The 56431-nt window shown below is 70.7% G+C and carries 51 protein-coding genes (2 of these 51 only partly in view); 25 read left to right on the top strand and 26 right to left on the bottom strand.

Annotated features, from left to right (window positions below):
• The 6 genes in view from G328_RS0103505 to mvk are tightly spaced (at most 5 nt apart) and all read right to left on the bottom strand, a layout consistent with a single transcriptional unit that may run on beyond the window.
• On the bottom strand, positions 1-307 hold the beginning of the coding sequence (locus G328_RS0103505) for a hydroxymethylglutaryl-CoA synthase (protein ID WP_019617961.1). 848 nt of this gene lie to the left of the window's left edge; the window shows 307 of its 1155 coding nt (coding positions 1-307); it begins with the start codon at positions 305-307; its stop codon lies off the left edge, out of view.
• 5 nt (positions 308-312) lie between these two features.
• Positions 313-1362: a hydroxymethylglutaryl-CoA reductase gene (locus tag G328_RS0103500; protein ID WP_019617960.1), complete on the bottom strand. Its 1050-nt coding sequence runs from the start codon at positions 1360-1362 to the stop codon at positions 313-315.
• Positions 1359-2540, bottom strand: a complete 1182-nt coding sequence (fni, locus tag G328_RS0103495; protein ID WP_019617959.1) for a type 2 isopentenyl-diphosphate Delta-isomerase — start codon at positions 2538-2540, stop codon at positions 1359-1361. Before fni ends, G328_RS0103500 begins: the two co-directional genes overlap by 4 nt.
• Positions 2461-3564 (bottom strand): phosphomevalonate kinase, encoded by a 1104-nt coding sequence (locus G328_RS0103490; protein ID WP_019617958.1) that lies wholly within the window; start codon positions 3562-3564, stop codon positions 2461-2463. Before G328_RS0103490 ends, fni begins: the two co-directional genes overlap by 80 nt.
• The gene (gene mvaD / locus G328_RS0103485; RefSeq protein ID WP_019617957.1) at positions 3561-4544 is read right to left on the bottom strand and encodes a diphosphomevalonate decarboxylase; all 984 of its coding nucleotides are present in this window, start codon (positions 4542-4544) and stop codon (positions 3561-3563) included. The genes G328_RS0103490 and mvaD overlap by 4 nt, the downstream gene beginning before the upstream one ends.
• Positions 4544-5539: a mevalonate kinase gene (gene mvk / locus G328_RS0103480; RefSeq protein WP_019617956.1), complete on the bottom strand. Its 996-nt coding sequence runs from the start codon at positions 5537-5539 to the stop codon at positions 4544-4546. Before mvk ends, mvaD begins: the two co-directional genes overlap by 1 nt.
• 250 nt (positions 5540-5789) lie before the next feature.
• On the opposite strand from mvk, the gene G328_RS0103475 reads away from it, so the two are divergent.
• The 3 genes from G328_RS0103475 to G328_RS15705 all read left to right on the top strand — a co-directional run bounded on the left by G328_RS0103475 (position 5790) and on the right by G328_RS15705 (position 7327).
• Positions 5790-6116, top strand: coding sequence for an antibiotic biosynthesis monooxygenase family protein (locus G328_RS0103475; RefSeq protein WP_026339627.1), 327 nt, complete (start codon positions 5790-5792; stop codon positions 6114-6116).
• Positions 6117-6378: 262 nt separating this feature from the next.
• A complete protein-coding gene (locus G328_RS16445; protein WP_154651511.1) occupies positions 6379-6741 on the top strand; it encodes a type IV toxin-antitoxin system AbiEi family antitoxin domain-containing protein in 363 nt (120 codons plus the stop codon).
• A 40-nt stretch (positions 6742-6781) separates the two neighbouring features.
• Complete coding sequence (locus G328_RS15705; protein WP_154651510.1) at positions 6782-7327, top strand: endonuclease domain-containing protein; 546 nt, start codon at positions 6782-6784, stop codon at positions 7325-7327.
• Between the two features lie 123 nt (positions 7328-7450).
• On the opposite strand, the gene G328_RS0103465 is transcribed toward G328_RS15705, so the two are convergent.
• Positions 7451-8116: an alpha/beta fold hydrolase gene (locus G328_RS0103465; RefSeq protein WP_187325724.1), complete on the bottom strand. Its 666-nt coding sequence runs from the start codon at positions 8114-8116 to the stop codon at positions 7451-7453.
• A 42-nt stretch (positions 8117-8158) separates the two neighbouring features.
• On the opposite strand from G328_RS0103465, the gene G328_RS14035 reads away from it, so the two are divergent.
• Positions 8159-9103 carry a DMT family transporter gene (locus tag G328_RS14035; RefSeq protein WP_019617952.1) on the top strand — a complete coding sequence of 315 codons (945 nt, stop codon included), beginning with the start codon at positions 8159-8161 and terminating at the stop codon, positions 9101-9103.
• A 19-nt stretch (positions 9104-9122) separates the two neighbouring features.
• On the opposite strand, the gene G328_RS15700 is transcribed toward G328_RS14035, so the two are convergent.
• Positions 9123-9722, bottom strand: coding sequence for a TetR/AcrR family transcriptional regulator (locus G328_RS15700; protein WP_019617951.1), 600 nt, complete (start codon positions 9720-9722; stop codon positions 9123-9125).
• Between the two features lie 118 nt (positions 9723-9840).
• Between G328_RS15700 and G328_RS14025 the strand changes: the two genes are divergently transcribed.
• On the top strand, positions 9841-11277 hold the full coding sequence (locus G328_RS14025; RefSeq protein WP_019617950.1) for an MDR family MFS transporter: 1437 nt from the start codon (positions 9841-9843) through the stop codon (positions 11275-11277).
• 24 nt (positions 11278-11301) lie between these two features.
• On the opposite strand, the gene G328_RS16120 is transcribed toward G328_RS14025, so the two are convergent.
• From G328_RS16120 to G328_RS0103410, 7 genes are all read right to left on the bottom strand, one after another.
• Positions 11302-13350, bottom strand: a complete 2049-nt coding sequence (locus tag G328_RS16120; protein WP_019617949.1) for a D-alanyl-D-alanine carboxypeptidase — start codon at positions 13348-13350, stop codon at positions 11302-11304.
• Positions 13347-14198, bottom strand: coding sequence for a serine hydrolase (locus tag G328_RS0103435; RefSeq protein WP_019617948.1), 852 nt, complete (start codon positions 14196-14198; stop codon positions 13347-13349). The genes G328_RS16120 and G328_RS0103435 overlap by 4 nt, the downstream gene beginning before the upstream one ends.
• A 2-nt stretch (positions 14199-14200) precedes the next feature.
• Positions 14201-15844 carry an ATP-binding cassette domain-containing protein gene (locus tag G328_RS0103430; RefSeq protein ID WP_019617947.1) on the bottom strand — a complete coding sequence of 548 codons (1644 nt, stop codon included), beginning with the start codon at positions 15842-15844 and terminating at the stop codon, positions 14201-14203.
• On the bottom strand, positions 15844-16752 hold the full coding sequence (locus tag G328_RS0103425) for an ABC transporter permease (protein WP_026339626.1): 909 nt from the start codon (positions 16750-16752) through the stop codon (positions 15844-15846). The genes G328_RS0103430 and G328_RS0103425 overlap by 1 nt, the downstream gene beginning before the upstream one ends.
• The gene (locus tag G328_RS0103420) at positions 16749-17792 is read right to left on the bottom strand and encodes an ABC transporter permease (RefSeq protein ID WP_019617945.1); all 1044 of its coding nucleotides are present in this window, start codon (positions 17790-17792) and stop codon (positions 16749-16751) included. The genes G328_RS0103425 and G328_RS0103420 overlap by 4 nt, the downstream gene beginning before the upstream one ends.
• 53 nt (positions 17793-17845) lie before the next feature.
• Positions 17846-19660 (bottom strand): ABC transporter substrate-binding protein, encoded by a 1815-nt coding sequence (locus G328_RS0103415; RefSeq protein WP_019617944.1) that lies wholly within the window; start codon positions 19658-19660, stop codon positions 17846-17848.
• A 288-nt stretch (positions 19661-19948) separates the two neighbouring features.
• Complete coding sequence (locus tag G328_RS0103410; RefSeq protein ID WP_019617943.1) at positions 19949-21088, bottom strand: M20 family metallopeptidase; 1140 nt, start codon at positions 21086-21088, stop codon at positions 19949-19951.
• A gap of 91 nt (positions 21089-21179) precedes the next feature.
• Here G328_RS0103410 and G328_RS15695 point away from each other — a divergent pair, with 91 nt between their 5' ends.
• The 6 genes from G328_RS15695 to G328_RS0103380 are packed head-to-tail and all read left to right on the top strand — an operon-like array spanning position 21180 to position 26876.
• Complete coding sequence (locus G328_RS15695) at positions 21180-21998, top strand: GNAT family N-acetyltransferase (RefSeq protein ID WP_019617942.1); 819 nt, start codon at positions 21180-21182, stop codon at positions 21996-21998.
• Positions 21995-22666 carry a MurR/RpiR family transcriptional regulator gene (locus tag G328_RS0103400; RefSeq protein WP_019617941.1) on the top strand — a complete coding sequence of 224 codons (672 nt, stop codon included), beginning with the start codon at positions 21995-21997 and terminating at the stop codon, positions 22664-22666. The genes G328_RS15695 and G328_RS0103400 overlap by 4 nt, the downstream gene beginning before the upstream one ends.
• The gene (gene menC, locus G328_RS0103395) at positions 22656-23798 is read left to right on the top strand and encodes an o-succinylbenzoate synthase (RefSeq protein WP_040904701.1); all 1143 of its coding nucleotides are present in this window, start codon (positions 22656-22658) and stop codon (positions 23796-23798) included. Before G328_RS0103400 ends, menC begins: the two co-directional genes overlap by 11 nt.
• Entirely contained in the window at positions 23795-24892 is a 1098-nt protein-coding gene (locus G328_RS0103390; RefSeq protein ID WP_019617939.1) for a dipeptidase, read from the top strand. Before menC ends, G328_RS0103390 begins: the two co-directional genes overlap by 4 nt.
• Complete coding sequence (locus G328_RS0103385) at positions 24892-25611, top strand: type 1 glutamine amidotransferase (protein ID WP_019617938.1); 720 nt, start codon at positions 24892-24894, stop codon at positions 25609-25611. Before G328_RS0103390 ends, G328_RS0103385 begins: the two co-directional genes overlap by 1 nt.
• Positions 25608-26876: an NAD(P)/FAD-dependent oxidoreductase gene (locus tag G328_RS0103380; RefSeq protein WP_019617937.1), complete on the top strand. Its 1269-nt coding sequence runs from the start codon at positions 25608-25610 to the stop codon at positions 26874-26876. The genes G328_RS0103385 and G328_RS0103380 overlap by 4 nt, the downstream gene beginning before the upstream one ends.
• A 15-nt stretch (positions 26877-26891) precedes the next feature.
• Here the strand turns inward: G328_RS0103380 and G328_RS0103375 are convergent, their stop codons facing one another.
• Positions 26892-27569, bottom strand: coding sequence for a GntR family transcriptional regulator (locus G328_RS0103375; protein ID WP_019617936.1), 678 nt, complete (start codon positions 27567-27569; stop codon positions 26892-26894).
• 32 nt (positions 27570-27601) lie between these two features.
• The gene (locus G328_RS0103370; protein WP_019617935.1) at positions 27602-28123 is read right to left on the bottom strand and encodes a VOC family protein; all 522 of its coding nucleotides are present in this window, start codon (positions 28121-28123) and stop codon (positions 27602-27604) included.
• Positions 28124-28286: 163 nt separating this feature from the next.
• Between G328_RS0103370 and G328_RS0103365 the strand changes: the two genes are divergently transcribed.
• The 3 genes from G328_RS0103365 to G328_RS0103355 all read left to right on the top strand — a co-directional run bounded on the left by G328_RS0103365 (position 28287) and on the right by G328_RS0103355 (position 33148).
• Positions 28287-30485 carry an alpha-ketoacid dehydrogenase subunit alpha/beta gene (locus G328_RS0103365; protein WP_019617934.1) on the top strand — a complete coding sequence of 733 codons (2199 nt, stop codon included), beginning with the start codon at positions 28287-28289 and terminating at the stop codon, positions 30483-30485.
• Complete coding sequence (locus tag G328_RS0103360; protein WP_019617933.1) at positions 30485-31738, top strand: dihydrolipoamide acetyltransferase family protein; 1254 nt, start codon at positions 30485-30487, stop codon at positions 31736-31738. The genes G328_RS0103365 and G328_RS0103360 overlap by 1 nt, the downstream gene beginning before the upstream one ends.
• A 105-nt stretch (positions 31739-31843) precedes the next feature.
• Positions 31844-33148, top strand: a complete 1305-nt coding sequence (locus G328_RS0103355; protein WP_019617932.1) for an MFS transporter — start codon at positions 31844-31846, stop codon at positions 33146-33148.
• 13 nt (positions 33149-33161) lie between these two features.
• Here the strand turns inward: G328_RS0103355 and G328_RS0103350 are convergent, their stop codons facing one another.
• Together G328_RS0103350 and G328_RS0103345 are read right to left on the bottom strand one after the other, a co-directional pair.
• On the bottom strand, positions 33162-33827 hold the full coding sequence (locus G328_RS0103350; protein ID WP_019617931.1) for a YoaK family protein: 666 nt from the start codon (positions 33825-33827) through the stop codon (positions 33162-33164).
• Between the two features lie 45 nt (positions 33828-33872).
• Positions 33873-35033 carry a glycerate kinase gene (locus G328_RS0103345; protein ID WP_026339623.1) on the bottom strand — a complete coding sequence of 387 codons (1161 nt, stop codon included), beginning with the start codon at positions 35031-35033 and terminating at the stop codon, positions 33873-33875.
• Positions 35034-35102: 69 nt separating this feature from the next.
• Between G328_RS0103345 and G328_RS0103340 the strand changes: the two genes are divergently transcribed.
• The 4 genes from G328_RS0103340 (at position 35103) to G328_RS0103325 (ending at position 39544) form a co-directional block, all read left to right on the top strand.
• The gene (locus G328_RS0103340; protein ID WP_019617929.1) at positions 35103-36134 is read left to right on the top strand and encodes a LacI family DNA-binding transcriptional regulator; all 1032 of its coding nucleotides are present in this window, start codon (positions 35103-35105) and stop codon (positions 36132-36134) included.
• 136 nt (positions 36135-36270) lie between these two features.
• Entirely contained in the window at positions 36271-37464 is a 1194-nt protein-coding gene (locus G328_RS0103335) for a Gfo/Idh/MocA family protein (RefSeq protein ID WP_019617928.1), read from the top strand.
• On the top strand, positions 37461-38678 hold the full coding sequence (locus G328_RS0103330) for a dihydrodipicolinate synthase family protein (RefSeq protein ID WP_019617927.1): 1218 nt from the start codon (positions 37461-37463) through the stop codon (positions 38676-38678). The genes G328_RS0103335 and G328_RS0103330 overlap by 4 nt, the downstream gene beginning before the upstream one ends.
• Positions 38675-39544 (top strand): sugar phosphate isomerase/epimerase family protein, encoded by an 870-nt coding sequence (locus G328_RS0103325; RefSeq protein ID WP_019617926.1) that lies wholly within the window; start codon positions 38675-38677, stop codon positions 39542-39544. Before G328_RS0103330 ends, G328_RS0103325 begins: the two co-directional genes overlap by 4 nt.
• A 60-nt stretch (positions 39545-39604) precedes the next feature.
• Here the strand turns inward: G328_RS0103325 and G328_RS0103320 are convergent, their stop codons facing one another.
• From G328_RS0103320 to G328_RS0103310, 3 genes are read right to left on the bottom strand one after another with little or no spacing between them, the layout of a single operon-like run.
• The gene (locus G328_RS0103320) at positions 39605-40420 is read right to left on the bottom strand and encodes an ABC transporter ATP-binding protein (RefSeq protein ID WP_051082829.1); all 816 of its coding nucleotides are present in this window, start codon (positions 40418-40420) and stop codon (positions 39605-39607) included.
• A gap of 5 nt (positions 40421-40425) precedes the next feature.
• A complete protein-coding gene (locus G328_RS0103315; protein ID WP_019617924.1) occupies positions 40426-41466 on the bottom strand; it encodes an ABC transporter substrate-binding protein in 1041 nt (346 codons plus the stop codon).
• A gap of 52 nt (positions 41467-41518) precedes the next feature.
• Positions 41519-42373, bottom strand: a complete 855-nt coding sequence (locus G328_RS0103310; RefSeq protein WP_026339621.1) for an ABC transporter permease — start codon at positions 42371-42373, stop codon at positions 41519-41521.
• Positions 42374-42539: 166 nt separating this feature from the next.
• Here G328_RS0103310 and G328_RS0103305 point away from each other — a divergent pair, with 166 nt between their 5' ends.
• From G328_RS0103305 to G328_RS13995, 6 genes are all read left to right on the top strand, one after another.
• Positions 42540-43421 (top strand): MurR/RpiR family transcriptional regulator, encoded by an 882-nt coding sequence (locus tag G328_RS0103305; protein ID WP_040904778.1) that lies wholly within the window; start codon positions 42540-42542, stop codon positions 43419-43421.
• Positions 43422-43571: 150 nt separating this feature from the next.
• Entirely contained in the window at positions 43572-45074 is a 1503-nt protein-coding gene (locus G328_RS15690) for a tyrosine-protein phosphatase (protein WP_019617921.1), read from the top strand.
• A gap of 28 nt (positions 45075-45102) precedes the next feature.
• Positions 45103-46125, top strand: coding sequence for an ABC transporter substrate-binding protein (locus tag G328_RS0103290; RefSeq protein WP_019617920.1), 1023 nt, complete (start codon positions 45103-45105; stop codon positions 46123-46125).
• 83 nt (positions 46126-46208) lie between these two features.
• Positions 46209-47819, top strand: a complete 1611-nt coding sequence (locus G328_RS0103285) for an ABC transporter permease (RefSeq protein WP_235619841.1) — start codon at positions 46209-46211, stop codon at positions 47817-47819.
• A 2-nt stretch (positions 47820-47821) separates the two neighbouring features.
• A complete protein-coding gene (locus G328_RS0103280) occupies positions 47822-48910 on the top strand; it encodes an ABC transporter ATP-binding protein (RefSeq protein ID WP_019617918.1) in 1089 nt (362 codons plus the stop codon).
• A complete protein-coding gene (locus G328_RS13995; RefSeq protein WP_083919527.1) occupies positions 48844-49464 on the top strand; it encodes a histidine phosphatase family protein in 621 nt (206 codons plus the stop codon). The genes G328_RS0103280 and G328_RS13995 overlap by 67 nt, the downstream gene beginning before the upstream one ends.
• Positions 49465-49568: 104 nt before the next feature.
• Here G328_RS13995 and G328_RS0103270 read toward each other — a convergent pair whose 3' ends face one another.
• Both G328_RS0103270 and G328_RS0103265 read right to left on the bottom strand, forming a co-directional pair.
• Positions 49569-49850, bottom strand: a complete 282-nt coding sequence (locus tag G328_RS0103270) for a hypothetical protein (protein ID WP_019617916.1) — start codon at positions 49848-49850, stop codon at positions 49569-49571.
• 410 nt (positions 49851-50260) lie between these two features.
• The gene (locus G328_RS0103265; protein ID WP_019617915.1) at positions 50261-51997 is read right to left on the bottom strand and encodes an HNH endonuclease; all 1737 of its coding nucleotides are present in this window, start codon (positions 51995-51997) and stop codon (positions 50261-50263) included.
• Positions 51998-52358: 361 nt separating this feature from the next.
• Here G328_RS0103265 and G328_RS0103260 point away from each other — a divergent pair, with 361 nt between their 5' ends.
• Positions 52359-55529: a cytochrome P450 gene (locus G328_RS0103260; RefSeq protein WP_040904698.1), complete on the top strand. Its 3171-nt coding sequence runs from the start codon at positions 52359-52361 to the stop codon at positions 55527-55529.
• Between the two features lie 139 nt (positions 55530-55668).
• On the opposite strand, the gene G328_RS0103255 is transcribed toward G328_RS0103260, so the two are convergent.
• Together G328_RS0103255 and G328_RS0103250 are read right to left on the bottom strand one after the other, a co-directional pair.
• A complete protein-coding gene (locus G328_RS0103255; RefSeq protein ID WP_154651509.1) occupies positions 55669-56148 on the bottom strand; it encodes a hypothetical protein in 480 nt (159 codons plus the stop codon).
• Between the two features lie 118 nt (positions 56149-56266).
• Positions 56267-56431 carry the end of a hypothetical protein gene (locus tag G328_RS0103250; protein WP_019617912.1) on the bottom strand. It continues 216 nt past the right edge of the window, so 165 of the gene's 381 nt are visible here — the last part of the coding sequence; its start codon lies off the right edge, out of view; it ends in the stop codon at positions 56267-56269.

Genomic DNA, 56431 nt, shown 5'->3' with positions numbered 1-56431 from the left:
TGTTCGACGGCAGGCCGAGCAGCCCGTGCACGAACATCCCGCCCGACTTCGACTGGTCGACGCCCGTCTCGGTCGCGAACAGCAGCTGGCGGATGCCCTCGGTTCCGGTGCGCTCAAGCAGTCGGGCCGCGGCGGTCGCGGCCATCGTGACGGCATCTTCGTCGGGGGCGGGCACTCCCATGCGGGTCTGCCCGAGCCCGAGCTCGAACTTCGCGGGGTCGACGCCGCGGGCGTTTGCGAGCGCCTCGAGGTCGAGGGCGTAGTGGGTCGTCGCGAGCTCGATGTCATCGATGCCGAAGCTGGCCATACGGGTTACTTCCCTTCCTTGCGCTCAAGCGCGATGTGCGAGCGCATGAGCTCGCCCGGATTCGTCTGTGCGGCGAGCAGCGACAGTTCGCCGCACAGCACCGCCGCCGCGATCATCGCCGCCAGGCGACGCGAGTTCGCGCCAGGCTCGCGCTCCTCCCGGCAGCCGAGCCGCGTCAGCGCCTCTTCGACGGCCGGGAGATCCTTGCCATTGCCAACCGTACCGACGATCAGGTGCGGAAGCGTGCACGAGAAGTACAAACCTTCTTCGCGAGCTTCGGCGTAGGTGATGCCCTGCGAGCCCTCGACGATGTTTGCCGCATCCTGCCCCGTCGCGAGATAGAAGCCGAGCAGCATGTTCGCGTAGTGCGCGTTCGCCGAGCGCAAGGCGCCGGCGATCGTCGAGCCGACGAGGTTTTTGCGCACGACGAGGTCGACCATGCGGTCGGTCGAGGTGCGGAGCTTGTCGCGCACGATGTCGTGCGGAATCAGGATCTCGGCGACGACGTTACGGCCACGGCCGAGCACGCCGTTGACGGCGGTCGCCTTCTTGTCGCTGCAGTAGTTCGCCGAGACCGAGCCGTAGTCGAGCCCGAGCTCCCACGACAGGATGAGGTTCATGAGCGTGTCGGCCGCCTGCGTCACCATGTTGTGGCCCGAGGCGTCGCCCGTCGTGAACGCGAAGCGCAGGTAGAGCAGGTTGCCGACGATCTCCTCGTGCACCTCGATGAGGCGGGCGAAGCGGCTCTGCGCTGCGACGGCGTCGCGCAGCTCGTCGGCCCGCGCCGAGATCTGCTGCCAGGCCTCGAACGCGTGGCCCGCATCCCTTGCGACGAACAGCGACGAGCGGGTCATGCGCTCGTCGACGACGGTCGCGCGGATGCCGCCCTCGACGAAGCGGGATACGCGGGCGCCGCGCCCGACCGACGGCCACAGGGGCGTCTCGTAGGTCGCGAGCGGCACCTGCACCTCTTCGTTGAGCGCGTTGCCGCTGATGCGAATCGGCCCGACCCAGCTCGTGGGGATGGGCGTGAAGAGCTGTTCGCGCTGGGTCATCGGGACTCCTCGTCGGATCGTTGGGCGGGCTGGCTTCGGTTGGTCAGTGCGGTCAGGTCGATGCCGCGCAGCTCGGCGAACTCGCGGGCGCGGCCGCGCACGAGCAGGTCGGTGTGCGCGAGTGCGGCGGGCGTTTCGGCGCCGAGCAGCGCGTGGAGCATGCGGAGCTCGGTGCACCAGCGCTCGAGCGCCGCGGCGGTGCGCTCGGCATCGCCCTCGAGCGCGAGCGTCAGGAAGGTGCCGGCGACGCCAACCGCGCGGGCGCCGAGCGCGAGCGCCTTCACGACGTCGTAAGGGGTGCGCACGCCGCCCGAGGCGAGCAGCTGCGGGCCGTCGGCCGGGGCGTCGAGCAGGCAGGCGACCGCGGAGCTGCCGTGCGCCGCGAGGTACGCGAAGCCGTCTTCGCCGCGGGCGCTCTCGATGCGGGCGAAGTTCGTGCCGCCCGTGCCGCTCACGTCGGCGATGCGCACGCCGATGTCGGCGAGTCGCCGCAGGGTGCGGCGGCTCAGGCCGAACCCGACCTCTTTCACGATGACGGGCACGCCCGCGGCCGCGACGGTCGCCTCGACGCCGCGCAGCCACCCGCTGAACTCGCGGCTGCCCTCGGGCATCACGGTCTCCTGCACCGCGTTCACGTGCAGCTGCAGCGCGTCGGCGCCGAGCAGCTCAACGGCGCGGCGGCCGTGGTCGGCGGGGCGGCCAGCGCCAATGTTCGCCATGACGAAGCCATCGGGGTTCTCGTCGCGAATGACGGTGAAGCTCGCGGCGGCGTCGGGGTCGTCGATCGCGATGCCGACCGAGCCCGAGGCCATCGGCAGGCCGGCGACCCGCGCGGCCCGGGCGAGGGTGCGGTTCACGCCGAGCGCCGTGTCGCTGCCGCCCGTCATGCCGTTGATGTAGAGGGGAACGGGCCAGGTCCAGTCGCCGACGTGCGCCGCGAGGTCGATGCGCTCCACGTCGATGCCGTCGAGCGCGTGATGCACGAACTCGACATCGTCGAACTCGTTGCGCGCCGCGGGCTCGCGACGCTGCTCGGCGGCGAGCCGAATGTGGTCGTCCTTGCGCGTCGATCCCAGGCTGCGCGTGGCGCGGTCGTCGCTAGCGATCGTTCTCGGCCCCCTTCGGTGCCCCCTTCGCGGCGTGCACCGCGAGATCCAGTCGGCGGATGCCCGCCGCATCCCAGTCTCGCAGGATCGCGTCGCGGTCGGCGCTCGTCGGCGCGAGCACGATGCCGCAGTCGCCGCCGCCCGCGCCGGACGGCTTCGCGGCGGCGCCGTTGCGCTCGGCGACCTCGCAGAGGGTGCGGAGCTTGTCGGTCTCGATGCGGATGCCCGTGTTCTCTCCGAGGCCCTGCAGCAGGCCGCGGGCCTCGCGCAGAATGTCGAGCGCGGCCGCGCTGTCGCCCGTGAGGAGGGCGCCGACGAGCGAGTCGACGAGGTTGCTGCTCTCGACGATGAAGTCGCCGTGGCGCGGGTCGCTCGAGGGGCTCTTGCGCTCGACGCCGCTCACGAGGCGCTCGGTGGAGGCGGGCGAGCCGGTCCAACCCACGAGGAGCTCGAGGCCGGCCGGGCTCGGCAGCTCGGTGACGCTGAACGGGTCCCAGCCGCTCGAGGCCAGCGCATCCGTCACGCTGCCGCCCGCGAGGTCGACGAGCAGCTGTGCGCGGTCGGGGCCGGTGTAGCGAATCCAGCCGCCGAACGTGCTCGCGGCGAGGTCGCCGCCCGAGCTGCGCGGCGACACCGTGGCGGTCGCGAGCAGCGCGAGCTTGAACCGCTCGACGAGGCTGAGGCCGAGGCCGTAGTACTCGTCGATCGCGCCGATCGTCGCGACGACGACCGCCGCCGACGAGCCGAGGCCGAACTTGCGGCCGCTCGGGTCGTCGAGCTGGCTGTCGATGTGGAGGTCGTAGTAGTGCGGCTCGAGACCGCGCTCGGTCGCGAGGCGCTCAATGATGTCGATCGCGGCCATGACGTAGTCGACCGGCTGGTGCTCGATGACGATGCCGGAGCTGTCGTCGTCGCGGGTCCACACGACGGGCATGCGGCCGTACTCGCTCGAGAACACGCGGCCCGCGCCGTCGCTCTCGGTGAGGCGCACCGTGAGGCAGCGGTCGACCGCGATGAGTACGGCGGGAACGCCGGGCTCAACGACGGCGTACTCGCCGGCGATGTAGAGCTTGCCGGGGGCGTGAACTTCGATCAACGTGCAACCTGCCCGTCTTCGTCGGAGTCGAGCAGGTGGGCGCCGGGGCCGGGCCCCACAATGCGCACGGGGCCGTACTCGGCAAGGGCTTCGGCGACGCGCTCGGCGTCGCCCGGGCGCGTGATCGCGACGACGTTCGGGCCGGCGTCGGCCGTGCCGTACGCCTCGATGCCGCCGTCGCGCAGCGCGCGAATCTTCTCGAACACCGCGATCGAGCTTGGCGCGAGGTAGCGAATCGGCGGGTCGCACGCCTGAATCGCCGCGTGCATCCGCATCGCGCTCAGCTCGGTGATCTCGCCCATGCGGGTGAAGTCGCCGGCCGCGCACGCGTCGAGCATCTCAGTGAGCGACGCCTCGGTCGAGGTGACCCAGGCGTCGAGGTACGGCGATGTCGCGATCGTGCGGCGCATCGCCTCGCGGCTCGAAATCTCTTTGTTGCCGGCGTCGAGCACGACGACGACCATGCGGATCTCGGGCGCCTCGACCCGCTCGGCAAACGACGACTCATCGTCGGTGCCGGCGTGCCAGACCGCCATCGAGTCGATGACCGAACGCGTCGCCGAGCCCGAGCCGCGCCGCGCGAGGCGGCTCACGCTCGCCGGGTCGGTCGAGAGGCCGTATACCTGCGCCGCCGCGAGGGCGAGCGCCGCGAAGCCCGAGGCCGACGAGGCGAGGCCGGCCGCGGTCGGCACCTCGTTGTGCGAGCGCACGATGGCGCGCTCGCGGCGGCCCGACCGCTCGCGCACGAGGTCGAGAAACGCCACCACGCGGCGGCGCGGCTCGCCGTCGACCTCGGCGCCGTTCAGCTCGAAGACATCGTCGGTCGCGTCGGGCGCGAGCGTCACGGTGGTCGTGGTCGGATACGCGTCGAGCGTCATCGACAGGCTGCCGGTGAGCGGCAGCATGAGTTCGGCGTCGCGCTTGCCCCAGTACTTGACGAGCGCCATGTTCGGGTACGCGCGGGCGGTGGCCGTGGTCATTACGAAGCCTTCAGGGTCATGCTCCAGACGCGGGCCGCCCCCGCGGTCGTCAGGGCATCGGCGAGCTCGCCGGAGGCGGCTGGGGTGGCGGCCAGGGCAATGATGCAGCCGCCGAGTCCGCCGCCCGTCAGTTTAGCGCCGAGCGCGCCCGCGGCCCGCGCGGCCTCGACGAGCGAGTCGAGTTCGGGTGAGCTCACGTCGATGCGCCCGAGGTGCGTGTGGGCCTCGTTGAGGCTCGCGCCGAGCAGGTCGGCGTCGCCCGCGGCGAGCGCGTCGCGCGCCTGCAGCGTGAGCTCGCCGAGGCGCCCGATCGCGTCTTCGACCATCTCGGGCTCGGTCGCGAGCAGCGCGCGCACGCCGGCGAGGGCCGGGGCGGTCGCGCTCGCGTTGCCGGTGTCGGCGATGACGAAGCCGAACTCGGCGCCGACGGTGAGGTCGGTGGTCTCGCCCTGCTGGAAAAGGAGGGGAACGTCGGAAACCACCGTGCGCGCATCCAGCCCGCTCGGCGTGCCGTGGGCGATGCGCTCAGAGGTCTGGATGAGCTCGTAGCGCTCGTCGTCGGTGAGGTCGACGCCCGACGCCTCGCTCGCCGCCTCGACGATCGCGGCGGCGACGGCGGCCGACGAGCCGAGGCCGCGGGCCACGGGAATCGTCGAGCGGATAGTGACGCCCACCTCGTCTTCGGCGAAGCCCACGACCCGGCTCACGGCGCGCACGGCCGCGCGCACCGGCTCGACCTCGTCGGGTGCGACGGTCGACAGGCCGACGTAGAGGTCGCTGTCGATGTGGGCGGCGTCGTAGCGGCGCAGCTCGACCTGCGCGGTGACGCTCGTGACGGGCAGCGCGATCGCCGGCTGGCCGTAGACGACGGCGTGCTCGCCGATGAGAATCACTTTGCCGTGCACCTCGCCGTGCCCCAGCGACCGCACCTCAGAGGCCCGCGCGAGGCGGAGTGCGGCGGTATCGGGCGTGTTCGGGTGAAGCGGATGATTCATACGTTGGCTACGCGTTCGACGTCTTTCGTGGGAGGAGTGCTGCATCGATTCTTGCGCATCGTGGGCCGACCTCGCTGAACCGATGGCCGTTCGACGTGTGCGCTCAGGCGAAGCGCGCGACCGGGAAATGCCCGTCCGCGCGCTTGATCCGACCCACTTTACTGCGTGGGTGGTGTCGGGGAAAGCGCGGGCGGGTGCGGCCGGGCGAATGCCAAGCGGATGCTGAGGGTCACCTTCTATGCTCTGGCGCATGGCCGTAGTCAAGATCAACGCAATCGATGTCCCCGCCGAAGCCGGCGCCGAGCTGGAGCGTCGCTTCGCCCAGCGCGCCGGCACGATCGAGCAGTCGCCGGGGTTCCTCGGCTTCCAACTGCTGCGCCCGACCGCGGGGGAGACCCGCTACTTCGTCGTGACCCAGTGGGCCGACGAGGAGTCGTTCGCCGCGTGGCGCGACGGCGACGCGAAGGCCGCGCACTCCGGCAGCCACGGCAAGCCGGTCGCCTCGGGCGCGTCGCTGCTCGAGTTCGAGGTCGTGCTCGACGTCGAGCCGTCGACGAGCCCCGAGCCAACCGCGTAGCCGGCGGGCGCATCCGCCCGGCCCCGCCTATCCGCTTCTGAAAGTGGGCTAGTTGCACGAACTAGCCCACTTTTTGCGGTCTCGGCACAGCCGGCTGCGTCCGACCCCCGAATCGTGGGCTAGTTCGTCGAACTAGCCCACGTATCCATACCGCTTGACACCAGAATTGCGCCACCTACCGGCGAGGGTGTGGATACGCGGTTCCCCACAGCGCGCACGCTCGGCTCGGCTAGTGGTCGGGTGTCGTCAGCACGATGCCGCCATGGATCCACTAAACCAACGATTCAAAGCCGGCCACGGCGTGCTGACGGCCGCCGAACTCAAACGAATCGGGATGCTCGACGACGCCCGGGCGCGAATCGACTCGGGCGAGGTGCGGCGACTACGACGTGGCGTGTACGCCCCCTCGGCAGCTGTGCTCCGGCAGCTCTTCCCCGAGGTCGCCGGGGCCGCGGCGAGGTTTACTGAGCGCCGCGGTCTCGAAGCAGAACTTCCGCCGGGCGGAGTGGCGAGGGCGCTCGGCGGCCGACTCACCTGCCTGACGGCACTGCGGATGCGCGGACATTGGACGCCGAGCGGCGAGGATCTGCACATCCGCCTCCCTCGCGCGCGCGTACGACCGTGAGTTCATCGCCACGCACGCGCCGGCCGTGAAGTTCCACCGGTTGCACGCGTTCGACTCAGTGCGCGCGGCCGAATCGCTCACGCCGACGCTGCTGTGCGCGCAGGAATGCTGCGACCCCGACGAACTCGTGGCGGTGTGTGAGTCGCTCGTGCGCGACGGGATCGGGGCCGACAAGCTGGCCGCCGCGGTTGCCGCGGGCGGGCCAGCGCTACGCCGAGCGGCCAAGTTGATGGAGGAGGGAGCCGAGTCTGGCATCGAGATGCTCGTGCGACTACGCCTGCGGCGGTGTGGGATCCAACTCCGGACGCAGGTGCGGATCGATCAGTGGCGCGCCGACATGCTGATCGGCGACTGGCTGGTTGTTGAGGTGGACGGCTACAGCTTCCACCGAGACCGCAAGGAGTTTGTGCGCGATCGGCGGCGCGATCGAGCGCTCGCCGACCTCGGCTATCACGTTCGCAGGTTCAGCTACGACGACGTGATGGTCCGCTGGCCGCAGTGCGAGGCCGAGATTCTGCGGCTGCTGCAGGCGCGGGTGCACATGCGGCCGTCGCGCCCGGCCCGGCAGGTGCGGGCGGCCCAGTGACCCGGCGGCCGCGGGCAGTTGCTGGGCTACTTAACCGAACTAGCCCGGATACGCGGGGTCGGGCGCAGCGGGCTGCTTCGAACCCCCGGAAAGTGGGCTACTTCGTCGAACTAGCCCCAAAACCTACAGCTGCTCGACCCAGCCGGTGACGGCGGCGGCGAACCGGGTGGGGTCGGACTCGTTCCAGAGGTGGCCCTCGCCGGGCACGACCTGCAGCGTCGCATCCTTCATCGACTCAACGACCTCGCCGGCGCCCCGCAGGTTCGCGCGGTCGTTGCCGCCGACGAGCACGAGCGCGGGGCATTGGATGCGGTAGAGGTCGGGCCGCAGGTCGAGGTTCGACATGCCGTCGAGCACGTCGAGCACGTGCTGCTTCGTGATGCCAGAGCCGCCCTCGTCGCGGGTCGGCCCGGCGACCGCCCGCTCGGGCAGGGCGCCGACGATCGTGCGCTGCAGCCGCAGCATCGTCTTCGGCGTGCGTGCGAACGGCGCCGACAGCACGAGCCCCTTCACGAGGCCGGGCTCGAGGGCGGCGGCACGAATCGCGATGAGCGCGCCCACCGAGATGCCGACGATGACGCCGGCGTCGTCGCTGCGGTCGGCAAGGTCGTCGAGCACCCACCGCGCCGCGATGTCGAGCGAGAACTTCTCGCGCCCCGGCGCCGACACGCCCGGAATCGTCTGCGCGACGGCGTCGATCGACGCCGGCAACTGTTCAATAACCGCATCCCATGACCTGGGCGACTGGGGGCCGGCGTGCAGGAACTCGACGCAAGTGGGAGCAGTCATGGGATCCATTGTGCCGCGACCGGTCGGGAGTAGGCTGCGCGGGTGACCGAAGCTCCAACTCCTCGCCGTGCCCTGTACCTCCTCCTCGCGGTGCTCGTCGGAATCGGCAGCGCCACGCAGTCGCGGGTGAACGGCTCGCTCGGCACCGCGCTCGGGTCGGGCTTTCACGCCGCGACGATCTCGTTCGCGGTGGGCCTCGTGTTGCTCGTCGCGATCGCGCTCGCGTTCGGCCGGGTGCGCCGCGGCCTGCGCAGCGTGCTCGAGGCGCTCGCCGAGGGGCGCCTGCCCTGGTGGGGCCTCATCGGCGGCGCGCTCGGTTCGACGTTCGTGCTCTCGCAGGGCCTCGCGGTGCCGACGCTCGGCGTCGCGGTGTTCATGACGTCGATGGTGCTCGGCCAGCTCGTTGGATCCCTCCTCGTCGACGCCGCCGGCCTGTTCGGCGCCCCGAAGCGCCCGATCTCGCTCATGCGGGTCGCCGGCGCGCTGCTCACGGCGCTCGCGGTCGCGCTCATCGGCTGGGGCGGCAACATCGGCCCCGAGGCGCTGCCGTTCATGGCGCTCGCGGTCGGCTCGGGCGCGGCGATCTCGGTGCAGATGGCGGTGACGGGCCTCGTGAACGCGCACGCGGGCGAGCCGGTGTCGCCGGGGCTCATCAACTTCGTCGTCGGCACGCTCATTCTCGGCGCGGTCGCGCTCATCGCCGAGTCGAGCGGATGGGTCGAGGTCGCGCCGCTGCCCGGCCTCGACGAGTGGTGGCTGTACCTCGGCGGCATCCTCGGCGTGCTCTACCTGCTGCTCGTCGCGGCGGTCGTGCACATCATCGGGGTGTTCCTGCTCACGCTGTCGGTCGTCGCGGGGCAGCTCATCGGCTCGCTCGTGTTCGACGTCGCGGCGGGCCACGCGAGCGTGCTGCTGTTCGTCGGTGTGCCGCTCGCGTTCTGCGGCATTGTCACGGCGAATCTCGGGGCACGGCGGCGGATACGGTAGCTCGCGCCAGCACGGCGGCTTAGCGAACGATGTCGCGCAGCATCGCGCAGTGCTCGCGGTAGTTCGCGAGCGGGGTGACCTTGTCGCCGTTGCGGTAGCGCTTGCCGAGCGCCTCCCAGCTCGTGTGCCAGGTGGTCATCGCGAGGTCGGTGATGATGAGCGGCATCGAGCGGTTCAGAGAGGGGCAGTGTTCGAGGATCGTCGCCTGGAGGAGTTTCGAGGCGCGCTGGAGCTGGCCCGCGGCCTCCTCGAGCAGCCCGGGCTCACTCGCGAAGAGGAGGGCGACCCGGGTCGAGATCTGATTGCGCTCGACCGACTCGCGAATCTCGGCCTCGAGCATCTCCTCGATCTGCAGCAGCACGCTGCTCGGTGACCCGTCGACGGGCACGAATCGCTCGATGCGCTGCAGAAAGCTGAGCTGTCCCGGGATGCCCGCGTGTTCCTTGTTGTCGTAGTAGCGAAAGAACGTGCGCGACGAGACGCCGGCGGCTTCGGCGATTTCGGCGACGGTGGTCGCCTCGACTCCCTGTCGTTCGAAGAGGGTGATCGCGGCCTCGTGAATTTCGCTGCTCGTCTGCGCGCGACGGCGTTCGGTGAGCGATGGTGCGTCGTTGGCCATGGCGGTCATTTTGTCACGCTCCCGTCGCGTCGCCCGGCGTGAAGAATCTTGATGGTCATATTACGACAGCATGTCACAGTGTGACATGATTGAGCGTTCGACAAGAAAGAGGACACACATGACGCAGACCCAGCAGCGGGCGCGGGCAGAACGGGCGGAGCCGCACACCGAGGCACCGAAGTACACAACTGGCCAGCTCATCGCGATCATCGGCACGCTCGCCGTCGCCGCGTTCGTGATGATCCTGAATGAGACGGTGCTCACGGTCGCGCTGCCGTCGCTCATGGCCGACTTCGGCATCTCGGCGGCGACCGCGGGCTGGTTCACGACCGGCTTCCTGCTCACGATGGCGATCTGCATTCCGCTCACGGGCTACCTCATGCAGCGCTTCAGCACGAAGTCGTTGTTCCTCGCCGCGATCGTGCTCTTCGGCGTCGGCACCGTCGTGGCCGCGCTCTCGACGACCTTCGAGCTCATGCTCGTCGCCCGTATCGTGCAGGCGCTCGGCACAGCGGTGATCATGCCGCTGCTCATGACGACGACCCTGCGGCTCGTGCCCGCGCAGCACCGCGGCTCAATCATGGGCCTCAACGCCGTGGTCATCTCGGTCGGCCCGGCGATCGGCCCGACGCTCGCCGGGCTCGTGATCGACGCGTTCACCTGGCACACGCTGTTCTGGGGCATGGCGGTGTTCGCCGCCCTCGCGCTGGTCGCGGGCGCGTTCGCCCTTCCCAAGGGCCGGGGGCAGTCGGCGGGGCGGCTCGACGTGCTCTCGATTCTGCTGTCGATCGTCGGCTTCGGCGGCTTCGTCTACGGCATCTCGAAGATCTCGGAGGTGGGCGAGGGCGACCTCACGCCGCTCATCGCGCTCGCGGTCGGCCTCGTCGCGCTCGGCGGATTCGGGGTGCGGCAGCAACGGCTCGCGCTCGGTGGCAAGGCGCCGCTGCTCAACCTCGCGCCGCTGCGCGACGGGTCGTTCCTGCGTAGCAGCCTGATCATTGGCATCGGCTTCGGCGTGATGCTCGGCTCGGTCGTCGTGCTGCCCGTGTACCTCGAGAACGGCCTCGGCCTGAGCACCGCGGCGGTCGGCCTCTCGCTGCTGCCGGGCGGGCTCATCCAGGCGATCATCGCGCCCATCGCCGGTCGTATCTACGACCGCCGGGGCCCGGCCGTGCTCGTGATTCCCGGCGGACTGTTCCTCACGGTGGGGCAGTGGGGCCTCGCGACGGTGGGGGCGGATACGCCGGTCTGGTTCGTCATCACGTGCCACACGGTCTTCGGCGCGGGCATGGCGCTCGTGCTCTCGGCGCTCATGACGCACTCGCTCGGCTCGCTGCCGCGGGAGCTGTACGGGCACGGTTCCGCAATCCTCAACACGTGGCAGCAGCTCGCCGGGGCAATCGGCACAGCCGCGTTCCTCACGGCGTTCGGCATCGCGCAGGCGGCGCTCGGGAGCGTCGCGGAGGCCGCGCGTTGGCCGTTTGTCGTGGGCGGCGCGCTCACGCTCGTCGCGTTCGCGCTCGCCTTCACGATCCGGCGGCACCCGCGAAGCTAGCCCCGCGAGGCTAGCCCCGCGAAGCTAGCGCAGCGCATCCCCGTCGAGGTGGAGCCGTGTCACGAAGTCGTCGACGGCGTGGCGGGTGTCGGCCTCGACGGGGGTCGCGAGGTCGCACGCGAACACCGCGAACGCGAGCTCGCGCCCGCCGCGGGTGCGCACGAGCCCCGCGAGCGAGTGCACCGAGTTGATGAAGCCGGTCTTCGCCCGCACGGCGTCGCCGACGACGCGGTTCGCGCCGGTGAAGCGCGACGGCGCCATCGTGCTGCCGGTCTGCATGAGCCGCTCGACGAGGGTCGCGAACGCGCCCTCGCCGCGGTGGCCGCGACGCACCAGGTCGACGATGAGGCGAGGCGTCACGCGGTTGTGTTCGCTGAGCCCCGAGCCGTCGACGAAGGTGCAGCCGGTGGTGTCGAGCCCGAGCTCTGCGGCCGCCGCCGTGAGCTCGGCCGCGATCGACTCCCACGATGCATCCCCGCCTCGGTCGAGCGCGACGAGCCGTGCGAGTGCCTCCGAGAGCGCGTTGTCGGATGACCGCAGGATCTCCCGCACGAGCGCCTCGACCGGCGCCGACTCGACGCGCGCGAGCTCCTCGCCCTCGAAGTGGTCGCCGGCCGCGGCCCGCACGACGTCGGGGCCGTCGAGCAGCGCCGCGAACGCCTTGCCGGCCCGGCCGACCGGGTTCTCGCTGCGTGGGCTGTCGTCGACGACGGGGTCGTCGCGATCGCCGTCGACCTGCAGCGACGTGATGTAGGGAATGTAGTTGTCGGGCGAGCGCCCCTCGTCGTCCCAGCTCGGGTGCCAGGTCGACGCGGCGAACAGCCGGTCGTCGAGCACGAGCCGCGTGACCTCGCCGACCCGCTCCCGCGCGGCGCTCGCGAGCGCGTCGAGGTGAGCCGGATGCGGGTAGAAGCTCGGCTCGCCCGTCGGCACGCGCGTGAGGGTCACGTCGCCGCCGCCGACGAGCACGACCTCGCCGGGCTCGCGGCCTCGCAGCACGCGGGTGGGGATGCGCGCCTGCGCCCCGAGCGCGTGGAGCGCGAGCGTGCCGGTCACGGTCTTCATGACGCTCGCGGGCGGCGACGGCTCGTCGGGCTGGTGGGCGAGCAACTCCTCGCCGGTTTCGGCGTCGACGACGAGGTAGCGCACGTCGCGCAGGCGGGGGTCGGCCGCGGCCGCGCGGAGTCGCTCGGCCGACGGCGCGGACTCTGCCACCGCCGCACCGCGCTGCGCGGCCTCCCGCGCCGCCGACCGCTTCGGCCGCGGATCGCGCCACCCGAGCGCCTCGCCGATGAGGAGCCCCACCTCGGCCATCGTCTCGAGCACTGGCCCGCGGGCGTCGGCGCCGCGATTCCACTCGGCGAGCACGGCGTACGCGATGCGGCGGGTCGGGCTCATGACGACGCCGATGTCGGCGCGCACGGTCGAGATCGTGCCGGTCTTGTTCCAGAACCACACGCCGCCGTCGAAGCCGTTGTGGTCGGGCCCGTCGAGGTCGAACACCGAGCCGACCATCGAGAGGTCCATGCCCGCGCCGAACCAGCCGCGCAGCACATCCGACGACGCGGCCGAGAGCCCCTCGCCGCGCTGCACGCGCGAGACGAAGTCGACGAGCTCGGTCGCGCATCCCTCGGAAAGCCGCCGCGGCATGCCGGGCGGAATCGGCCAGCGGATCGCGTCGTTGAGCGCCGAGTGCTCGTAGCCGAGCGCCCGCGTGTGCGCGTGCACGGCGTCGAGCCCGATGACGCGGGCGAGCGTGTTCGTCGCCGCGTTGTCGCTCACGGCGCCGATGAGCATGCCGAGGTCGTAGAGCGTGAACGTGTCTTGCTGCAGCAGCTGCCACATGCCCGACCCGCCGATCGCCTCGCTCGGCCGCCGCGTCACGACGTCGTCGAGCGAGCGCGTGCCCGCGTCGACCTCGTGCAGCAGGCGGTGCAGCAGAAACACCTTGCCGATGCTCGCGGTGCTCAGCACGCGATCGGGCGCGTGGCTGAGCAGCTCCTCGCCCGTGTCGATGTCGCGCACGAGCACCGACCAGCGGCAACCGTCGTCGGTGGGGAATTCGATGCTCATGCTCCTCCGCTCGGTTCGGTTGCGCCGGGTTCGTCTCCCGGCGCCGAAGCTTCGTCGCGCGCGAGCCCCGTCACGTACTGCCGCAGCCGCTCGCCGATCCGGCGCATCCCGTCGATCGCCTCGGCGCGCAGGTCGCCCGAATCCCAGTTCACGGCGACGGCGTACGCGACGCCCGCCCTCGGCCCCCGCAGCACGCCGACGTCAATGCGCGCGGTCTCGACGCTGCCGGTCTTATGCCGCAGCACCATGCCCTGATACTCGGGGTCGACGTGGGCGAGCGGGTCGAGCAGAAACGCGTCGGCGAGCATCGACGTGTCGGCGTCGGAGGCGAGCCAGTCGAGCACCTGCGTCGACACCTCGGGCGAGACGACCTCGCCGAGCGCGAGCCGGCGCAGCACGTCGGCGAGCTCGCGGCCGGTGCCGTACGACGGGGTCCACGGATGCTCGGGGCCACGGTCGTCGCGAATGTAGTCAAGCAGTGCGGTGTCGCGCAGGCCGAGCTCGGCGGCGACGGCGTGCACCCGGTCGAGGCCGCACAGGTGCAGCAGGGCGTTCGTCGCGAGGTTATCGCTGAACGCGCCGACGAGCAGGGCCGCGTCGGGCACCGTGAGTCGCTGGTCGCGGAACCGATAGAGCAGGCCCGAGTCGGCGACGCGATGCGCCTCGGAAATCTCGATGCGCGCATCCGCCCCGAGCGTGCCGTCAGCGAGCCGGCGCGCGACCTCGATGAGCAGGAACACCTTGCCGACGCTCGCGGTTCGGCACACGACGTCGGGCGTGCGGGCGAAGAGCTCCTCGCCGGTGTCGAGGTCGACGGCGCGGGCGCTCCAGGTGAGGCGATCGGGCACCGCTACGCCTCCTGGATGCTCGGCGCGGCGGCGAGGAGGGTCGAGGTGTACTCGTGCTGCGGGTGCAGGAGCACCTGCTCAGTCGGGCCCGACTCGACGATCTCGCCGCGGTACATGACGGCGACCGTGTCGGCGATGTTCCACGCGAGCCCGAGGTCGTGCGTGATGACGACGGCGGCGAGGCCGAGGCGGTTCCGCAGCGACAGGAGCAGGCCGAGGATCTCGCCGCGAACCGACGCGTCGAGCGAGGCGACGGGCTCGTCGGCGATGAGCATCTCGGGGCCGAGCGCGAGGGCGCCCGCGATGACGACGCGCTGGCGCTGCCCGCCCGAGAGCTCCTGCGGAATCGCGTTGAAGTAGCGCTCGGGCGGCGAGAGCTCGGCGGCCACGAGGCTCTCGCGCACGCGCTCCATCTCGTCGCCCTGGTAGCGCTGAATGCGCAGCCCTTCGGCGACCGACTCGTACACGCTGAGCTTCGGGTTGAGCGCGGCCGACGGGTCTTGCAGCACGAGCTGCACCTGGTTGTGGAACTCGCGCAGCGCCCGCCCCTTCTTGGGCAGCGGCGCCCCGTCGAACGTGATCTGCGAGCCGGGGTCGGCCTGCTGCAGGCCGATGAGCGTGCGCGCGAGCGTCGACTTGCCCGAGCCCGACTGCCCGACGAGCGCGACGATCTCGCCGCGGCGCACCCGCAGGTCGACGTTCCGCACGGCCGGCACGAGTCGCCCGCCCGTGCGGTAGGTGACGCTGACGCCCTTCGCGTCGAGCAGGAGGGGCGCGTCGTCGGCGACGCCGCGCGGCTCGGCGCCGTCGTCGCCGTGGCGGGTGACGGGGCGCAGCCGCGAGGCGGGGTCGCCGATCGTGGGGAACGCGTTCGCGAGCTGCTGCGTGTACGGCTCCTGCGGCTCGAGGCAGATCTGCCGCGCCGGCCCGACCTCGACGACCTCGCCGTCGCGCATGACGGCGATGCGCTCACACGCGGTCGCGAGCACCGAGAGGTCGTGGCTGATCATGAGCAGCGAGATGCCGCGCTCGGCGACGAGGTCGGAGATCATCGTGAGGATCTGCTCCTGCACGATGACGTCGAGGGCCGTCGTCGGCTCGTCGGCGATGATGATGTCGGGCTCGCAGGCCAGGGCCATCGCGATCATGACGCGCTGGCGCTGCCCGCCCGACAGCTCGTGCGGATACGCGGCGGCCTTCTCGGGCGGCAGGTCGACGTCGCCAAGCAGCTGCGCGACGCGCTGCTTGCGGGCGGAGTCGGTCTTCCAGCTCTCGCTCACGTGGAGCTCGAGCGCCTCGATGATCTGCTGTCCCACGGTGCGCACGGGGTTGAGCGAGTGCATCGCGCCCTGGAAGATGATCGACGCCTCGGCCCAGCGCAGCGCGCGCAGCTGCCCGAAATTGAGGTCGGCGAGGTCGGTGTCGCCGATGAGCACGCGCCCCGTGAGCTTCGAGGTCTTCGGCAGCAGCCGCAGCACGCTCATGACGAGCGTCGACTTGCCCGAGCCCGATTCGCCGGCGATGCCGAGGGTCGAACCGGCCGGCAGATCGAGCGTGACATTCTTCACGGCGTGCACCTCGCCGCGGTCGCCGCGGCCCGAGGTGCGGTAGACGATCGAGACGTCGTCGAAGAGCAGGTCGGGCATCAGCGGCTCCTCAGGGTGGGGTTCAGGATGTTCTCGACGGCGCGGCCGATGAGCGTGAAGGCGAGCACGACGAGCACGATCGCGAGGCCGGGAATGAGGATGTACCACCAGTAGCCGTTCGAGGCGCTGGATGCGTCGGTCGCGTTCTTGAGGATCGTGCCCCACGACTGCGTGAGCGGGTCGCCGAGGCCGAGGAACGCGAGGGTCGATTCGGCGATGATCGCCGAGCCGATCGTGAGCGTCGTGTTCGCGAGCACGAGCGGCAGCACGCCCGGCAGAAGGTGCTTCGTCATGAGGTGCCAGTGCCCGGCGCCGAGCGCGCGGGAGCGCTCGATGTAGTCGCGCGACTCGACCGAGAGGGTCTGCGCGCGCACGACGCGGGCGGTGCCGGCCCACGAGGTGAGGCCGATCGCGATGATGATCGTGAGCGTGCCGCGCTCGAGCACCGACGAGAGCACGATCGCGAGAATCAGCGACGGCAGCACGAGGAAGAAGTCGATGATGCGCATGAGGAGCCCGCCGAACCAGCCGCTGAAGTGGCCGGCGGCCATGCCGACGATCGTGCCGATGACCATCGACATCGCGGTCGCGGCGAGGCCGACGAGCAGCGATGACTGCGCGCCCCAGACCATGCGCACCCAGAGCTCGCGGCCCTGGTTGTCGGTGCCGAGCGGATGCTCGCCCGACGGGGCCGCGAAGCGGTCGGGCGTGCCGATCTTCGTGACGTCGAGCATCCAGTCGGGCGCGATGACGGGCGCGAGCGCGGCGATGATCGCGACGATCGCGAGGAAGCCGACGCCGAACATCCCGGCGCGGTAGCCGCTGAAGTCGCGGCAGAACTGCGTGAACGATTGCCAGCGGCGCGTGCGCGCCATCTGGCCCGGTGAGCGGGTTGCCGTGGTGGTCATGCGCGCCTCACTCGGGGGTCGAGCTGGCGGTAGATGAGGTCGGCCAGCAAATTCATGACGATGATGATCGCCGAGAACACGACGAACGTGCCCTGCAGCAGTGGGAGGTCGGGGCCCTGAATCGCCTCGAACGTGAGCTTGCCGAGGCCGGGCCACGAGAAGACGGTCTCGACCGTGACGGCGCCGGCGATGAGGCCGCCGATGTGCATGAACACGAGCGTCACGGTGGGCAGCAGCGCGTTCGGCACGGCGTGGCGCTCGCGCACGAGGTCTTCGCGGAGCCCCTTCGCGCGGGCGGTCGTGAGGTAGTCGGCGTTCATCTCTTCGATGAGCGACGAGCGCATGACCATGAGGTACTGGGCGAAGATCACCGCGACCATCGTCACCACGGGCAGCACGAGGTGCGTGATGACGTCGAGCGTGAGCCCGAGCGGGTCGCTCGGCGCATCGGGAGATCGCATGCCGCCGGTCGGGAACCAGCGGAGCGTGCCGCCGAAGATCATGAGCAAGATCAGGCCGAGCCAGAAGGTCGGCACCGACCAGAACACGAGCGACGTGCCGGTCGCGATGCGGTCGAAGAGCCCGCCGTGGCGCCACGCCGCCCGCTGGCCGAGCCAGAGCCCGAGCACGATCGCGATGATCGCCGCCGTGCCGGTGAGCAGAATCGTCGGCCAGAAGTACTGCCCGATGAGGTCGGAGACGGGGCGGCGGTAGACGTAGCTCTCGCCGAAGTTCAGGGTGAAGACGTTGACGATGAAGTCGATGAACTGCTGGAACAGCGGCTTGTTCAGGCCGTACTGCTCGCGCAGCGACTCGATCTGCTCGATCGACATCGGCCGCTCCCGAGCGAGCTTCGCGACGGGGTCGCCCGGGAGCAGCTTGAAGGCGAAGAACCCGAGCAACACCACCATGACGAGGCTGATGCCGGCTCCGCCCAGCTTCGCGCCGAGGTACCGCCAGAACGACGAATCGCGCTGGGGTTCTTCAGCTTGTGCGCTGGTCTGGATTGCGGATGTTGACGGAGGAACAGCATTCGACATGGTGATGTGCTCGGGTTCGTTCGGGGCCTAGCGGGCCGGATACGCGGGGTCGGCTATTCGATGTCGGCCGACTTCTTGCGGCGGCTCACGACGACGATCACGACGATCACCGCGACGACGACGATGCCGCCGATGACGATCCACAGCCCGGTCTGCGAGGCGCCGCTGCTGCCGCCCTCGCCCACGGGCGTGACCGACTGGAAGCCCCAGTAGCCCGACTGGTTCGCGATGATGCCGTTCTCGGTGGGCATCGTCGTGAAGCCCTCGAACCGGTCGGAACGGTACGCCTCGAGCTGGTTCGGGTAGTAGAGCGCGACCTGCACCGACGAGGTGTAGTTCATCGCGAGCATCTGGTGCACGAGGTCGACGCGGGCGTCTTCGTCGAGCTCAACGCGCTGCTGGTCGTAGAGCGCGTCGAACTCCTCGTCGCAGTAGCCGTCCTGCGTCGTGCCGCCGTTGCCCTCGGTGTCGGTGGGCAGGTTCGCGCAGGTGTTGATGCTGAGCTGGTAGTCGGGGTCGGGCCCGAGCGACCAGCCCGAGAAGTACATGTCGTAGTTGCCCGCGGTCGCGTTCGCGCTCACGGTGTCGCTGTCGGTCGACTCGACCTGCAGGTCGATGCCGATGTCGGCCATCCACGGCTTCACGTATTCGGCGAGCGCCTGCTCGGTCGGGTCAGAGGCGTCGATCTGGAGCGTGAGCGAGAGGGTCTCGCCGTCCTTCTCACGGATGCCGTTCGCGCCTTCCGTCCAGCCGGCTTCGTCGAGGAGGGCGGCCGCGGCCTCGGGGTCGAACTGCATGATCGCGTCGTCGTCTTCGGGGAGCATCCACGTCGCGTACGAGGCGGGCACGAAGCTCGTCGCGAGCACGCCCTGGCCGTCGAGCACGTTGTCGAGCAGCGCCTGCGCGTCGATGCCCTGGCGGATCGCCTGGCGCACCTTGACGTCGTGGAGCGCCGGGTTGCCCGAGCCGTAGGCCTCGCCGTCGCGGGTCTCCTGGCCGGGGTTGAGCGCGATCGACGTGTAGCGGCGGCCCTCACCCGAGACGGTCGTGATGCCCTCCTGGCCCTCGAGCGCGTTGAACTGCGTCGGCGTGAGGCCCGAGATGAAGTCGATGTCGCCCGCGCGCAGCGCCTGAATCGAGGCGTCGGCGTCGGTGTAGTAGACGTACTGCAGCCGGTCGATGCCGGGCTTGCCGCGCCAGAAGTTCTCGTTCGCGGTCATGATGAAGCCCTCGTTCGGCGAGTAGCTCTCGAGCACGAACGGGCCCGAGCCGACGACCTCGGAGTCGTTCGCGAACTCACCCGGGTTGTCGATCTGCGACCACACGTGCTCGGGCACGACGGGGATCTCGACGCCGGGCACGGGCGCCTGCGGTTCGATGAGGTTGATGACGAGCGTCTGGTCGTCGGGCGCCTCGACCGACTCGAAGTTGCTCACGAGGCTGCCGTTCGCGGTGGCCATGATCTCGTCGTTCATCATCTGGTCGTACGTCCACTTGACGTCTTCCGAAGTGATGGGCTCGCCGTCAGACCACTGCATGCCCTCGCGGATGTGATAGACCCAGCGCGCGCCGTCCTCCTCGGTCTCCCACGACTCGGCGAGGCCCTCGGTGGGCGAGCCGTCTTCGGCGCTGTACTGCACGAGGTTCTCGTAGAAGTAGCGCAGGGCGTTCGTCGGTGTCAGGTAGATCGACGTGAACGGGTTGAACGAGTCGATGAAGCCCGAGGTCGCGATGCGCATCGTCGACGCGCTCGCCTCCTCGGTCTCGCTCGCGAGCACGGGGCTCGCGGGCGACAGCGTGAGTCCGACCGCGGCGGCGGTGAGCGCAGCCGCGGTGCGAAACAGGGTCGATCTGGCGGAGATTCGCATCGTGGATCCTTCCAACGTGGCTGGCATCGTTGCCCTCCGGGTTGCCCTTGATTATGACCCTCGGATATCCGGCGGTCAACTTATCCGTTACGTATCCTTGACGTTCGATTTGCTGGATCCTGGCGCAGATTGTGGGGGATCGGCCAGAGATCAGCATGTTCATGGTCGGGATGGGGTGCTCGAGATGTGCGGCGTGCCGGGCAACTCGCCACCTGACGTGGAGATGCGTAACGAATCATTCCGTACAAATTCGGTCGCTCCAGGATGCTGTTGGCCGTTGTCTGGCCCCTACAGCGTCGTGAGCAGGCGCGTGACGAGGTCGATGCGCTCGCCGAGGGAGCTCAACAGCGCGTGCTCGTGCACGGCGTGCGCGCCGCCGCCGCGGGGGCCGAGGCCGTCGACGGTCGGGATGCCGAGCGCGCCCGTGAGGTTCGTGTCGCCGCCGCCCGCGGCGGGGCGGCCCTCGACGTGCTGCCCGAGCGCGGCCGCGACGCGCGCGATCTTGTCGGTGAGCATCCGGTCGCCGTCGCTCGCGCGCCAGGTCGGCCGGCCGCTCACGCGGGCGACGTCGAGGGTCGCGCCCTCGCGCCGCGGCGTGAGGCGGGCGAGCGAGTCGAGCACGGCGCGCTCGGTCTCGGCGTCGATGAAGCGCAGGCCGAGCTCGGCGCGCGCGGCGTCGGGAATCACGTTCGCGCGCCCGCCGCCCGAGATTGTGCCGACGTTGCAGAGCACGTGGGAGACGAGCGCTGGGTCGGCGACGATCTCGCGCACGCGCAGGAGCTGGTCGACGAGCTCGTCGATCGCCGAGACGCCCGCCTCGGGGTCGAGCGCGGCGTGCGCCGCGCGGCCCCCGACCTCGATCGCGACCCGGGCGCTGCCGCGGCGGCCCACCTTGAGCGCGCCGTCGGGATGCGGCGACTCGAACCCGAGCGCGGCCCGGGCGCCCGCGGCGCACTCGCGCACGAGGTCGGCGGAGTGCGGCGAGCCGAGCTCCTCGTCGCACACGAGCACGAGCCGCACTGGCCGAGCCGGTTGCCTGGACCGAGTGTGTGCGATCCGCTCGAGCGCGCGCACCATGATGACGAGGCCCGACTTCATGTCGTAGGCGCCGGGGCCGCGCACGACGTCGCCCTCGACGCGCCACGGCACGTCGCCCGCGAGGGTGCCGACGGGCCACACGGTGTCGAGGTGGCCGATGAGGAGCAGGGGCGCAGCGTTGCGCCCCGGCACCTCGGCGACGAGGTGCTCACCGAGCGGGGAGGCGTGGGCCTCGACGCTCGCGCCGGCGCCCTCGAGCCGCTCGCGCAGCACGGCCCCGATGCGGCCGACGCCCGCGGCATCGCCGCTCGGCGACTCGATCTCGACGAGCGCGCGCAGCAGCTCGAGCGCGTCGTGATCGACGGCGGTCGGGGCGGCATCGTTGCGCATGTTATGCAACGTATCCTGACCTTGTGTGGCGCGCAACGTCGCTATATGCTCGCCAACAACTCCGAATCGGGGTAAGCATAGGAGACGTAAGATGGCGAATGCCTCGTCCCTCGATGCCGGCTCAATGTTGAGCGGCACGTTGACCGGACGCCGACTGTCGAGCGACGCCGAGCTCGGCCAGGCCGCCGAGCTCTACACCCGGGTGTTCCGCTACGAGGCGAAGCGCATCACGCTCAACCCGCTACTCATTCAGGCGATCATCCGCAACGGCGGCTCGGCCGTGGGTGTGTACGACGGCGACCGCATCGTCGGCTTTGCGTACGGCTTCGCGGGGCGCGACGCGGCGGGCCGCGACTTTCACTACTCGCAGGCCGCCGTCGTCGACGCCGACTACCAGGGGCGCGGGGCGGGGCGCGCCCTGAAGCTGCTGCAGCGCGAGGTCGCGCTCGAGTGGGGCCACGAGCGGATGCGCTGGACGTTCGACCCGCTCGTCGCCCGCAACGGCCACTTCAACCTCGACAGCCTCGGCGCGACGGGGCTCGAGTTTCACACCGACTACTACGACCGGCCGGGCACTGACCGGGTCATGGTCGAGTGGGACCTCACGGCCGCCACCGGCGGCGCGAACCGCGCGGCGACCGCAGCCACGCCGGTGCTCGACGCCCGCGACTGGGGCGACACGTGCGACGCGGGCGACGGCGCGACCTGGATCGCGGTGCCGACGACGGCACCCGAGCCCGGCAGCGACGAGCGCGGGCGCATCGCGGCGCGGCTGCGCGACTCGCTCGCGACCGTGACGCACTCGGGCCGCGTGCTCGTGAGCTGCCGCCGGGTCTCGGAAGCGACGGCCGGCTACCTCGCCGTGCCGAGCGTCGTGTCAACAACCACTGACGAGGCGGTGAGCGCATGACCGACCAGGAACTCAACCGCAGCCTCGTCTCGCCGCGCGACCGCTTCGGCAACCGGGTGCGCAAGAACCTCAGCGCCGCGACCATGCAAGACCGCGTGATCGCGAGCGACACGCGCGCCCTCGCCGACACGTTCGCGCGCCTCGCCGAGCGCGGCTCGGTGCAGGCCGCCGCGTCGCTCGTGCTCGGCGCCCGGCGGCGCTTCATCGCGGGCGAGGGCAAGAGCGCGGCCTACGCGCTGCTGCTGTCGACCGATCTCTCGGCGACCCTCTCGAACATCCACCTCATCGAGTGGCGGGCGCTCACCCCGATCGTCGCGCTCACCGACGTGCGGTCGACCGACGTGCTCATCGCCTTCGCGATGCGGCGCTACAGCGCCGACGTGATTCGGCTCGGGCGGCTGTTCCACGAGGCGGGAGGGCAGCTCATCATCATCACCGACAGCGACGACGCGCCGCTCACCGACCTCGCCGACGTCGTCATCACGGTCGACACCGGCTCGGCGTCGCACGCCGACAGCCCGACGCCGGTCGCCGCCGTCGCGCACCTGCTCAGCACGCTCACCTCGGCGAGCGCGAAGGGTGCGCGCCGCCGCCTCACCGAGCGCGACCGGCTCGCGCGCGAGCTCGCGCTCTACGAACCCGACGACGAGGCCGCCCATGAGGATTGAGCGGGTGCGGCTGTTCGAGGTGTCGCTGCCGTTGCGGCGCAGCTTCGAGACGAGCTCGCACAGAAAGTCCGACATCACGCACCTGCTCGTCGAGGCGACGACGACCGACGGCGTCGTCGGGTGGGGCGAGATCGCGACGCCGGCCGAACCGTACTTCGGGCCCGAGACCACCGAGACCGCGTGGATCGTCGCCCCCGAGTTCCTCGCGCCGGCGCTGCTCGGCGCCGAGTTCTCGCATCCCGCCGAACTCGAAGCGGCCTGGGCGCGCGTGCGCGGGCACGAGTTCGCGAAGGCCGGGTTCGCGGGCGCCGCGTGGGATGCCTTCGCGCAGCGGCGGGGCGAGTCGCTCGCGGCCGCCCTCGGCGGCACGCGCGACGTCGTGCACGCGGGGGTTTCGCTCGGCATCGAGGCGTCGATCGATGCGCTCCTCGAACAGGTCGCGGCGCAGGTCGACGCAGGCTACGGGCGGGTCAAGCTGAAGATCGCGCCGGGCTGGGATGTCGACCCCGTCGCGGCGGTGCGGTCGGCGTATCCGCGCCTCGACCTGCACGTCGACGCGAACGCCGCCTACGCGTTCGGCGACGCCGCGCTCGACGTGTTCGCGCGCCTCGACGAATACGGGCTCACGATGATCGAGCAGCCGTTCGGCGTGCGCGACTTCCCGGCGCACCAGGAGCTGCAGCGGCGGCTCGACACCCCGATCTGCCTCGACGAGTCGGTCGTGCAGCTCGACGATCTCGAGACGATGGTGCGCATGGACGCGGGCCGCGTGCTCAACATCAAGGTGTCGCGGATGGGCGGGCTCACGCAGGCGGTGCGGGCCCACGACCGCGCCCGGGAGCTCGGGATTCCCGTGTGGTGCGGCGGCATGCACGAGTTCGGCATCGGCCGCGCGGCAAACATCGCCGTTTCGTCGCTCGCCGGGTTCACGCTGCCGTCGGACGTCTCGGGCTCCGACAAGTACTACGAGCACGACCTCATCGACCCGCCCGTGCGGGCCGTCGACGGGGCCGTGCGCGTGCCGACCGGGCCGGGACTCGGCCACACCGTGCGCGCCGACCGCATCGCGGCGCTCGCGACTCGAACCTGGGATTCGGCCCGCGGGCGAATCCCCGAAGTGGAGGAAGTATGACCCCGAAGTACGCCGTGCTCGACGGCCACAACGATTTCGCGTGGGAGTGCCGCACGCAGTTCGCCTACTCGACGGCCGGCCTCGACGGCGCGATCGCGACGACGCAGACCGACCTCCCGCGCCTCGAGCGCGGCGGCGTCGGCGGGCAGTTCTGGTCGGTGTACGTGAACCCCGACCACCTCCAGGGCGCCGACCAGGTGACCGCGACGCTCGAGCAGATCGACTTCATTCACCGCTTCGTGCGGGCGAATCCCGAGCGGCTCGCGTTCGCGCCGACGGCGGCGGATGCGCGCGCCGCGATGGCCGCGGGCAAAGTCGCGTCGCTCATCGGCGTCGAGGGCGGGGCGCAGTTCGACGGCTCGCTCGCGGTGCTGCGCAACTACGCGCGCCTCGGGGCCCGCTACCTCACGCTCACGTGGTCGCGCACGATCGACTGGGCCGACTCGGCGACCGACGCCGCGCGCCACGGCGGCCTCACCGACTTCGGCCGCGCCGTCGTGCGCGAGCTCAACCGCATCGGCGTGCTCGTCGACCTCTCGCACGTCGCCCCGTCGACGATGCGCGACGCGCTCGAGGTGACGCAGCGGCCGCCGCTCGTGAGCCACTCGGGCGCGCTCGCGCTGTCTTCGCATCCGCGGAACGTGCCCGACGACGTGCTCGCCGAGATCGGCGCGCGCGACGGGGTCGTCATGCTCGCGTTCGTGCCGTCGTTCCTCTCGCAGGAGCGGTACGACTGGGGGCAGGCCGGCGGTGAGGGCACGCCGCCGCCCGTGACGGTGCAGCACGCGGCCGACCACCTCGACCACATCCGCGAGGTCGCCGGGGTCGCGGCCGTCGGCCTCGGCGCCGACTACGACGGCTCGCCCGACATGCCCGAGGGGCTCGAGGACGTCGCGAGCTACCCCGCGCTGTTCGACGAGCTCGAATCGCGCGGCTGGAGCGAGCAGGAGCTGCGCGGGCTCGGCTGCGAGAACGCGCTGCGGGTGCTCGAGGCGTCGGACGACGACTACCGGCGATTCCTCGCCGGGGAAGCGGGTGAACCCGAGTTCGCGGGGCCCGTCGTCGACACGACGCAGCAGGGGGAGGAGCTGTAGTGGCCGCCCGCGTGCTCGTCGTGACGAACTCGCGCGAGTCGGGGCCGCGGCGCCTCGGCGAGTGGCTCGCCGAGGCTGGGCTCGAGGTCGACGAGCGCGTCGGAGAAGACGGCCTGCCGGGCGAGCTCGGCGACGCCGCGGGCCTCGTGCTGCTCGGGGGCGGGCTCATGCCCGACGCCGACGATGAGGCGCCGTGGCTGCCCGCCGAACGCGCCCTCACCGCCGAGGCGCTCGAGCGCGGCGTGCCGACGCTCGGCATCTGCCTCGGCGGCCAGGTCATCGCGCACGTCGCCGGCGGCGAGGTGCGCGCCGACTACGGCACGCCCGAGAGCGGCGCCGTGCGCATCGAGACGACCGACGCCGGCCGTGCCGATCCTGTGCTCGGGGTGCTCGGCGACGGGGCACACATGATCGAGAACCACGTCGACCAGATCACGCAGCTGCCGCCCGGCGCCGCGCACCTCGCGCGCTCGGCCGACGTCGCGCACCAGGCGTTCCGCGTCGGCGAGCGGATGTGGGCGCTGCAGTTTCACCCCGAGGTGGGCGCCGAGCGCGTCGCGAACTGGGACGAGTCGGCGCTCGGCCGCAAGGGATTCGACCGCGACGCGCTCGCGGCGGCGGCACTCGAGGTCGACACCGAGAACACGGCGGCGGCGCGGCGACTCGCGGAGGCCTTCGCGCGGCAGGTGCGGGAGTTTGCGGAGGGGTCGCAGTCATGACCAAGCGGCACCACGTGCTCGTCGTGGGCGGCGGGCTCATTGGCCTCTGCTCGGCGTACTGGCTGCTGCGCGAGGGGCACCGCGTCACGATCATCGAGCGCGACCACCTCGGCGCGGGCGCCGCGACCGGCAACGCGGGCGAACTCACGCCGCAGATGGTCGCGCCGCTCGCCTCGACGAACACGGCGCGCGACATCGTCGCCGGGCTCTTCAGCACCCGCTCGTACCTCTCGATCTCGCCCGGCAAGCTGCCGCGGCTCGCGGGGTTCGGGATGGGCTTTCTCGCGTCGTCGCTGCCGAAGCTGCGGGCGCGGGGCGACGCCGCGCTCGCGCAGTTCTTGCCGCACATGCTGCCGTCGCTCGAGGCGATGGCCGACGACGGTGTCGACACGTCGGGCGGGGGCCACGGGTTCCTCATGACGGCGCAGGACGAGCCGACGCTGCTCGCGGCGCACGCGCTCTACGCCGACCGCGCTGCGCGGGGCTGGGCGCAGGCGCCCGGCGAGCCGATGTCGGGCGATGCGCTGCGGCGCGCGGAACCCGCGCTCACCGACGAGACCGAGTACTGGTTCCTGCTGCCGGGCGAGTTCTCGCTCGACCCAGTCACGTTCGTCGCGAGCCTCATCGAGCGCGTCCTCGCGCTCGGGGCGAATGTCGTGACCGACGCGACGGTCGAGCAGCTCGGGAGCGGCGCATCCGTCGTCGCGATCGACGAGCGGGGCACCCGTCGCATCATCACGGGCGACCGGGTCGTGCTCGCCGCCGGGGCGTGGACCTCGCGCGTGCTGCGCCGCTCGGGCATCCGGTCGGCGGGCGTCGTCGCCGGCAAGGGCTACTCGTTCACGGTGCCGGTGCGCACGATGCCGCGCACGCTCGTGCACTCGATGGACCTCCACTGCGTCGCGATTCCCATGCACGGCCGACTGCGCATCGTCGGCATGATGGAGTTCGACGGCCGCCCCGAGCAGCGCAACCGCGACCGGCTCGACGTGCTCGCGAGCTTCGCCTCGCGGCTCATCGACGACGCCGACTGGTCGGCCCGCACCGACGAGTGGATGGGCCCGCGGCCGATGACCGCCGATGGACTGCCGCTGCTCGGCCCGGTCGAGGGGCGCCGCGAGGTCATCGTCGCGTCGGGCCACAACATGCACGGCCTCTCGCTCGGGCCGCTCACGGGGCGCATCGTCACCGACCTCGTCTCGGGCAGCCAGCCCGCGGCCGACGGCTGGGCGTTCGACCTCGCGCCGTTCGCGGTGCGCAGGTAGTTACGCAGGCACTGTCTACGCAAACACCTCGGGGTGCGCGACGAGGCTGAGGCGCGTGCGGCGAATGTGCAGCTCGATGAGGCGCCCGACCTCGTCGGTGTCGCCGCGCTCGATCGCGTTGACGATGAGCTGGTGGTCGAAGTCGGCCGACTGGTCGCCGAACGAGCGCACCTTGCGCGAGAACTCGCGGCGGTAGTGCTGGGTGCGATCCCAGAGGTCGCGCACCGTCTGCGCGAGCAGAATCGTCGCGTTCGGCCGGTACGTGAGGTCGTGAAACTCGCGGTCGAGCTGCACGAACAGCTCGGGGTCGTCGGTGTGCGACATCTCGTTCGCGAGGCGCCGCAGCTCGGCGACGTCGTCGGGCGTGAGCAGCGGCACCGTGTACTCGAGCAGCAGCGGCTCGATGCGTTCGCGCACGCGGTAGAGCTCGGCGCACTCGTCGGCGGTGAGCCGGGCGACGCGGGCCCCCGCGTTCGCGACGTGCGAGATGAGCCCCGTCGCGGCGAGCATCCGCAGCGCCTCGCGCACGGGCGCGCGGGTCGCGCCGTACCGCTCGGCGAGGTCGGTTTGGCGGATGCGCGCGCCCGGCACGAACACGCCCTCGAGGATGTCGCGGCGCAGCCACTCGGTGACCTGCTCGCCGCTCTTGCCGTGCACGACGGCATCGGCGTGCGGCGGAGGCGTTTCGGTCATTGCTCGATTATGCGGCACGGGCCCGGGCGCACCTAGTCGGCGGGATGTGCGGGGTGCCACAGGCGCACGTCGGCGTCGCGCTCGTAGGCCTTGCCGTCGGGGAACGAGACGAGCTCGAATTGCATGCCCCAGGGCGCGCGGAAGTACACCCACCGCTGCCCGGCCGCGCCCTCGGCGCTCGCGACGGGCTCGCCCATGACCTCGACGCCCTCGGATCGCAGGTAGGCGACGGCCGCGTCGAGGTCGTCGACGTAGAGCCCGAGGTGGTGCCCGCCGATGTCGCTGTTGCTCGGCTGGGGGCGCTGGCCGTCGGCGGCGTCGTACTCGAACACCTCGAGGTTCGTGCCGTTGCCGAGGCGGTAGAAGCGGATGCGCGCGATCTCGGTGCGGGGGTGCACGCCGATCTGGGTGTGCATCCAGTCGTCGTCGGCGCGCTTGCCGGCGAGGTCGTAGACGGGCACGGCGCCGAGGATGCGCACGAGGAAGTCGTCGGCCGCATCGAGGTCGGGCACGGTGAACCCGAAGTGGTCGGAACCGTGAAGCGTGGGGATCATGTCACCACGATAAACCCGCATATTGGAGCCAATCAAACGTGAATGAGCGGAAAAAGTTCGCAAATCAGGTGGAGTTGGCGCCAATTCTGGAATAGCATCGTCGAGAACCGGGGCGGTGTCGCCCCGTCCCGCCACACAAAAACGTCCTGACCTGGAGGCAACGATGCCGAACCGCGAACCACTTTCGACCGGGGTCGAGTGGGTCGAGCTCCGCACGACCGACGACGACTGGGCCGCCGCCGACCCCGCGCTGCTCGCCACGATGCTCGGGCAGCTGCACCTCGTGCGCGCCTTCGAGGAGGCGGTGCTTGAGCTCGCCGCCGAGGGCCTCGTGCACGGCCCCGCGCACTCGAGCATCGGCCAGGAGGGCGGCGCCGTCGGCTCGGCGCTCGGCCTCACGTCGGCCGACGCGGTCTCGGGCTCGCACCGCGGCCACCACCAGTTTCTTGCGAAGGTCATCGGGCACGTCTGCCCCGACGGCCTCGACCTCGCGAACCTCGTCACGCCCGAGCTCCAGGCGGTGCTGCAGCGCAGCCTCGCTGAGATCCTCGGCCTCGCGCAGGGCTTCTCGGGCGGCCGCGGCGGCTCGATGCACCTGCAGTGGCTCGAGGCCGGCGCGCTCGGCACGAACGCGATCGTCGGCGGCGGCGCCCCCATGGCGGCCGGCGCGGCGTGGGCCCGCAAGCTCGCGGGCACGCGCGACGTCACGGTAAACTACTTCGGCGACGGCTCGAGCCAGATCGGCTCGGTGCTCGAGTCGATGAACCTCGCGGCGGCGTGGAAGCTGCCGGTCGCGTTCTTCATCGAGAACAACCTCTACGCCGTCTCGACGCACGCGAGCGAGGTGACGGCCGACACGCGCTTCTCGGTGCGCGGCCAGGGCTTCGGGATTCCCGGATGGCGCGTCGACGGCATGGACCCGCTCGCCGTGCACCTCGCGATGACCGAGGCGACCGAACGGATGCGCTCGGGCGAGGGGCCCGCCGTGGTCGAGGCCGAGGTGTACCGCTTCTTCCACCAGAACGGCCCGTTCCCCGGCAGCGCGTTCGGCTACCGCACGAAGGACGAGGAGCAGGAGTGGCGCCGTCGCGACCCGCTCGAGCGCGTCGCGACCGAGATGCGCAAGCTCGGGCAGCTCGACGACGACGCCGCGAAGGCGGTGCGCGACCAGGCCGTTTCGGCGATGCGCGAGATCGTCGCCGAGCTCGTGGAGCAGCACCCCGACGACGCCGACCGTCGGCGCATCCGCCCCGAGCTCTGGCCCGACCCGGCGAACGTCGACGCGGGCCTGCGCGGCGACGCGTCGGAGCTCGAGGGGCTCGACCACACCGAGCCCGCGGCCGATTCGTGCGAGTGGCGCGACGTGAAGTTCGTCGATTCGATTGCCGAGACGCTCGGCCGCCGTATGGAGCAGGACGACCGCATCGTCGTGCTCGGCGAAGACGTGCAGCACCTGGGCGGCGGCACGAACGGCGCGACGAAGGGGCTCGTCGAGCGCTTCGGCCCCGAACGCGTCGTCGGCACGCCGATCAGCGAGAACGGCTTCTTCGGCGCCGCGACGGGGCTCGCGACCGACGGCCGCTACCGGCCCGTCGTCGAGTTCATGTACGCCGACTTCATGTGGGTCGCCGCCGACCAGGTGTTCAACCAGGCCGGCAAGATCCGCCACATGTTCGGCGACAACAACACGGTGCCGCTCGTGCTGCGCACGAAGGTCGCGATGGGGTCGGGCTACGGCCAGCAGCACCTCATGGACCCGGCCGGCATCTTCGCGACGCAGCCCGGCTGGCGCATCGTCGCCGCGTCGAACGCGGTCGACTACGCGGGCCTCATGAACGCGGCGCTCGCGCTCGAAGACCCGGTGCTCGTGATCGAGCACGTCGACCTCTACGGCCGCAAGGAGCGGGTGCCCGCGGGCAACCTCGACCACGTCATCGCACCCGGTGACGGCGCCGCGGTCGTGCGCCGCGAGGGGAGTGACGTCACGGTCTTGTCGTACCTCTCGATGGTGCACCACGCCGCCGAGGCGATTGAGCAGACGGGCGTCGACGCCGAGCTCATCGACCTGCGCTGGCTCGACCGCGCCTCGCTCGACTGGGCGACGCTCGGCGAGAGCATCAAGAAGACGAACAACGTGCTCATCGTCGAGCAGGGCGCGCGCGGCGCCGGCTACGGCGCGTGGCTCGCCGACGAGATTCAGCGACGCTACTTCGACTACCTCGACCAGCCGGTCGAGCGCGTCACGGGTAGCCACGCCTCGCCCGCGATCTCGAAGGTGCTTGAGCGCGCCTCGATCGCGAAGACCGAAGAGGTCGTCGACGCGCTCGAGCGCGTGCGCGACGCCTGGGGAGGAACGAAGTAATGGCCACCATCGTGAAGATGCCGCAGCTCGCCGCCGGTGGCGAGGATGCGAAGATCCAGGTGTGGCTCGTCGCCGCCGGCGACGAGGTCGCGGCAGGGCAGCCGATCGTCGAGATCGAGACCGAGAAGGCCGTCGTCGAGTTCGAGGCCGACGCCGCCGGCGTCGTCGCGGGCCTGCTCTTCGAGGAGGGCGACACCGTGCCCGTCGGCAAGCCGATCGCGGTCATCGCGACCGACGGTGAGCCGGCCGAGGATGCGCTCGCGCAGGCGCCGGGCGGCGCGGCGAAGGCTGAGCCGGAAAGCGAGCCCGCCGAACGCCAGGCCACCGAACCCGCATCCCCCCGCGTGTTCGCGAGTCCCCTCGCCCGCAAGCTCGCGCGCGAGCACGGGCTCGAGGTCGCCGACCTCGAGGGCACCGGACCGAACGGCCGCATCGTGCGCCGCGACGTCGAGCGCCACCTCGAGGCTCGCCCGGCCGCCGCACCCGCCCCCGCAGCCCAAGCCTCCGCGGCCGCACCTGCTCCCGCAACACCCACTCCCCAGGGTCCCGGCTCCGGCGCCAGCACCGACGCCACCTTCGACGACGTGCCGCACACCGGCATGCGTCGGGCGATCGCGCGCCGGCTCGCCGAGAGCAAGCAGACGATTCCGCACTTCTACCTGCGCGCCGACGTGCGGGTGGATGCGCTGCTCGAGCTGCGCGCGCAGGCGAACGAGGGGCGCGAGTCGCGGCTGTCGGTGAACGACTTCATCGTGAAGGCCGTCGGCGCGGCGCTCGTGCGGGTACCCGAGGCGAACGCGATCTGGACCGACGAGGCCACGCGCCGCTTCGGTTCGGTCGACCTCGCGGTGGCCGTGTCGGTGCCGAACGGGCTCGTGACGCCCGTCGTGCGCGCCGTCGAGACGAAGTCGGTCGCGCAGCTCAGCACCGAGCTCCGCGACCTCGCGGGGCGCGCCCGCGAGGGCCGGCTCAAGCAGCACGAGCTCGAGGGCGGCGCCTTCTCGGTGTCGAACCTCGGCATGTTCGGCACGCGCGAGTTCGCGGCGATCATCAACCCGCCGCAGTCGGGCATCCTCGCGGTCGGTGCCGCGGAGGCGCGCCCCGTCGTCGGCGAGAATGGACAGCTTGAGGTCGGGCAGGTGCTCACCGTGACGCTTTCGGCCGACCATCGCGTGCTCGACGGCGCCCTCGCGGCGCAGTGGCTCGCGGCGTTCGTCGAGATCGTCGAGCACCCGCTGCAGATCCTGCTGTAGCCGCGCATCCACCGCTCGCTCTTTTCCCTTTATCCCCACAAGAACCTGACCCACCTCCGGACCCGCCGCGACACCGCTGCCGCGGCCAACTCGAAAGATGAGCCAATGACTCAGACCCACCAGCTCGACGACGTCGCCCCGAAGTCGTCGATCACCCTCAAGGAGCGCCGGCGCTCCCTGCTCTCGAGCACCGTCGGCAACGTGCTCGAGTGGTACGAGTGGACCGCCTACTCGGTGCTCTCGCCGTTCATCGCCGGCGCGATGTTCAACCAGGACGACCCGGCGTCGGCGATCCTCTCGGTGTTTGCCGTGTTCGCGGTCGGGTTCCTCATGCGGCCCATCGGCGGCATCTTCTTCGGCTGGCTCGGCGACCGCGTCGGCCGCAAGTCGGTGCTGCTCATCACGATGCTCATGATGGCCGCCGCCTGCTTCCTCATCGGCATTCTGCCGACGTTCGCGACGATCGGCGTGTGGGCGTCGGTGCTGCTGCTCGTGCTGCGCTGCGTGCAGGGCTTCGCGCACGGTGGCGAGTCGACCGCATCCATCACCTACATCGCCGAGATCGCGCCGAACCACCGCCGCGGGCAGTGGGGCTCGGTCGCCGGTATCTCGATCATCGGTGGCAGCGTGCTCGCGTTCCTCGTGGGCGCCGTGCTCTCGTCGACGCTCGGCGAGGAGGCGATGGCGTCGTACGGCTGGCGCATCCCGTTCTGGATCGCGGCCGGCATGGCACTCGTCGTGCTCTGGATGCGCCGCCGCATGAACGAGAGCGAGGTGTTCGAGCAGGCCGAGGAGGTGCAGCACGCGCCCGTGCCGCGCCGCCGGGTTGCCGCGATGACGGTGCGCATCATCGCGCTCATCTCGGGCATCACGTGCTTCAACTACGTGTGGATGACGTACATGACGACCTTCGCGATCAGCGAGAAGGGCATGGCGTCGAACGCCGCGTACTGGGCGACCGTCGTGGGGCAGCTGCTCTGCATCATCGTGAGCCCGTTCCTCGGCCGCCTCAGTGACCGCATTGGCCGCAAGCCGATGTACTTCATCTTCTCGGTGCTCGCGTTTGCGGTGACGGTGCCGTTCACGCTGCTCGTGAGCAAGGACCCGTGGACGCTTAGCCTCACGGTCGGCCTCGCGCTGTCGATCTGGGCGTTCGCGAACTCGCCGCTGCCGGCGCTGCAGGCCGAGAGCCTGCCGACCTACGTGCGTGGCCGCGGCATCGGCTTCGCGTACTCGCTCTCGGTCGCCGTGTTTGGTGGCACCGCGCCGTACCTGAACCAGCTATTCGTGTCGATCGACCGGCCGTGGATGTTCAACGTCTACGTGATGTTCCTGTGCGCCGTGACGTTTGTGGCGACCTTCTTCTTCAAGGAGACGAAGGGCGCCGACCTCAACAAGCTCGAGGTGTAGTCGCTCTCGCTCGCTATCTCGGAGCGCGTGCGCCGGCCCGTTGCAGCGGCCGGCGCACGGCGAGCGCCGAGGCGATCGCGAAGAGCGCGGCCGCGCCGAACGCGAGCGACCAGGCGGGGCTGACGAAGTGGATGCCCGCGCCGACGACCGCGCCGACCGCGAGTGAGCCCCAGAGCAGCAGCGGGCGGATCCACGCGGTGCGGGAGCGCCCGGTGACGAGCGCGGCGAGTGCGAGGCCGAGGCTCACGAGGGTTCCGGTCGCGTAGGTGATGGCGACTCGGGCGCGGCCGTCGGCGAGGTAGAGCGTGTTGAGCGAGCCCATCGCGGCGGCGACGAGCACGTACCACCACGGCGACGGCCAGCCGAGGATCTCGGATGCTGCGACGATCGCCATGGCGAGCGCCGCGGTGCCGACGACGTCGCGGCGGTGGTCGCCGCCGCGGCTCGCGAACATTGCGGCGAGCACGACGCCGACGAGGAATCCGCCGACGAGCGCCGCGCCCATGAGCGCCTGGGCGAGGCCGTCTTGAAACAGCTCGACGCCGATCTGCGTCGAGTTTCCGCTCATGAACGAGACGAACATGCCGCCGGTCGCGATGAAGCCGATCGCGTCGACGTAGCCCGCGACGAAGGCGAGCGAACTCGAGAGCACGAGGCCCTTGCGCGTGACGTCTTTCATGCGAGGCTGCGCGCGGCCGTCGGATGCTCGGTCATGCGGCCAAGTTTACTGAGGCGTTGCCTTTTGGCGCGTGTTGTCGGTCAGGCTGCGCGCGAGTTCGGTGGCGGCGGCCTCGAGGTAGCGCGCGGTGTCGCGCATCGCGGCGTCGGCCGAGCCCGCGAGTTCGGTGAGCGAGTGCGTCGAGGCGACGGTCGGGTTCGCGCGCAGGCTCGCATCAAACTCGGCGCTTGCTTCGACCCGCCCCGCGATGACGTGCATCGGCACGTTCGCGGCGCGCGCCGCCGCGAGGACGGTCGAGGGCACCTTGCCCGCGAGCGACTGGGCGTCGAAGCTGCCCTCGCCCGTGATGACGAGGTCGGCGTCGGCGACGAGCGTTTCGAGGTGAACGGCCGCGGCGATTTCGTCGGCACCGGGGCGGATGCGCGCGCCGGTGATGAGCAGCCCGAAGCCCGCGCCGCCCGCGGCACCCGCGCCCGGGGCATCCGGGTCGGCGGTCGCGCCAACAAGCCCCGCGAGCCGCGCGAGCCCGGCGTCGAACCGCGCGACGTCGTCGGGGGTCGCGCCCTTCTGCGGGCCGAAGACGGCGGCCGCACCGGCCGGCCCGAGCAGCGGGCTTTCGACATCGGTGAGGGCGACGATGCCGCCCGGCGGAGGTGGCACGAGGTTCGTGAGGTCGAGCGAGTCGAGGTCGTGGAGGCCCGCGTTGCCGGGCGCAATGTCGCGGCCGCGCGCATCCGTGAGCTTCGCGCCGAGGGCTGCGAGGGCGCCCGCGCCGCCGTCGGTCGAGGCGCTGCTGCCGAGCCCGACGAGCACGCGGTGGGCGCCGTGGTCGAGCGCGAAGCGGATCGCCTCACCGAGCCCGCGCGTCGTCGCGGTCGCGGCGGTGTCGCGCGTGACCGCGTCGAGGTAGGCGATGCCGCTCGTCTCGGCGAGCTCGACGACCCAGGCGCCGTCGGGGAGCTCGAGCACGGTCGCCGTGACGTCGTCGCCGACGGGGCCGGTCACGCGCAGTTCGTGCCGTACCGCGTCGGGCGCGCCGGCGGCGAGCGCGTCGATCGTGCCCTCACCGCCGTCGGCCATCGGGGCCGCGACACACTCGTCGTCGGGTCGCACCGACCTCCAGCCTCGTATGATGGCAGCAGCCACATCGGCAGCGGGGCAGGTGCCTTTGAACGAGTCGGGGCAAATGACGATGCGACGATGCATGCGTCAAGGTTAGCCGGAAAGCCGTTTCCCACTAGGATCAACCCCGACGATGAAGATTCGGAGGGACACATGGTCGCAGCGAAGCAGCCGGTGACGCTCGGTGAGGTGGCCCGCGAGGCGGGGGTGTCGATTGCGACGGCCTCGCGCGCGATCAACGGGAGCACCCGGCGAGTGAACGAGGAGATTCGGGCCCGGGTGCAGGCGACGGCCGACCGGCTCGGGTACCTGCCGAACCTCACGGCGCAGGCCGTCGCAAAGGGCGCCTCGTCGACGATCGCGGTGATCGTGAACGACATCGCCGACCCGTACTTCAGCGCGATCGCCTCGGGCGTCATGCGCGGGGCTGCCGAGGAGGGGCTCATCGTCACGGTGGCGACGGCGCATCACGATACGGGCTCCGAGACCGAGATCGTGCGCACGATGCGGGCGCAGCGGGCGCGGGCGATCATCCTCACGGGGTCGCGCACGAACGACGCCGCGGCGCAGGCCGAGCTCGAGCGGCAGCTCACCGACTACCTCGCGACCGGCGGCCGGGTCGTGCTCATCTCGCAGCCGCTCGCGTCGTTTGACGTCGTTGAGCTTGCGAACCGGCAGGGCGCAGCCGATCTTGCGCGGGTGCTCGCCGGCCGCGGCGGCAAGCGGTTCGGCATCGTCTCGGGCCCCCGCAAGCTTCGCACGAACGCCGACCGGGTCGAAGGCTTCATCGAGGGGCTCGCCGACGCGGGCCTCGAGTTCGACGAGCACGCGCTCGTCGAGGCCGACTTCAGCCGTGATGGCGGATACGCGGGCACGCGCACGCTGCTGTCGCGCGCGCCCGAGGTCGACACGCTTTTTGCGACGAGCGACGTCATGGCGATCGGCGCGATGACGGCCCTGCGCGACCTCGGCAAACTGCCGGGGCGCGACGTGTCGGTCGCGGGCTTCGATGACATCGCGCCCGTGCGGGACGTGACGCCGACGCTGACGACGGTGGTCGTGCCGCTCGAAGACATGGGCTATCGCGCGATCAAGCTCGCGATGTCGGATGCGCCGGAGCGGGAGCCCGTCGTGCTGCGGGTGAACACGTCGGTCGTCGTGCGCGACAGTACGCCGCAGCGGTAGCCGGCAACGTCGAACGCGACTGGCTGGCTGGCTCGCTGGCCGGCTGGTCGCGCGTCGTTCGACACTTGCTCGGGTAAGCGCTTTCCCATAGGCTTGGGGCACCTCAACGACGAGGGGCTCCAACGAGAGGAAAGACATGACTCAGCAACCGCTTGGCATCATCGTGAACGGCGCGACGGGCCGCATGGGGTACCGACAGCACCTGGTTCGCTCACTGCTGGCGCTGCGCGACGAGGGCGGATTCCCACTCTCCGACGGTTCGCGTCGCCCGATCGAGCTCTACCTCGTGGCCCGCAACGCCGAGAAGCTCCGCGAGGTCGCCGAGCAGCACGGCGTCGCGAAGTACACGACCGACCTCGACGAGGCGCTCGCCGACCCCGACTTCCCGATCTACTTCGACGCGCTCGTCACGCAGCTGCGCGTGCCCGCGATTCGCAAGGCGATCGCCGCCGGCAAGGCGATCTACACCGAGAAGCCCACCGCCGAGAGCTACGCCGAGGCGGTCGCGCTCGCCGACGAGGCCGAGGCCGCCGGCGTCAAGAACGGCGTCGTGCACGACAAGCTCTACCTGCCCGGCCTGCTCAAGCTGAAGCGCCTCATCGACAGCGGCTTCTTCGGCGAGATCCTCTCGGTGCGGGGCGAGTTCGGCTACTGGGTGTTCGAGGGCGACTGGCAGCCCGCCCAGCGCCCGAGCTGGAACTACCGGGCCGAAGACGGCGGCGGCATCATCGTCGACATGTTCCCGCACTGGAACTACGTCATCGAGAACCTCTTCGGCAAGATCTCCTCGGTCTACACCGAGAAGCGCACGCACATCCCGACCCGCGTCGACGAGCGCGGCGAGCCCTACACCGCGACCGCCGACGATGCCGCCTACGCGATCTTCGACCTCGACAACGGCCCGATCGTGCAGTTCAACTCGAGCTGGACGGTGCGCGTCAATCGCGACGAGCTCGTCGAGCTGCACGTCGACGGCACGCACGGCAGCGCCGTCGTTGGCCTGTTCGGCGCGAAGGTGCAGCCGCGCAACGCGACCCCGAAGCCGACCTGGAACCCCGACCTGCCCGACGCGAACGACTACCAGTCGAACTGGGTCGAGGTGCCGCAGAACGACGCCATCGAGAACGGCTTCAAGCTGCAGTGGGTCGAGTTCCTTCGCTACGTCGTCGGCGACGGCGAGCACCACTACGACTTCCGCTCCGGCGCAGCCGGCATGCTGCTCGCCGAGGCCGCCCTCGAATCGGATGCGCAGGGTCGCCGCGTGAGCCTGCAGGAGTTCGCGCTCGGCAACGCGGCCGACCGCGCCGCAGCGCAGGTGGACGCCCGATGACCGCGACGCAGACGTTCGGCGCGAGCCGCGCATCCACCGACATCACGCTGCAGCTGCTCGACGCCGACGGGACCACCCGCGGCGCCGAACTGCTCGCGGCGCCGTCGTTCACGAAGCCGACCGGGCCGCTGCGCTCGCGCACGCTCTACGCGGCCGCGCACGTGATCCCGAAGGTGACCGCCGAGAACGTCCCCGGCGCCCCGGCCGAGATCGACTGGGACGCGACCCTGAACTACCGACGCCAGATCTTCTCGTGGGGGATCGGCGTCGCCGACGCGATGGATACGGCGCAGCGGAACATGGGGCTCGACCCGGCCGCGACCCGCGAGCTCATCGCGAAGTCGGCCGAGTGCGCTCGCGAGGCGGGCGGCTCGGTCGCCGTCGGGGTAAACACCGACGGTCGTGCTGAGGAGACGCTCTCGCTCGCCGAGATCGAGGCCGCCTACCTTGACCAGCTCGCGTTCGCGCAGGAGCAGGGGGTCACGCCCGTGCTCATGTCGAGCCGGCACCTCGCACGCGCCGCGATGGGCCCCGACGACTACCGACGCGTCTACGACCGGGTGCTCGGTGAGGCCGAGGGCGGCGTCATCATTCACTGGCTCGGCACGGCCTTCGACCCGCAGCTCGCGGGGTACTTCGGCCACGCCGACTGGCGGCCCGCCGCCGACTCGCTGCTCGCACTCGTCGCGGCACACGCCGACAAGGTCGCGGGCATCAAGATGAGTCTGCTCGATGCCGACGCCGAGCGGTACGTGCGCGCTCAGCTGCCCGAGGGCGTCACGATGTTCACGGGCGACGACTTCAACTATGTCGAGTTGATTCGCGACGACGCGACGGGCGCGCACTCCGACGCCCTGCTCGGCGCGTTCAGCGTGCTCGCACCGAACGCCTCGGCGGCGGTGCAGGCCCTCGACTGTGGCGACGAGGCCGGGTTCACGCGCATCCTTGCACCCACGCAGGACCTCTCGCGGCAGGTGTTTGCCGCGCCGACGTTCTATTACAAGACCGGGGTCGCGTTCCTCAGCTGGCTCAACGGGCATCAAGACGCGTTCAAGATGGTCGGCGGGCTGCACTCCGCGCGCAGCCTGCCGCACCTGTCGCGCATCGTCGAGCTCGCGAATGCCTGCGGTGCGCTCGAGCGGCCGGAGCTTGCCGCCGAGCGGTGGCACGCGATGCTCCGCCTCGACGGGCTGCTGAAGGGAGGCGCAGCATGAGTGCGCCGCACCCCCGCTTCTCGCTCAACCAGGCGACGATCAAGTACGCGAATCTGCGTGAGGCGCTCGACCTCTGCGTCGCCCAGGGCGTGCAGAGCATCGGGCTGTGGCGCGAGCCAGTGAACGAGGTGGGCCTCGCCGAGTCGGCGAAGCTGCTCGCCGACTCTGGCCTGCGCTTCTCGAGCCACTGCCGTTCGGGCTTCCTCACCGATGCGGATGACGCCGCCTGGCGCCGGTCGCTCGACGAGAACCGTCGCGCGATCGACGAGACCGCGACGCTTGCGGCCGCGGGCGCGCCCGGATCGGCCGCGGTGCTCGTCGTGGTCGCCGGCGGGATTCCCGAGGGCGGCACGATCGCGGATGCGCGCGCTCGCTTCGCGGAGGGCATCGCGACGCTCGCGCCCGAGGCCGAGGCGGCCGGCGTGACGCTCGCGCTCGAGGCGCTCCACCCGATGTTCGCGTCGGACCGCTGCGTGCTTTCGACGCTCGGCCAGGCGCTCGACATCGCGGATGCGATCGGCAGCCGGGCGGTCGGCGCGGTTGTCGACGCGTTCCACGTGTGGTGGGATCCGGAGGTTGCGGACCAGGTCGCGCGCGCCGGTGCGGCCGGCCAGATCGCGACCTACCAGGTGTGCGACTGGAAGACGCCGTTGCCGGCCGATGTACTGCTGAGCCGCCACCTGCCGGGCGACGGCGTCGTCGACTTCGAGTCGCTCACCGAGACCGTCAACGCCGCCGGCTACACGGGTGACGTCGAGGTCGAGGTGTTCAACGGTGAGCTGTGGGACACCCCGTACGCCGAGGCGCTCGAGGAGACCTGGACCAAGTTCAACGCCGCGGTCGGCGTGCACCTCACGAGCGAGTAAGCGCACACAAATTTGCGGGGTGCCGGTTCAACCGGCACCCCGCAAATTTGTGTGCGGAGGTTAGTCGCCGCCCATCGGGCTGCCGAGCAGCTCGCGCACGCGGCCTGCGACCGCGTGGAACCGCGGGTCTTCGAGCGTGGGCTCGTACTCGCGCTCGTGCGGCAGGTCGATCTCGAACTCCTCGATGATGCGACCGGGGCGCGGCCCCATGACGACGACGCGGCTCGCGAGGTAGACCGCCTCGGGCACCGAGTGGGTGACGAGCAGCACGGTCATGCCGGTCTCGGCCCACACGTGCTGGAGCTCGACGTTGAGGTGCTCACGGGTGAGCGCGTCGAGGGCGCCGAAGGGTTCGTCCATGAGCAGCACGTCGGGGTTGTGCAGCAGCGCGCGGCAGAGCGAGACGCGCTGCTGCATGCCGCCCGAGAGCTCGTGCGGCAGCGCCTTAGCGAAGTCGGTGAGGCTCGTGAGCTCGAGCAGCTCGTCGCAGCGTGTCGTCGCGACCTTCTTGTCGAGGCCGCGCATCTCGGCCTGCAGCATGATGTTGCCGCGCACGTCGCGCCAGGGCAGGAGCGCCGGGCGCTGGAACACGAAGCCGACGTCCTGGCGGGGCCCCTGCACGGTCGAGCCGCGCAGCTCGATGCTGCCCTCGGTCGGGAGCGTGAGCCCCGCGATCGCGCGTAGCAGCGTCGACTTGCCGCAGCCCGACGGGCCGACGATCGAGATGAACTCGCCGCGTGCGACCGTGAGGTCGACGTCGCGGATCGCCTGCACCTGGCGGCGCTTCGTGTCGAAGCGAATGCCGACACGGTCGACGTCGAGCAGGGTGTCGCGGCGCGCATCCATGGTGGTGTCTCCCTCCGGGAGTTGGGTCATGACGGTCATTCGGTCTCACCGCCGGGGGCGAAGCTCGCGTCGAAGTAGGTGTCGACCGGCTTCGCCTCTTCGATGAGGCCGGCCTCGGCGAGCACGTCGATTGTGTTCTCCCAGTCGGTGTTGGAGTTCACGCCGGGCGTGACCTCGCCGTCGGTGGGCGACTGCAGGAGGTCGATCGTGCCCTGCCACTGCTCGGCGAGCACCTCGGCGTCGGGCATCTGCGGGTCCTTGCCGTCCATCGAGGCAACGGCGCCGTCGGGGTCGTCGATCGCGGCCTGGAATGACTCCGAGGTTGCCGCCGTCATTGCCGAGACGAGCTCGGGGTTGTCGGCGATCATCGAGTCGCTCGCGATGAGGCCGTTGCTGAAGAAGTTCAGGCCGACGTCGGAGTAGCGCAGGTAGGTGACGTCTTTGCCACTCTCGGCGGCGACGGTCGGGCCCTGGTCGTGTGCGAACCCGATGAGGCCGTCGACCTGGCCATTGATCATCGCGGCCATCTTGCCCGCGGCATCGAGGTTCTGCTGCTCGACGTCGCCCTCAGAAAGGCCGGCCGCTTCGAGGTACATCGGGAACGTCGTCGTGGGGGCGTCGCCCGCCGAGACGGCGATCGTGGTGCCCTTGAGGTCTTCGGGTGACTCGATGCCCGAGTCGCTGAAGACCTGCACGGCCGAGGGGGTCGTTTGCAGGAAGACGCCGACGCTGTGCACCTTGACGCCCTTGTCGATGTTCGAGAGCACGGCGGGGGTGTCGGCCCAGCCGAAGTCGACCTGGCCCTGGCCGGTCGCCTGCGTCGTCTTCGTCGAGCCCTGCCCGGCCTGAATGGTGAGGTTGATGCCGTGCTCCTCGAAGATGCCCTGTTCGAGCCCGTAGTAGAAGGCGGCGTGCTCACCGTAGGGGTACCAGTTGAGCATGAGCGTGACGTCGGTCATTTCGCCGTCGGCGGCGGGTGAACCGGCTTCGCCGGCGCCGCCCGAGCAGGCGGTGAGGGTGAGTGCGGCTGCGGCCGCGAGGGCCGCGAATGCGGTTGTGAATGTCTTCTTTGACATGGAGTTACCTCTCGGTGGGGTGGATAGGCGGATCAGGTCGTGAACAGTGGAACTACTGCTCGAGGTTGCGGCGCGAGGAGTGCCAGGGCACCAGCAGGCGCTCGGCGATGATGATGATCGCGAAGAGGAGGATGCCGAGGATCGACATGATGAACAGCGCGGCGAAGAGCATCGCGGTGTCGACGTTGCCGTTGGCCTGGAGGATCACGTAGCCGAGGCCCTCGTTCGCGCCGACAAACTCGCCGACGACCGCACCGGTGACCGCGAGGGTCGCGGCGACCTTCATGCCCGAGAGGAGTTCGGGGAGCGCCGCGGGGAAGCGCACCTTCACGAACGTCTTGAGGCGTGAGGCGCCCATCGTGCTCGTGAGTTCGAGGATTTCGGGGTCGATCGTGCGCAGGCCGCTGATGCCCGAGATGACGATCGGGAAGAACGCCATGAGCACCGCGACGAGGATCTTCGGCTCGGGGCCGAAGCCCATCCAGACGATGAACAGCGGGGCGATCGCGATCTTCGGGATCACCTGCGCGAACAGGATCAGGGGGTAGAAGGTGCGCTCGAGGGTGCGCGAGTACACCATGACGATCGCGACGAGCACGCCGACGACGACCGAGATGACGAAACCGACGACCGTCTCGATCGTCGTGACCGCCGTGTGGTGCCAGAGGTAGGCGACGTTGTCGGTGAAGGCCGCGAGCGTGTCAGCGGGGGAGGGGAGGATGTACGCCGCGACCCAGCCGGCTTCGGTCACGACCCACCAGGCGATGAAGGTGATGACGAGGAAGATCGTCGGGTAGACGTAGCCGCTCGATTGCTGGAGCCAGGCTCGCTTCGGTCGGCGTGCGTTCGGGGGTGGTGTGCCGCCGGGTGAGTCGATCACTGGCGTCGCAGTCGTGGCACTGGTCATGGTGCGCTCCTTACAGCGTTGTAAGAGTTCGAGAAGTTGGGTAACCGCTTTCCCGTCTGCTCCACACTAACTGCTTTTCGTGACGATCGGCAACAGCCGACACCGAGATTGCCCGCCTGTGGACGCACGAATCGCCCCGCAATCTTCGCGTGCGACCCTATTGGGCATGCACGAGCAGACGGGGCACAGCGAGTCGGGGGCCGAGGCCGCGGGCGGCACCTCGCGGGCCTTCGCGAGCATCCGGGCGGCGGCGGCCGCGCTCGGCCCGAGCGAGGGTCGGGTCGCCGCGGTCGTGCTCGAGCGACCGAACGAGGTCGTGGGCTGGTCGACGGCCGAGCTCGCGCTCGCGGCGGAGACGTCGGCGGCGACCGTGATTCGGGCGTGCCAGCGACTCGGGTTCCGCGGGTTTCAGCACCTGCGCCTCGAGATCGCCCGCGCGACCGCCCTCGCGCCGCAGGCGGAGCCGGGCGCTGCCCCGGATGCGCCGGTCGACGCTTTCGACGAGTCGATCGACGCGATTCGGCTCGCGAAGGCGACGGTCGACCCCGAGCAACTCGAACGCGCGGCTAGCGCGCTCGGTCGCGCGCGCCGCATCGTGCTCGTCGGGAGCGGGTTCTCGGGCCCGCCGCTCCAAGACTTCGCGATGCGGCTGAGCACGCTCGGCCGAACGGTTGAGGCACCCGTGGATGCGCTTGCCCAGCAGTTCGCGGCGCACTCGCTTGGCCCCGACGATGCCTGTTTCGTGCTGAGCTATTCGGGCGCGAATCAGCAGTCGGTGCGGGCGGCGACGGCGGCGCGGGAGCGTGGCGCGACGCTCGTGCTTGTGACGAGCTTCCTGCGCTCGCCGCTCGCCCGGCTCGCCGACATCGCGGTTGCGACCGGCCCGGCCGCGGCGCCGCACGGTGTCGACCCGGCGATGGCCCGCATCGGCCAGTCGGTCGTGCTGCACGCGCTGCACTCCGCCATGGCGCGGCAGCAGTCGCAGGACGACGTTGAAGGCATGCGCGCCGTCGTGGCGGATGCGCTGAGCGACGACGAGTCGCGGTAGCGCCGACAGCGGTGTGGGGCGCCCCACCGGATGGTGGCCGGGCGTTCAAGCGCAGGTCGTGTGCGCGTCACGTCGAGTTCACGTGGCGCCGCCATGCTCTCCGATGTAACAGCGTTTCACTCTCGGTGAAATGAACGGAACGGAGCTGGTGTGCGGGAACTGCGGATTGACGGACTCTTCAACGTGCGGGCGGCGCACGGGGAACGACCCTGGATCATCCGCTCGGGCGCGCCCGACCGCATCCGCCCCACCGGCGTTGCCGCGCTGCGACGGCTCGGCGTCACCGACGTGCTCGACCTGCGCGAGCCCGGCGAGGCTGAGGCCGAGCTCGCCGAGCCGCGCGTCACGTCGGTGCCGCTCTACGGCACGAACCCACCCGCGACCGGCCGCATCGAGGACATCTACGAGGCGCTCCTGCGCGATCGGGGCCCCGCGCTTGCGGCGGCGGTCGGCGTCATCGCCGACGCCACAGGCGGCACCCTCGTGCACTGCACCGCGGGCAAAGACCGCACCGGCCTCGTCGTCGCCCTCGCCCGACTCGCGACGGGCGCGACGCGCGAGGAGGTCATCGCCGACTACGCCCGCTCGGGCCCGAACGTGCGCGACCAGCGGCTCGACCACGCCGTTGAGATCGCCGCGAACGCGAGCGTCGCCGAGCGCGACGATGTGTTCCGCCTGCACCTCGACAGCCCGCCCGTCGCGATGACGCACGCGCTCGACGTCATCGACGAGTTCGGTGGCGCGGTCGCGTACCTGCTCGGGAACGGACTCGACGAGACGCGGCTCGCGGCGCTTCGCCGCAAGGCGCAGGTCGCCCCGGCAGCTCCGGCCCCACCTGCGGCGGCCACGACGATCGTGCACGTGAGCGACGTGCACGCGACCGACGGCGAGCCGCTCTACGGCGAGATCGACGGCCTCGCGCGGCTGTGGGAGGTGGGCGCATACCTCGTCGAGAAGCACCTCGAGCCGGCCGCGATCGTCATCACGGGCGACCTCATCGAGCGGGGCAACGCCGGCGCGTATCCCGCGGTCGCGCAGGCGCTGGCCGACCTCGAACGCACGGTCGGCGCACCCGTCGTCGTGACGCTCGGGAACCACGACGAGCCCGCCGCCGCGGCCGACGCGGGTATCGCGGTTGGACCTCGCGCCGTCACGGTCGGCGACCTGCGCCTGCTGCTGCTCGACTCCTCGCGTGGCGAGCTCGGCGCGGCGCAGCTCGAGTGGCTCGCGGCTGAGCTTGCCGCCGAGCCTGCCGCCGGCGCGATCATCGCCCTGCACCATCCGCCCATCCCTTCGCCGTTGCCGGCGCTCGCCAACGCGCACCTGCGCGACGCGGCGGCGCTGCTCGACACGCTCGAGGGCGCGGATACGCGGGTCGTGCTCGCGGGGCATTTTCACCACGAGCTCGTCGCGGCGACGCGGGGGACGCTCGTCTCGGTCGCGCCGGCCCTCGCCTACCAGCAGGTCATGTTCGACGGCGACGACCGGGTCGCCGGCTTCGACCGCTCGGCGTTCTCACTCGTGCGCCTCGACGGCGTGACCGCGAGCGTGACGACCGTGCCGTACGCGCATCCGCCCCGCCTGTTCGAGGCGCGGGTCTCGGGACGCGCCGAATCAGCTTTCACTCCCGCCCAGCTAACTCACCCCAGCTAACCCACCCCAGCGCACGTTAGGAATCCAGATGTCGAACCACCGCAAACTCTCGCCATTGTTCGCCCTCGCCGGGGCGGCATCGCTCGTGCTCGCCGGCTGCGCGGCCTCGCCGGCCGACGGCGACACCGCGACCGGCGGCGCCACCACGATCACGCTCTACACCTCGGAGCCCCAGGAGAAGGCCGACGCGCTCGTCGCCGCCTTCAATGAGGCGCACCCCGACATTACGGTCGAGGTGTTCCGTGCCGGCACCGGCGACCTCACCGCGCGGATCGCGTCGGAGCAGGAGTCGGGCGGCGTGCAGGCCGACGTGCTGCTCGCCGCCGACGCGAACACCTTCGAGAACTACGCGGCCGACGACCTGCTGCTCGAGTACACGCCTGCCGACGTTGAGGCGCTCAACCCCGACGTCGTCGACCCCGAGGGGTACTACGTCGGCACCCGCATCATTCCCACCGTCATCGCGTACAACACGACGATGATCGACACCCCGCCGACCTCGTGCGCCGAGCTGACCGACCCCGAGTACGCCGACCAGATCGTCATGCCGAACCCCGAGGTTTCGGGCGCCGCCGCCTACAACGCGGCGGTTTGGTACAACGAATCGTCGCTCGGCGAGCAGTGGCTCACCGACCTCGCGGCGAACAACCCCGTGATCGCTGAGAGCAACGGCCCCGTGTCGCAGGCGGTCGCGACCGGCACGCAGCCGATCGGCATCGTCGTCGACTACCTCGTGCGCGAGCTTGAGGCGCAGGGTTCGCCGATCGCGGTCGCGTACCCCGAGGAGGGCGTGCCGTACGTTTCGCAGCCGGCGGGCATCTTCGCCGACACTGACGAGGCCGAGGCGTCGCAGGCGTTCGTTGACTTCCTCGTGAGCGCCGAGGGGCAGCAGCTCGCGGTCGAGCAGTCGTACCTGCCGGTGCGCGGCGACGTCGGTACCCCCGAGGGCGCCCCGTCGATGGATGAGATCGAGATTCTCTCGCCCGACCTCGAGACGATCAACTCGACACAGGACGAGGCGGTCGAACGCTTCCGCGAGCTGTTCCTGTAATGACGCTCGCGACCGAGGCCCCCGCGCCCGCGGCAATTCGCCGTGGGCGCGGGGGCGTGCGCGGACTCGCATCGATTTCCGGATTGGCACTGGGGCTCTGGCTCGCGACGGCCGCGCTCGTGCTCATCCCGCTCGGCGCGATCGTCGTGCTCGCGGTGCGCGGCGGCGAGTTCGGCGTGCTGCTGCAGGGCGAGGTGCTCGAGGCGAGCGTGAACAGCCTCGTGTCGGCGGTCGGATCGGCCGTCGCGGCGGTGGCGGTCGGTACGGCGCTCGCGGTGCTCTGCGAGCGCACCGATCTCGCGGGTCGCCGGGCGCTGCGCCTGTTCGCGTTCTCGCCGATGCTGATCCCGCCGTTCGTCGGGGCGATCGCGTGGCTCGGCATCGCGGGGCCGTCGAGCCCGTTGAATCTCTGGTGGCGGTCGATGTTCGGCGGCCCGCTGTGGTCGGTGTATGGCGCCGACGGCGTGATCCTGCTGCTCACGGTGCACAGCTATCCCATCGTCATGCTCATCGTTACGGCCGCGCTGCGTCGAATTCCGGCCGACCTCGAACAGGCGGCGCGGATCTCGGGCGCGGGCCCCGTGCGGAGCCTGCTCACCGTGACGGTGCCGCTGCTGCGCCCCGCGCTCGTGTCGTCCTTCGTGCTCGTCGCGGTGGGGAACCTCGCCGACTTCGGCATTCCGTCGATCATCGGGCTGCCCGAGCGCTTCACGACCCTCGCGACCCTCGTGTATCGGTACCTGCAGTCGGGCACGGTCGACAACCCGCTCGGCGTCGTCGCGGCGATCGGGGTCGTGCTCATCGTGATCGCGCTGATCGGGCTGCTCGCGGATGCGCGCATCGGCAAGCCGCGCGTCGAGCTCGACGCGTCAGCCTCGCGGGCCGAGGCGCTGTCGCTCGGGCGGGCCCGGGTGCCGGTGAGTATCGTGACGTGGCTCGCGGTGCTCGCCGTGACGGTGCTGCCGCTGCTCGCGCTGCTCATGCAGACGCTGCTGCGGGCGCCGGGCGTGCCGCTCGCGTTCGAGAACCTCACGCTCGACCATCTCGTCGAGGCGGTGACGTCGGCGAACGCGTTGACGGGCGCCACGAATTCGGTGCTGCTCGCAGTCGGCGCCGCCATCGTGTGCGGCGTGCTCGGGCTCGCGATCGGCGTGGTCGGTACCCGCACGCGCGTCGTCGGGTCGCGCGCGATGCACGCGGTGATGATGCTGCCGCAGGCGGTGCCGGGCATCGTCATCGGTGTTGCGTGGCTCGTGCTCGCGCCCCGCATCGGGCTGTTCAATACGCCGTGGCTCATTCTCTGCGCGTACATCACGTCGTTCACGGCGATCGTGCTGCAGGCGGTGACGGCGCCGCTCGCGGGCACGCCCTCGAGCGCCGAGGAGGCGGCGCGGATATCCGGGGCTGGGCCCCTGCGCGCGCTCGCGGATATCTCGGCGCGGCTCGCAGCGCCCGCTGCGATTTCGGGGGCCGTGCTCGTTGCCGTGACGGCGGTGCGGGAGCTTACGCTCTCGGTGCTGCTCCTGTCGCCCGGCTCGCAGACGCTCGGCGTCGCCATCTTCAATCTGCAGCAGGCCGGGGCGTTTAGTACCGCCTCGGCGCTGTCGCTCGTCGTTGCCCTGCTCGGCCTCGCGGTGATCGGTCTTGCGACCGGTCGCGTGACGTCGGGCGGGGCCGGATCGAAAGGAATGTAGGCATGTCGAGTGTCGAGCTCGGGGGCGTGTGCGTGCGCTACCCGTCGGGAGCGGTCGGGTTGGCCGACGTCGATCTGACGCTGGGTGATGGGGAGTTCGTCGCGCTCGTCGGGCCGTCGGGGTCGGGCAAGACGACGCTGCTGCGCACCATCGCGGGGTTCCTCACGCCGACGAGCGGGAGCATCCGCATCGGCGATCGCGTCGTCGCGGGTGGCGCGGAGTTTGTGCCGCCGGAGCGGCGGGCGCTCGGCATGGTGTTTCAGCAGCACGCCGTGTGGCCGCACTGGAACGTTGGGCGGAACGTCGAGTATCCGCTGCGGCGCGCTCGGGTGCCGCGGGGCGAGCGGATGGCGCGCGTCGCCGAGGCGCTCGAGCTCGTCGGGCTGCCGGGATACGCGAAGCGCGACCCCGCGACCCTGTCGGGCGGGCAGCGGCAGCGGGTTGCGCTCGCGCGCGCCCTCGTCGCGCGCCCGAGCGTGCTGCTGCTTGATGAGGCGCTTTCGGCGCTCGACGAGCCGCTGCGCGACCGGTTGCGGCTTGAGCTGCGCACGCTTACGCGGGAACTTGGGCTGACGGTGGTGCACGTGACGCACGATCGGGCCGAGGCGCTCGCGCTCGCCGATCGCGTGGCCGTTCTTGACGCCGGGCGTGTGCAACAGGTTGCCCCGCCTGAGGAGCTGCTCGTGAATCCGGCTTCGGCGTTTGTCGCCCAGTTTCTCTCCGACGCGACCCTGATTGAGGGTGTCGCCGAGGCGGGCGAGTTTGTCGCCGATGCGCTGCCCCTGCGGCTGCCCACGGAGGGTGCGGTCGCTGGGCCGGTGCGCGCCGCAGTGCTGCCGTCGGAGGTGGCACTCACGTCGGCCGTTGACGGCGCCGCGATCGTGCGGTCGGCGCTGTTCATGCGCGATGGGAGCGACGTCGTCGTGGACTGGTGTGGGGTCGAGCTGCGCGCCCGAACGCAGGGGATGCGCGTCGAGGTCGGCGACCGGGTTGACGTTCGCGTGCGGTCGGCGAAGCTGTATCGGTGCGACGGCGGGGGAGTGGACGGCGAATCGGCAGCGCGCGCGTCGGTTGCCGCCGCGGTGGCGTGACTGTGCTCGCCCTTGTGCGGCACGGGCGGACCGCACTGAACCGGGAACGGCGGCTGCAGGGTCGCAGCGACGTGCCGCTCGACGAAGTCGGCCGGGAGCAGGCGCGTGGCGCCGCGGAGTTGTTGCGCGTGTCGCGGTGGGATCGCATCGTGTGTTCGCCGCTCGAGCGGGCGGTCGAGACGGCGCGGATTGTCGATTCGGTCGTGTCGGCGCCGGCGTTCGAGCTGACCGATGCGCTTCTCGAGCGCGACTTCGGCGAGGCCGAGGGGATGCTCGTCGTCGACGCGGAGCGGCGCTGGAAGTCGGGCGCGTATCCGGGCGGCGAGACCTGGGAGCAGGTGGGCGCCCGAGCCGAGCTGGCGATTGTGGGGCTCATGCGGCGCGAGGGCGCGACGGTCGCGGTGTCGCACGGCATGTTCATTCGTGCCGGGGTGGAGGCGATCACGGGTGCGCCGTGTCCGCGCATCCTCAACGGTCAGGTGGTGTTTGTGCGCGCTGGGGAGCACGGTCGGTGGACCGCGGAGATCGTCGAGCCCGCCGTTGCGGCGAGCTGACGGGGGTTGATGCGGGTGGACGCTAGTGCCGCCGAGGGCCGGGATGCGCGGCGTGCGTGAGAGCACGGGGCGCGCATCCCGGCCGGTCGGGGCGGGCATCTGGGTTACATCCAGGTGCGGTGGAGGCCCGAGGCGGCGAGCAGCCGGTCGCGGTCGTGGGCGGCCCGCTCGGCTTCGCGGCGCATGCGCTCGCGGTCGAGTGCGTGCTCGGCGTCGCGTGCCGCTGCGTGGCGGCGACGTTCGCTGAGCAGCACGAGCCGCAGGCCCACGCGGAGGGCGAGTCGATCGAGCATCGACAGCCGGTCGAGGTGCTGTTGGTCGGGCAGGTGGACGGTTATTTGGTCACGTTGATCGTCAACGGAGACGACCTGAACAGAAGCGTTCACGGAATTCGCTTTCGAATCGCAAAATGAGTGTGCGGAGGCCCAACATTGGGCGTCCAAAGAATCGCAATAGCCGAATATCGCATGCCGAATAAACCCGGCAGCGAAATGGCTCGCAACGAGTGAGAACGATCAGCCGAAGCAGCGATGCGCGTATGAGCGCAACTGCGGGGTGATCAGAGGGTCAAAGCCCGGGCGGTGGCGAGTGCCAGCGGAGATGCTAGTGAAGAGCCACGGCGCGTGCGCCTGCGAAGGCAGCACGGATTCCCGGGGTGATTCCCGTTGACGTAATAATCATCTTGCCGCCTCCTCTCAAATTCAGACGCTCACAAAACTATGCACCGAATTCGGTCGTGTCAAGTAATTCTGGGCGACACGCCGAAATTCGTCGAAATTCGGATGCGCGGCCGGCCTCAACAGCGGGTGCGGACCTTCGGTGCGTACCTTCTTCGCCCGCCGAGTCTCGGGGTGCGGTCGGGATACACGCTCGCGGGCGGGATGAACCACACCTCGTCGAGCACACTGAACCGCGCCGGCCTTGCCGGACCTTGGTACTGGTCGGCCGTGCCGGGCGGCACGATGCGGATCTGCCACTCGTCGTCATGGATGCGGTGGTGGCAGGTCGTGCACAACAGGATCAGGTTCGCGAGGTCTGTTGGCCCCGCGTCGCGGGTCCAGTAGCGGACGTGGTGCACCTCGCACATGGATGGCTCGAGCCCGCAGAACGCGCAGCCGCCATCGCGCTCGATCAACGCTTTCCGTTGGGCGGGTGTCGCGAGGCGGGATGCGCGCCCGAGATCGAGTACTTCGCCTGCGCCGCCGAGCACGACCGGGATGATCCCCGCCTTCGCGCACAGCCGACGCGCGGCGCTGGCGCTGATCGCCGCGGGGAGCCCGTCGATCGTCGCGAGCCCGGCGCTCGTGAAGGCGCTGCGCGGGTCGAGGCCCGTCGCTTCATCAACTGGCTCGTCGGCCGCGTCGACGTCGTCGAGCAGCCCGGCGTCGCGGGCGCGGTCGATGAGGTCGCGGTCCTGCATCCGCACGACCACCTGCGTCGAGCAGCCGGGCAGCTCGTTGCAGCCGATCGCGTGCTGGCAGAGCATGATGAACGCATCGGCCCGCAACTGCCGCACCGTGCGGGTCTCCTGCACGATCTGCGCCACCTCGCTCTCACTCTGGGCCTGGCCTTCCGTGCGGTCGCGGTCGACGTCTCGGACGACGCCGGTGACACTGCCGTCGGGGTTGTTCACGCCCCGCGACTTCCTGAGCTCGTTCGTGACGTATGCGTTCACGCCCGCGAGGATCGGTGCGGCACTTGCCGCGTCCAACAACCCCTTGATGCGCACCTGCCCCGTCGGCAGCACGGTCATGTCGAAATACCGGCCTGCGTACGCTTCGGCCTCGGTGGGTTCGACACCGTCGGGATCGAGCACGGATGTCATCCCGGCGATCACCTGCACGAGCTCGCGCGACGTGAGCCCAGGCGCCGCCTCAACGAGTGCCACTTCCGCCTCGACCAGCGTGACCGGGTCAACACGGGGCGTGATGTCCTCAAGGAACTCGACAATCTTGTCCGCATACTCCACCGGCAGTACGGCGCCCGCGACCGAGTCAGCGACGTGCTCGTATCGGGGCGGGAGCACCTCGCCCTGCAACGTGATCCGGGTCGAGGTGGCCTCGCCAACCGAGTGCAGCTGCCGCGCGAAGTTGTACGGCACGCCGAGCAGGTGCGCGGCCGCGATCGTCGAGTTCGCGTATCCGGCCCGCTTCGACAGGGCATCGCGCCCGAGTGACTTCGCTGACCGCTTCGCGAGCTCCCGACTCAGCGCGGCCGCGCGCGCGAGCACGGCCCGCACCTCGGCACCGTGCGCCTCGAGGGCACGCATCAGTTCGCCGTCGGGAAGGTCGGCGAGATTTGGAAGTGCACGTAGGTCGCGAGGCTCAGGCGCACCGCTGCGATCACAGATCGGAGGCTCGAGTGCCTCGCCCACCGGCCGGAACTCGACCCCGCGCCGTGGCCGCGTGAGCGCATCCCAATCAACCGAGCTCGACCCCACTGATTCGGTGCGCGGCTCGTCGACCGTCGGCTCGTGGGGGACTCCTGGCGCGGCCCAGTCGCCGCCATCGCCGGTCACATCGTCGTTGGCCATTGGAGTTCACCCCGCTTCGGGTTTGCCAGGTCACCGCAGTGACGTTTCGTGCTTCAATACTATCGAACAGAAATACGTATTACAATGCTCAATCCAGTCACTACCAGCGAATTATCAGCATCCAAATCGCAGCCATGTCGCCGTGACTCAATCCTGCCCCGACCCTGCGACATTCCCACGTCCGCACGTCGCCGCACCCCGCGCATCCACCACAAAACAAAGGAATCACGCCACAAAAGACCGCTTTTCTTTGCCAACTAACAGCGAGAAACTCACTACAACACCACCAACGCCCGCTCAGTGCTGAGCGCCGCTCGACGACGAGCGCGAAACGCGAGACAAATAGTTGTGAGGAACCGCGATGACAAGTCGACCCGCCCCCGTTGCTGACTGGGTGACGATCCCGGAGCTGTACCGCGATCCATTCCCGATCTACGAGCGCCTGCGCGCCGAGGGCGGCGTGCACTGGGTGCCGGCGGTCGGCCGCTACCTCATCACCTCGTACGAGGCGGTGCACGGCACCGAGCTCGACCAGGAGATCTTCTCGGCGAACGAGCGGGGCTCGCTGCAGATCCGCGCGATGGGCCACTCGATGCTGCGCCGCGACGACCCCGAGCACGCGATCGAGCGCAAGGCCTGGCAGCCCGCGCTGCGCCCGGGCGCCGTGAAGAACGTCTGGAACCGCGTCTTCGCCGAGAACGCGAACCGCTACCTCGACGAACTCGTCGAGAAGGGCCCCGGCGCCGACCTCGTCTGGGACTTCGCCGCACCCTACGCCGCCGAGAACCTCCGCGAAATCATCGGCCTCCACAACGCGACCCAGCAAGACCTCCAGCGCTGGTCGCAAACGATGATCGACGCCACCGGCAACTACGCCGACGACCCCGACGTGTGGGCCGAGGGCGAGCGCTCCTTCAACGAGGTCGACGCCGCACTCGACGAAATGCTCGCCTGGCACGGCGCGAACCTCGACGACAACCCGAGCCTCATCGCGCACCTGCTGCGCATCGACGAGTACAAGATGCCGCTCGACCGCATCCGCGCCAACCTGAAAATGACGATCGGCGGCGGCGTGAACGAGCCCCGCGACGCGCTCGGCGTGGCCGCTTGGGCGCTGCTCGACAACCCCGAGCAGCGCGCCGCCGTCGAACAGGACCCGTCGCTCTGGGGCGCGACGTTCGACGAGGCGATCCGCTGGGTGGCACCGATCGGCATGTACTCGCGGCAGGTCACTCGCGACACGGTGCTCGCCGGCGTCGAGCTGCCGGCCGACGCGCGGCTCGGCATCTGCATCCTCTCGGCGAACCGAGACGAAACGGTGTGGGACGACGCCGAGCGCTTCAATATTCACCGCGAGGTGAAGCCGCACCTCGCGTTCGGCAAGGGCGTGCACGCGTGCCTCGGCACGTGGGTCGCGAAGGCTGAGGTCGCCGAGATCGGCCTGCCTGCCCTCTTCTCGCGGCTGCGGGGGATGCGCCTCATCGACGACAACCCGCCCGCCACGGCCGGCTGGGTGTTCCGCGGCATGACGAAACTGCCGATCGCGTGGGAGTCGACCCGCGACGCGCACGACGCCGACGCGCCCTCAGAAACCGAGGCGCGCATCGCGATCGTTGGCTCGGGCCCCGCCGGCTGTTTCACCGGCCAGGCGCTGCGCCGCGCCCTGCCGAAGTCGCGCATCGACGTGCTCGACGAGTCGGCAACCCCGTTCGGCCTCGTGCGCTACGGCGTCGCGGCCGACCACCAGGGTACGAAGTCGGTCGCGCAGCAGTTTGAGCGATTCTTTGACGAGTCCGGAGTCGAGTTCCGCGGCAACGTGCGCGTCGGCGCGCAGGGTGACGTCACGGTCGAGCAGCTGCGCGAATCGTACGACGCGGTCGTGCTCGCGACCGGCCTGCACCGCGACGTGCCGTTCCCCGTCGCCGGCGGCACGCGCCCCGGCATCTTCGGCGCCGGGCAGATCACTCGCCTGCTCAACGGCCACCCCGACGAGACCGACGTGCCCGAGCTCGGCGAGACGGTCGCCGTGGTCGGCCACGGCAACGTCGCGATGGACCTCGCCCGCCTCCTCACCCGCCGCGACCTCACCGGCACCGACCTCGACGACGCCACCGTCGAGCGTCTCGCCGGCCGCGTGCGCACCGTGCACCTCGTCGGCCGTAGCGCCCCCGAGCGCGCGAAATTCGACCCGGTCATGGTGCGCGAACTCGCCGGCATGCCGGGCCTCGAGCACGTCGTGCACGGCGTCGACTTCGAAGCGTTCCCCGAGGGCAAGGATGCGCGCCTCGACGCCGTGCGCGAGCTCGCGTCGGCCGGTGCCGCGGCATCGCAGGGGGCAGCCCCGCACGCACGTATCGAGTGGTGGTTCGAGGCCACCCCGATCGAGGCGACCGGCGAGGGCGACGCGGGCCGCGTATCCGCCCTGCGCCTGCGGCACGCCGACGGCCGCGAGGCTGCGCTCGAGGTCGACTCGATCGTGACCGCGATCGGATTCACCGGCGACGAGTCGGCGCTTGCGGTGCCCGGGCGGCACCCGGATGGTCGGGTCGAGCCGGGGCTCTACGTCGCCGGTTGGCTGCGGCGCGGCCCGCGCGGAGCGATTCCCGACCAGCGCACCGACGCGAAGCTGCTCGCGCGCATGATCGCGGGCGATCTTGTTGAGGCGGCGCGGGGTGGGGATGCTCCGGGCCAGGCGGCGGGGGAGTCGGGTGCGGCTGCGGCTCCGGCTGCCGAGTCGATGCCGGAGGGCGGCGGTTGTCCGTTCGGGCACGGCGCTCCGGCCGAGGCGGCGCCGAAGGGCGCCGAAACCGGGCCTGTGCGTCGAGACCCCGCATCCCGCCCCGAACTGCGGCTGCCCGCCGACGCGATCGACATCGCGGGATGGCGGCGCATCGATCACGTCGAGCGGCAGCGCACCGCGGCCGGGCGCACGCGCCGCAAGTTGCGCAGCCGCGCCGAGCAGATTTCAACCGCGACCGACGCGACCGTCGTCGTGCCGCCGCGTGCCGCGGCTGCGGGCGGCAGCGTGCGGATCACGACGCCCGTCACCGTCGCGTTCGCGACCGAGTCGGGCAACTCTGAGCTGCTCGCCGAGGAGCTGGTGCGGTCGCTGCAGGCGCGCGGGGATGCGCGGCTGCTCGACCTCTCGACGGCGCGTGCGGGCGATCTCGATGTCGACCGGTTCCACGTCATTATTTGCTCTACGTACGGCGATGGCGAGCTGCCGACCGGCGTGCGGTCGCTGCACGCCGAACTCGCGGAGGCCGGCGTCGACCTGACCGGGCTGCGCTACGCGATGTTCGGGCTCGGCGACCGCAGCTACGCGAAGACGTACTCGCGCGGCAGCGAGCTGCTCGACGAGGCGCTCGCCGGATGCGGCGCCGTTCGCGACGGCGAGTACGGGCGGCACGATGCTGGCGGTCCGATTGATGCGAGCGACGCCGGTATTGAGTGGCTCGAGGGCGTGGTCGCCGAGGCGCTGGTTGTTGAGGCGGTTGAAGCGGATGCGCCGCGCGCGTTCGTGACGGCGTAGGGGCGCTTGGCGGGCCCGTGCCCGCGAGCGGCGGTATCGACTGGCGGCCGGCGGTATGGTGCGCGATGCGGCCGGTCGCCGGAGGCTACTCCCACTCAGCGCAGACGGCCTCAGCGCACACGGCGCCGTCGATGCGCGCCTACGGCCCCTCGGGGCGTTCGGCCGTCGCGGCGAGCCCCTCAACGTCGACGGCGGTGACCGACTCGAGGTCGGCGACCGCGGATGCGTGGTCGAGCACGGTGGCGGCGACTCGCTCGAGGGCCTCGGGCGAGAGTTTCTCGGCGAGGGTGATGGTGACGCGGCCCTCGCTGAACGATTCCCACGAGTCGATGTGCGAGACGAGGGTCGCGGCGCCGTCGGTCGAGTCGATCGCGCCCACGGTGTCGACGCCGTACGCGTCGAGCACCGCCCGCTCGGTGTCTGCGGCGAGGGTAGTGCCGTCGTACGCCGGCGTTTCCGCTGGCTGCGAGGTTTCGCCGGGTTGCGTATCCGCCCCCGCGTCGGGTGCGGTGGCGGCGAACCGCATCACGACCACGACCGCGACGACGGCGATCGCGATGACCGCCCAGACTCGCCAGTCCTTCCACCACGACACCGCGGCGCTCTGTCTTGCGTGCATGCTGCGCAGCGTAGGCGATGCGGGTTGCGGCGCGGATACGCGGGGTTGGCCGGGAAGGGAACGCGGGCGGACGTGCGTGGTGGCGGTTGTCTGCGCTGCTCCGTGCGCCTGGCGGCCGCTAATGTCGGACTGCGATCGTGTATTCGCCGTTGATCGCTTGGCAGTAGTGGCTCGCACCGCCTGCTTCCGAACCGGATGAGGGGAACATCACCGCGAATCCCCCGGGCAGCATGGACACCTGCGCGGCATCGATGTCGAAGGCGTCGTCCCATTGCGATTCGAG

The organism is [Zimmermannella] faecalis ATCC 13722 (genome assembly GCF_000381765.1).
Classification (GTDB): Bacteria; Actinomycetota; Actinomycetes; order Actinomycetales; family Microbacteriaceae; genus Gulosibacter; species Gulosibacter faecalis.
This window is presented reverse-complemented; position numbering and strand designations above follow the sequence as displayed.

Excerpts from the sequence above, each read along its gene's own strand:
- G328_RS0103360 (WP_019617933.1), top strand. The coding sequence starts at position 30,485 with ATGGCCACCATCGTGAAGATGCCGCAGCTCGCCGCCGGTGGCGAGGAT.
- G328_RS0103255 (WP_154651509.1), bottom strand. The coding sequence starts at position 56,148 with ATGCACGCAAGACAGAGCGCCGCGGTGTCGTGGTGGAAGGACTGGCGA.
- mvk (WP_019617956.1), bottom strand. The coding sequence starts at position 5,539 with ATGAATCATCCGCTTCACCCGAACACGCCCGATACCGCCGCACTCCGC.
- G328_RS0103380 (WP_019617937.1), top strand. The coding sequence starts at position 25,608 with ATGACCAAGCGGCACCACGTGCTCGTCGTGGGCGGCGGGCTCATTGGC.
- G328_RS16120 (WP_019617949.1), bottom strand. The coding sequence starts at position 13,350 with ATGAGCATCGAATTCCCCACCGACGACGGTTGCCGCTGGTCGGTGCTC.
- mvaD (WP_019617957.1), bottom strand. The coding sequence starts at position 4,544 with ATGACCACGGCCACCGCCCGCGCGTACCCGAACATGGCGCTCGTCAAG.
- G328_RS0103425 (WP_026339626.1), bottom strand. The coding sequence starts at position 16,752 with ATGACCACCACGGCAACCCGCTCACCGGGCCAGATGGCGCGCACGCGC.
- G328_RS14025 (WP_019617950.1), top strand. The coding sequence starts at position 9,841 with ATGACGCAGACCCAGCAGCGGGCGCGGGCAGAACGGGCGGAGCCGCAC.
- G328_RS0103320 (WP_051082829.1), bottom strand. The coding sequence starts at position 40,420 with ATGACCCAACTCCCGGAGGGAGACACCACCATGGATGCGCGCCGCGAC.
- G328_RS16445 (WP_154651511.1), top strand. The coding sequence starts at position 6,379 with ATGGATCCACTAAACCAACGATTCAAAGCCGGCCACGGCGTGCTGACG.
- G328_RS0103325 (WP_019617926.1), top strand. The coding sequence starts at position 38,675 with ATGAGTGCGCCGCACCCCCGCTTCTCGCTCAACCAGGCGACGATCAAG.
- G328_RS0103310 (WP_026339621.1), bottom strand. The coding sequence starts at position 42,373 with ATGACCAGTGCCACGACTGCGACGCCAGTGATCGACTCACCCGGCGGC.
- G328_RS0103290 (WP_019617920.1), top strand. The coding sequence starts at position 45,103 with ATGTCGAACCACCGCAAACTCTCGCCATTGTTCGCCCTCGCCGGGGCG.
- G328_RS0103370 (WP_019617935.1), bottom strand. The coding sequence starts at position 28,123 with ATGATCCCCACGCTTCACGGTTCCGACCACTTCGGGTTCACCGTGCCC.
- G328_RS0103315 (WP_019617924.1), bottom strand. The coding sequence starts at position 41,466 with ATGTCAAAGAAGACATTCACAACCGCATTCGCGGCCCTCGCGGCCGCA.
- G328_RS0103345 (WP_026339623.1), bottom strand. The coding sequence starts at position 35,033 with ATGCATCGTCGCATCGTCATTTGCCCCGACTCGTTCAAAGGCACCTGC.
- G328_RS0103280 (WP_019617918.1), top strand. The coding sequence starts at position 47,822 with ATGTCGAGTGTCGAGCTCGGGGGCGTGTGCGTGCGCTACCCGTCGGGA.
- G328_RS0103390 (WP_019617939.1), top strand. The coding sequence starts at position 23,795 with ATGACCCCGAAGTACGCCGTGCTCGACGGCCACAACGATTTCGCGTGG.
- fni (WP_019617959.1), bottom strand. The coding sequence starts at position 2,540 with ATGCGGCGGGCATCCGCCGACTGGATCTCGCGGTGCACGCCGCGAAGG.
- G328_RS0103265 (WP_019617915.1), bottom strand. The coding sequence starts at position 51,997 with ATGGCCAACGACGATGTGACCGGCGATGGCGGCGACTGGGCCGCGCCA.
- menC (WP_040904701.1), top strand. The coding sequence starts at position 22,656 with ATGAGGATTGAGCGGGTGCGGCTGTTCGAGGTGTCGCTGCCGTTGCGG.
- G328_RS0103350 (WP_019617931.1), bottom strand. The coding sequence starts at position 33,827 with ATGAAAGACGTCACGCGCAAGGGCCTCGTGCTCTCGAGTTCGCTCGCC.
- G328_RS0103500 (WP_019617960.1), bottom strand. The coding sequence starts at position 1,362 with ATGACCCAGCGCGAACAGCTCTTCACGCCCATCCCCACGAGCTGGGTC.
- G328_RS0103340 (WP_019617929.1), top strand. The coding sequence starts at position 35,103 with ATGGTCGCAGCGAAGCAGCCGGTGACGCTCGGTGAGGTGGCCCGCGAG.
- G328_RS0103430 (WP_019617947.1), bottom strand. The coding sequence starts at position 15,844 with ATGCCCGACCTGCTCTTCGACGACGTCTCGATCGTCTACCGCACCTCG.
- G328_RS0103355 (WP_019617932.1), top strand. The coding sequence starts at position 31,844 with ATGACTCAGACCCACCAGCTCGACGACGTCGCCCCGAAGTCGTCGATC.
- G328_RS0103465 (WP_187325724.1), bottom strand. The coding sequence starts at position 8,116 with ATGACTGCTCCCACTTGCGTCGAGTTCCTGCACGCCGGCCCCCAGTCG.
- G328_RS0103330 (WP_019617927.1), top strand. The coding sequence starts at position 37,461 with ATGACCGCGACGCAGACGTTCGGCGCGAGCCGCGCATCCACCGACATC.
- G328_RS0103410 (WP_019617943.1), bottom strand. The coding sequence starts at position 21,088 with ATGCGCAACGATGCCGCCCCGACCGCCGTCGATCACGACGCGCTCGAG.
- G328_RS0103420 (WP_019617945.1), bottom strand. The coding sequence starts at position 17,792 with ATGTCGAATGCTGTTCCTCCGTCAACATCCGCAATCCAGACCAGCGCA.
- G328_RS0103305 (WP_040904778.1), top strand. The coding sequence starts at position 42,540 with ATGCACGAGCAGACGGGGCACAGCGAGTCGGGGGCCGAGGCCGCGGGC.
- G328_RS0103375 (WP_019617936.1), bottom strand. The coding sequence starts at position 27,569 with ATGACCGAAACGCCTCCGCCGCACGCCGATGCCGTCGTGCACGGCAAG.
- G328_RS0103335 (WP_019617928.1), top strand. The coding sequence starts at position 36,271 with ATGACTCAGCAACCGCTTGGCATCATCGTGAACGGCGCGACGGGCCGC.
- G328_RS0103365 (WP_019617934.1), top strand. The coding sequence starts at position 28,287 with ATGCCGAACCGCGAACCACTTTCGACCGGGGTCGAGTGGGTCGAGCTC.
- G328_RS0103260 (WP_040904698.1), top strand. The coding sequence starts at position 52,359 with ATGACAAGTCGACCCGCCCCCGTTGCTGACTGGGTGACGATCCCGGAG.
- G328_RS15700 (WP_019617951.1), bottom strand. The coding sequence starts at position 9,722 with ATGGCCAACGACGCACCATCGCTCACCGAACGCCGTCGCGCGCAGACG.
- G328_RS0103415 (WP_019617944.1), bottom strand. The coding sequence starts at position 19,660 with ATGCGAATCTCCGCCAGATCGACCCTGTTTCGCACCGCGGCTGCGCTC.
- G328_RS0103475 (WP_026339627.1), top strand. The coding sequence starts at position 5,790 with ATGGCCGTAGTCAAGATCAACGCAATCGATGTCCCCGCCGAAGCCGGC.
- G328_RS15695 (WP_019617942.1), top strand. The coding sequence starts at position 21,180 with ATGGCGAATGCCTCGTCCCTCGATGCCGGCTCAATGTTGAGCGGCACG.
- G328_RS0103400 (WP_019617941.1), top strand. The coding sequence starts at position 21,995 with ATGACCGACCAGGAACTCAACCGCAGCCTCGTCTCGCCGCGCGACCGC.